Source organism: Virgibacillus sp. 7505 (assembly GCF_002272135.1).
In the GTDB taxonomy this organism is placed as follows: domain Bacteria; phylum Bacillota; class Bacilli; order Bacillales; family Amphibacillaceae; genus Terribacillus.
Genome location: NZ_NPBF01000023.1, coordinates 1 through 48,032, shown reverse-complemented (window position 1 = coordinate 48,032; position 48,032 = coordinate 1). Strand labels below are relative to the sequence as shown.

The 48,032-nt window shown below is 43.5% G+C and carries 47 protein-coding genes and 1 pseudogene; 12 read left to right on the top strand and 36 right to left on the bottom strand.

Annotation, left to right across the window (positions count from 1 at the left end):
• Window positions 1-131: 131 nt before the first annotated feature.
• Window positions 132-1,442 carry a CitMHS family transporter gene (locus tag CHH91_RS09705; RefSeq protein ID WP_095223244.1) on the top strand — a complete coding sequence of 437 codons (1,311 nt, stop codon included), beginning with the start codon at window positions 132-134 and terminating at the stop codon, window positions 1,440-1,442.
• Between the two features lie 132 nt (window positions 1,443-1,574).
• On the opposite strand, the gene CHH91_RS09700 is transcribed toward CHH91_RS09705, so the two are convergent.
• The gene (locus CHH91_RS09700; RefSeq protein WP_095223243.1) at window positions 1,575-2,750 is read right to left on the bottom strand and encodes a NupC/NupG family nucleoside CNT transporter; all 1,176 of its coding nucleotides are present in this window, start codon (window positions 2,748-2,750) and stop codon (window positions 1,575-1,577) included.
• A gap of 481 nt (window positions 2,751-3,231) precedes the next feature.
• Between CHH91_RS09700 and CHH91_RS09695 the strand changes: the two genes are divergently transcribed.
• Window positions 3,232-3,990, top strand: a complete 759-nt coding sequence (locus CHH91_RS09695; RefSeq protein ID WP_095223242.1) for a hypothetical protein — start codon at window positions 3,232-3,234, stop codon at window positions 3,988-3,990.
• Window positions 3,991-4,065: 75 nt separating this feature from the next.
• Entirely contained in the window at window positions 4,066-4,590 is a 525-nt protein-coding gene (locus tag CHH91_RS09690) for a DUF6141 family protein (protein ID WP_483372395.1), read from the top strand.
• A gap of 394 nt (window positions 4,591-4,984) precedes the next feature.
• Here CHH91_RS09690 and CHH91_RS09685 read toward each other — a convergent pair whose 3' ends face one another.
• The 5 genes from CHH91_RS09685 to CHH91_RS20535 all read right to left on the bottom strand — a co-directional run bounded on the left by CHH91_RS09685 (window position 4,985) and on the right by CHH91_RS20535 (window position 12,368).
• Window positions 4,985-5,380, bottom strand: a complete 396-nt coding sequence (locus CHH91_RS09685; protein WP_095223241.1) for a VOC family protein — start codon at window positions 5,378-5,380, stop codon at window positions 4,985-4,987.
• A 224-nt stretch (window positions 5,381-5,604) separates the two neighbouring features.
• Window positions 5,605-7,107 (bottom strand): FAD-dependent oxidoreductase, encoded by a 1,503-nt coding sequence (locus CHH91_RS09680; protein WP_095223240.1) that lies wholly within the window; start codon window positions 7,105-7,107, stop codon window positions 5,605-5,607.
• A 58-nt stretch (window positions 7,108-7,165) separates the two neighbouring features.
• Window positions 7,166-10,729, bottom strand: coding sequence for a dynamin family protein (locus CHH91_RS09675; protein WP_176465745.1), 3,564 nt, complete (start codon window positions 10,727-10,729; stop codon window positions 7,166-7,168).
• 88 nt (window positions 10,730-10,817) lie between these two features.
• Entirely contained in the window at window positions 10,818-11,864 is a 1,047-nt protein-coding gene (locus CHH91_RS09670; RefSeq protein ID WP_095223238.1) for a C45 family autoproteolytic acyltransferase/hydrolase, read from the bottom strand.
• A gap of 333 nt (window positions 11,865-12,197) precedes the next feature.
• Window positions 12,198-12,368, bottom strand: coding sequence for a hypothetical protein (locus CHH91_RS20535; RefSeq protein WP_176465744.1), 171 nt, complete (start codon window positions 12,366-12,368; stop codon window positions 12,198-12,200).
• A 105-nt stretch (window positions 12,369-12,473) separates the two neighbouring features.
• Here CHH91_RS20535 and CHH91_RS09665 point away from each other — a divergent pair, with 105 nt between their 5' ends.
• Window positions 12,474-12,755 (top strand): hypothetical protein, encoded by a 282-nt coding sequence (locus CHH91_RS09665; protein ID WP_095223237.1) that lies wholly within the window; start codon window positions 12,474-12,476, stop codon window positions 12,753-12,755.
• 39 nt (window positions 12,756-12,794) lie between these two features.
• Here CHH91_RS09665 and CHH91_RS09660 read toward each other — a convergent pair whose 3' ends face one another.
• From CHH91_RS09660 to CHH91_RS09615, 10 genes are all read right to left on the bottom strand, one after another.
• On the bottom strand, window positions 12,795-13,430 hold the full coding sequence (locus CHH91_RS09660; RefSeq protein ID WP_095223236.1) for a PepSY domain-containing protein: 636 nt from the start codon (window positions 13,428-13,430) through the stop codon (window positions 12,795-12,797).
• 88 nt (window positions 13,431-13,518) lie between these two features.
• Window positions 13,519-14,856 carry a sensor histidine kinase gene (locus tag CHH91_RS09655; RefSeq protein ID WP_095223235.1) on the bottom strand — a complete coding sequence of 446 codons (1,338 nt, stop codon included), beginning with the start codon at window positions 14,854-14,856 and terminating at the stop codon, window positions 13,519-13,521.
• Window positions 14,853-15,548 carry a response regulator transcription factor gene (locus CHH91_RS09650; protein ID WP_095223234.1) on the bottom strand — a complete coding sequence of 232 codons (696 nt, stop codon included), beginning with the start codon at window positions 15,546-15,548 and terminating at the stop codon, window positions 14,853-14,855. Before CHH91_RS09650 ends, CHH91_RS09655 begins: the two co-directional genes overlap by 4 nt.
• Before the next feature lie 18 nt (window positions 15,549-15,566).
• A complete protein-coding gene (locus CHH91_RS09645; protein ID WP_095223233.1) occupies window positions 15,567-16,031 on the bottom strand; it encodes a flavin reductase family protein in 465 nt (154 codons plus the stop codon).
• A gap of 157 nt (window positions 16,032-16,188) precedes the next feature.
• Window positions 16,189-18,630, bottom strand: coding sequence for a DNA topoisomerase IV subunit A (gene parC, locus CHH91_RS09640; protein ID WP_095223232.1), 2,442 nt, complete (start codon window positions 18,628-18,630; stop codon window positions 16,189-16,191).
• 12 nt (window positions 18,631-18,642) lie between these two features.
• The gene (gene parE / locus CHH91_RS09635) at window positions 18,643-20,601 is read right to left on the bottom strand and encodes a DNA topoisomerase IV subunit B (RefSeq protein ID WP_483372394.1); all 1,959 of its coding nucleotides are present in this window, start codon (window positions 20,599-20,601) and stop codon (window positions 18,643-18,645) included.
• 437 nt (window positions 20,602-21,038) lie between these two features.
• Entirely contained in the window at window positions 21,039-22,463 is a 1,425-nt protein-coding gene (locus CHH91_RS09630; protein ID WP_286160740.1) for a protein adenylyltransferase SelO, read from the bottom strand.
• Between the two features lie 86 nt (window positions 22,464-22,549).
• On the bottom strand, window positions 22,550-22,978 hold the full coding sequence (locus CHH91_RS09625) for a CoA-binding protein (RefSeq protein ID WP_095223231.1): 429 nt from the start codon (window positions 22,976-22,978) through the stop codon (window positions 22,550-22,552).
• Between the two features lie 17 nt (window positions 22,979-22,995).
• Entirely contained in the window at window positions 22,996-24,516 is a 1,521-nt protein-coding gene (locus CHH91_RS09620) for an ABC transporter permease/substrate-binding protein (RefSeq protein ID WP_095223230.1), read from the bottom strand.
• Window positions 24,513-25,580, bottom strand: coding sequence for an ABC transporter ATP-binding protein (locus CHH91_RS09615; protein WP_095223229.1), 1,068 nt, complete (start codon window positions 25,578-25,580; stop codon window positions 24,513-24,515). The genes CHH91_RS09620 and CHH91_RS09615 overlap by 4 nt, the downstream gene beginning before the upstream one ends.
• Window positions 25,581-25,733: 153 nt before the next feature.
• On the opposite strand from CHH91_RS09615, the gene plsY reads away from it, so the two are divergent.
• From plsY to yidD, 3 genes are all read left to right on the top strand, one after another.
• Complete coding sequence (gene plsY, locus CHH91_RS09610; RefSeq protein WP_095223228.1) at window positions 25,734-26,336, top strand: glycerol-3-phosphate 1-O-acyltransferase PlsY; 603 nt, start codon at window positions 25,734-25,736, stop codon at window positions 26,334-26,336.
• Window positions 26,337-26,450: 114 nt separating this feature from the next.
• Window positions 26,451-27,383, top strand: a complete 933-nt coding sequence (folE2, locus tag CHH91_RS09605; RefSeq protein ID WP_095223227.1) for a GTP cyclohydrolase FolE2 — start codon at window positions 26,451-26,453, stop codon at window positions 27,381-27,383.
• A 4-nt stretch (window positions 27,384-27,387) separates the two neighbouring features.
• Window positions 27,388-27,633 (top strand): membrane protein insertion efficiency factor YidD, encoded by a 246-nt coding sequence (gene yidD / locus CHH91_RS09600; RefSeq protein ID WP_038560509.1) that lies wholly within the window; start codon window positions 27,388-27,390, stop codon window positions 27,631-27,633.
• Window positions 27,634-27,653: 20 nt separating this feature from the next.
• Here the strand turns inward: yidD and CHH91_RS09595 are convergent, their stop codons facing one another.
• The 5 genes from CHH91_RS09595 to acnA all read right to left on the bottom strand — a co-directional run bounded on the left by CHH91_RS09595 (window position 27,654) and on the right by acnA (window position 33,942).
• Window positions 27,654-27,962, bottom strand: a complete 309-nt coding sequence (locus CHH91_RS09595) for a hypothetical protein (protein WP_095223226.1) — start codon at window positions 27,960-27,962, stop codon at window positions 27,654-27,656.
• A gap of 2 nt (window positions 27,963-27,964) precedes the next feature.
• Window positions 27,965-28,384 carry an acyl-CoA thioesterase gene (locus CHH91_RS09590; RefSeq protein WP_095223225.1) on the bottom strand — a complete coding sequence of 140 codons (420 nt, stop codon included), beginning with the start codon at window positions 28,382-28,384 and terminating at the stop codon, window positions 27,965-27,967.
• Window positions 28,381-30,633, bottom strand: a complete 2,253-nt coding sequence (locus tag CHH91_RS09585; RefSeq protein WP_353615318.1) for an AAA family ATPase — start codon at window positions 30,631-30,633, stop codon at window positions 28,381-28,383. Before CHH91_RS09585 ends, CHH91_RS09590 begins: the two co-directional genes overlap by 4 nt.
• Before the next feature lie 65 nt (window positions 30,634-30,698).
• Window positions 30,699-31,142 carry a TlpA family protein disulfide reductase gene (locus CHH91_RS09580; protein WP_095223224.1) on the bottom strand — a complete coding sequence of 148 codons (444 nt, stop codon included), beginning with the start codon at window positions 31,140-31,142 and terminating at the stop codon, window positions 30,699-30,701.
• Between the two features lie 91 nt (window positions 31,143-31,233).
• Complete coding sequence (gene acnA, locus CHH91_RS09575; RefSeq protein WP_095223223.1) at window positions 31,234-33,942, bottom strand: aconitate hydratase AcnA; 2,709 nt, start codon at window positions 33,940-33,942, stop codon at window positions 31,234-31,236.
• A gap of 245 nt (window positions 33,943-34,187) precedes the next feature.
• Between acnA and CHH91_RS09570 the strand changes: the two genes are divergently transcribed.
• Window positions 34,188-34,313 carry a small acid-soluble spore protein P gene (locus CHH91_RS09570; RefSeq protein WP_095217759.1) on the top strand — a complete coding sequence of 42 codons (126 nt, stop codon included), beginning with the start codon at window positions 34,188-34,190 and terminating at the stop codon, window positions 34,311-34,313.
• A gap of 40 nt (window positions 34,314-34,353) precedes the next feature.
• Here the strand turns inward: CHH91_RS09570 and CHH91_RS09565 are convergent, their stop codons facing one another.
• From CHH91_RS09565 to CHH91_RS09510, 12 genes are all read right to left on the bottom strand, one after another.
• Window positions 34,354-35,460 (bottom strand): ATP-binding protein, encoded by a 1,107-nt coding sequence (locus CHH91_RS09565; protein WP_286160739.1) that lies wholly within the window; start codon window positions 35,458-35,460, stop codon window positions 34,354-34,356.
• 187 nt (window positions 35,461-35,647) lie between these two features.
• On the bottom strand, window positions 35,648-36,121 hold the full coding sequence (locus CHH91_RS09560; protein WP_095223222.1) for a CcdC family protein: 474 nt from the start codon (window positions 36,119-36,121) through the stop codon (window positions 35,648-35,650).
• Window positions 36,122-36,150: 29 nt separating this feature from the next.
• The gene (locus CHH91_RS09555; protein WP_176465743.1) at window positions 36,151-36,510 is read right to left on the bottom strand and encodes a response regulator; all 360 of its coding nucleotides are present in this window, start codon (window positions 36,508-36,510) and stop codon (window positions 36,151-36,153) included.
• Window positions 36,485-36,958, bottom strand: coding sequence for a Na(+)/H(+) antiporter subunit B (locus tag CHH91_RS09550; protein ID WP_095223220.1), 474 nt, complete (start codon window positions 36,956-36,958; stop codon window positions 36,485-36,487). Before CHH91_RS09550 ends, CHH91_RS09555 begins: the two co-directional genes overlap by 26 nt.
• Before the next feature lie 54 nt (window positions 36,959-37,012).
• Entirely contained in the window at window positions 37,013-37,708 is a 696-nt protein-coding gene (locus CHH91_RS09545; RefSeq protein WP_095223219.1) for a cytochrome c biogenesis CcdA family protein, read from the bottom strand.
• Between the two features lie 86 nt (window positions 37,709-37,794).
• Window positions 37,795-38,208, bottom strand: coding sequence for a YndM family protein (locus tag CHH91_RS09540; RefSeq protein ID WP_095223218.1), 414 nt, complete (start codon window positions 38,206-38,208; stop codon window positions 37,795-37,797).
• A 256-nt stretch (window positions 38,209-38,464) separates the two neighbouring features.
• On the bottom strand, window positions 38,465-39,211 hold the full coding sequence (locus tag CHH91_RS09535; RefSeq protein WP_286160738.1) for a nucleotidyltransferase domain-containing protein: 747 nt from the start codon (window positions 39,209-39,211) through the stop codon (window positions 38,465-38,467).
• 268 nt (window positions 39,212-39,479) lie between these two features.
• Window positions 39,480-39,701 carry a YneF family protein gene (locus CHH91_RS09530; RefSeq protein WP_095223217.1) on the bottom strand — a complete coding sequence of 74 codons (222 nt, stop codon included), beginning with the start codon at window positions 39,699-39,701 and terminating at the stop codon, window positions 39,480-39,482.
• A 43-nt stretch (window positions 39,702-39,744) separates the two neighbouring features.
• Window positions 39,745-40,143 carry a sporulation inhibitor of replication protein SirA gene (gene sirA / locus CHH91_RS09525; protein ID WP_095223216.1) on the bottom strand — a complete coding sequence of 133 codons (399 nt, stop codon included), beginning with the start codon at window positions 40,141-40,143 and terminating at the stop codon, window positions 39,745-39,747.
• Window positions 40,144-40,300: 157 nt separating this feature from the next.
• Window positions 40,301-42,304, bottom strand: a complete 2,004-nt coding sequence (tkt, locus tag CHH91_RS09520; protein ID WP_095223215.1) for a transketolase — start codon at window positions 42,302-42,304, stop codon at window positions 40,301-40,303.
• Between the two features lie 126 nt (window positions 42,305-42,430).
• A complete protein-coding gene (locus CHH91_RS09515) occupies window positions 42,431-42,655 on the bottom strand; it encodes a DUF896 domain-containing protein (RefSeq protein WP_095223214.1) in 225 nt (74 codons plus the stop codon).
• Between the two features lie 42 nt (window positions 42,656-42,697).
• Window positions 42,698-43,357, bottom strand: coding sequence for a YneB family resolvase-like protein (locus CHH91_RS09510; protein ID WP_095223213.1), 660 nt, complete (start codon window positions 43,355-43,357; stop codon window positions 42,698-42,700).
• Window positions 43,358-43,641: 284 nt separating this feature from the next.
• On the opposite strand from CHH91_RS09510, the gene lexA reads away from it, so the two are divergent.
• Window positions 43,642-44,271 carry a transcriptional repressor LexA gene (lexA, locus tag CHH91_RS09505; protein WP_095223212.1) on the top strand — a complete coding sequence of 210 codons (630 nt, stop codon included), beginning with the start codon at window positions 43,642-43,644 and terminating at the stop codon, window positions 44,269-44,271.
• Between the two features lie 290 nt (window positions 44,272-44,561).
• On the opposite strand, the gene CHH91_RS09500 is transcribed toward lexA, so the two are convergent.
• Window positions 44,562-44,942: a hypothetical protein gene (locus tag CHH91_RS09500; protein WP_095223211.1), complete on the bottom strand. Its 381-nt coding sequence runs from the start codon at window positions 44,940-44,942 to the stop codon at window positions 44,562-44,564.
• A gap of 180 nt (window positions 44,943-45,122) precedes the next feature.
• Between CHH91_RS09500 and CHH91_RS09495 the strand changes: the two genes are divergently transcribed.
• Window positions 45,123-45,344 (top strand): DUF2188 domain-containing protein, encoded by a 222-nt coding sequence (locus CHH91_RS09495; RefSeq protein WP_095223210.1) that lies wholly within the window; start codon window positions 45,123-45,125, stop codon window positions 45,342-45,344.
• 99 nt (window positions 45,345-45,443) lie between these two features.
• Here CHH91_RS09495 and CHH91_RS09490 read toward each other — a convergent pair whose 3' ends face one another.
• On the bottom strand, window positions 45,444-46,202 hold the full coding sequence (locus CHH91_RS09490) for an SDR family oxidoreductase (protein ID WP_095223209.1): 759 nt from the start codon (window positions 46,200-46,202) through the stop codon (window positions 45,444-45,446).
• Window positions 46,203-46,345: 143 nt separating this feature from the next.
• Here CHH91_RS09490 and CHH91_RS09485 point away from each other — a divergent pair, with 143 nt between their 5' ends.
• Window positions 46,346-46,897: a TetR-like C-terminal domain-containing protein gene (locus CHH91_RS09485; protein ID WP_095223208.1), complete on the top strand. Its 552-nt coding sequence runs from the start codon at window positions 46,346-46,348 to the stop codon at window positions 46,895-46,897.
• A gap of 186 nt (window positions 46,898-47,083) precedes the next feature.
• Here CHH91_RS09485 and CHH91_RS09480 read toward each other — a convergent pair whose 3' ends face one another.
• A complete protein-coding gene (locus tag CHH91_RS09480) occupies window positions 47,084-47,356 on the bottom strand; it encodes a holin (protein WP_095223207.1) in 273 nt (90 codons plus the stop codon).
• Window positions 47,357-47,939: 583 nt separating this feature from the next.
• On the opposite strand from CHH91_RS09480, the pseudogene CHH91_RS21245 reads away from it, so the two are divergent.
• Window positions 47,940-48,032: pseudogene (locus tag CHH91_RS21245) on the top strand (NAD(+)--rifampin ADP-ribosyltransferase); the annotation flags it as partial.

The following is a 48,032-nucleotide window of genomic DNA, read 5'->3' as shown; positions in this document are numbered from 1 at the left end:
TTTCTAATCTTATATTACGCTTAGTCTATAGGAAATACAACGCTTACAGAAAGGAGATGACTACAAGGGGAAACTTGTTTAACGAAATTAAATACCAATTTTGAAAGCGCATACTAAGAGGGGGAATTTCATTGCTTTCTATTTTAGGTTTTCTTACTATAATTGTCTTTACAATTCTTGTAATGCTCAGAAAAATGCAAGCGTTTACTGCGATAATTTTTGTACCAATTGTATTTGCAGTGATTGGCGGTTTCGGATCACAAATTGGTGAATTTGCTGCTGAAGGTATCCTGCTTGTCTCTGACACAGCTGTATTATTGCTATTTGCGATACTGTACTTCGGCATTATGATGGAATCCGGTCTTTTCGATCCAGTAAGTAATGCTATTCTAAAAATCGCAAAAGGCGATCCAGTAAAAATATGTATGGGGGCTGCCATTTTAGCTATCCTTGTAGCCTTGGACGGTGATGGAACAACAACTTATATGATTGTATGTTCCGCAATGCTTCCTGTATTTCGTAAATTAGGAATCAACCCCTTAATTCTAGCTACACTAGCTATTATGGCTTTAGGTATCGTAGCAGGAAGTACTCCTTGGGGTGGTTCTGCAACGCGCGCAATCAGTGTTTTAGGACTAGATGCTTCTGAATACTTCCTTCCGATGCTTCCTATTATGGCTGGAGGTATTATATGGACATTAATTACAGCATTTATACTAGGAAGGATGGAAAGAAAAAGACTTGGACTCACGAATGAACAGCTACGCCAAGAGGTCAAGACTCAAGAGGAAACAGCCTCCACTGCCCAAAATGCTGTACAAGCTAGAAAATGGGTCATCTATTTCAACCTATTTCTGACACTCGCCCTTATGGCACTCTTAATAGCTGATATTATAGAGTTATACATACTCTTCATTATCGGTTTCGCTATAGCCCTCGTTGTCAATTATCCAAATTTACAGAAGCAGCGGGAAGTAATGAAAGAACACGCGGCCAACGCCATACCAGTCGTGTCTTTGGTATTAGCAGCAGGGATATTCACTGGAATATTACAAGGAACACATATGGTTGATAGCATGGCTGAGGATATCGTAAGTGTCCTGCCAGACAACTTTGGAAGTTTCTACACAGTATTCATAGCCTTAATAGGTCTCCCACTGAGTTGGCTTATGTCAAACGATGCTTACTTCTTTGGGGCTTTGCCAGTTCTTGCTGAAGCTGGCAATGTATATGGTGTAGCACCTATAGAAGTAGCGCGAGCATCGGTAATTGGCCAGACAATTCACTTAATCGGTCCTACATCAGCTCCGCTTTGGGTGCTGATAGAATTAGTAAGGACAGATCTTGGAAAGTTACAAAAGTTTTCAATCATATGGATCATCTTGTCCGCTCTGGTTATGATTCTTTTTGGATTACTATTCGGCGGTATATCAATTGGATAAATTGCATAACTCATGGCAACTAAAAAAGACTGATATCAAATTGCAATTGATATCAGTCTTTTATTAGTTCCTTTTTCAAACTTTTAAAAATTCCAAGTGAATGTGCACACATACTATAATCTACTATCCCTCTTACAGGAACAACCCTACAATGGTACCAGTCAATATAGATCCCATTGTAGCTACCAGCAGAACCTTTAAGCCGACTTTAGCTAGCAAGCTTGCCTGCTTTTGATCTATAGCTTGTACCGTTCCCAAGATCATTCCGATGGATGAGAAGTTAGCAAAAGAGATCAAGTAAGCCGAAACGATACCTACAGTTTTAGTGGACATGTCAGGCAGTATTTTAACGAAGTCAGTAATTGCCACAAATTCATTAGCAGCTACTTTTGTTCCCATAATAGAACCTGCGTTAAGGATTTCAGAGGTTGGGATACCCATTATAAATGCTACCGGTGCAAATACGTAACCGATTAGTTCCTGGAATGTCATTCCCACTATGCCATCCAAAATAAAGTTGATCATTGCGAGTAAAGCCATATACGTCAGTAACATCGCTCCTACGATCAGAGCAGTTTTACCACCTAGTATAGTACCGTTACCAATGGCTTCAAAGAATGATTTTTCATTGTTCATTTCTTTTACATCTATCTCAAAATCTTCTTCCCTTGTAACCGGAGCAACAATGGAAGATAAAATCAGACCTGAGAAAACGTTTAATGGCAGTGCTACTAGAACATATTCAGCTGGAATCAACTGCAAATAGGCCCCTAGTGTGGAACAAGATACCGCTACTAGTGATGAACTAGCTACAATAAACAATCGGTTTGGACTGAGTTTGTGAATTTGTGACTTTACGGACAGAATTGCCGTTGTATTACCAAAGATCATGGAATTTACGGCAACAAATGATTCGATCTTTGGAAGACCAGTTATTCTGGATACAAAACCACCAATATACTTGATTGCGAATGATAGTATTCTGGTATAAGTTAAAATGGATAATAATGCAGATACAAAAATAATCATCAAAAGGACGTCAAAGAAGAAATAACCCTTTGTAGATAAGTCACCCAATAAGAATGCGATTCCTTCATGACCAAATGAAAGTACTTTCGTGAATACATCTACAATCTTCTTGATGATCGTTCTGCCAATGGATGTATTCAGCAAAAACCAAGCTAATATAAGCTGGATAACTAGCATGATACCAACAGCTTTATAATTGATATTCTTTTTGTCATTTGACATGGCCCAAGCTACAGCGACTAATACAAGTATTCCTAAAACCCCAATAACAATAGACAATTCCATTACCTCCAACTCTACTGACCACAATGCTTCAGTGAAATTTTAGCTTTGATCAATTTTAATCTCCTCACAATGAAAGCAGTGAAAATATGCGCCCATCATAATTTGTTAAAATATTTACTATAAATACACGATTATTATTTAATCTGTTTTATAAGCTAACTTAACGCTAAATATTAGCATCTATTATTACATATATACCAATGCATGATAACTCTTTTAGAATTAGTTCTATTATTTACATTTTTCCTAAAATACGCTTAACTAATTTATTAAAATTATTTATTTAAATCTGAAAAAACAGCAAAAAGAAAAAACCTAAAACGCTGTGTTTTAGATTTGACCTTTTCCATGCATGAGATTCACCTCTACAAGGTCCAGTAAGCATATTAAACCACTATAAATACCCTCAATTGATTTCCTTTATTTGGAACAATTACTGCGTTACAATATAGATGACTAAGAAAGGAATGATAATATGAAGAAGCTTGGTAAGTGCTGGTATACATATCCTGCACTTATATTATTTGTGCTAGTGCTTGCTGGCTGTACGAGCACCAACGATGATGCAAAAGAAGCGTCTTTAGAAACGCCAACTGCATCTGCATCTACTTCTAATCAGCAAGATGAAGAGTCTGAAGAAAAGAATCTACCAGACAAATCGGAAGATAATCCGGGGTCAGCAGCAGAGTCAGAAATAGCTGCATCAAACCACTCAGAAGAAACCCCTGCCGATTCCTCTGAAACAGAAGAACCTAATCAGTCTTCAGAAGAAACAACAACTAGTGAAGATTCAACCGATACATATGAAAACAAAGTAGATGATCCTTTGACTGGATATTCTGCAGAAGAAATCGAATACGCGCGTGTATGGCTGCAGCTCGGCCCTAACCAGCAAATTGACGGGTTGTATGTACGGCATATTCCAGCTGGTACTCCACTGGAACCAGATTATTTTCCCGTTGTCAGCTATCCTGAAGATGTTGTTCAGCTCAGTGGTTCTCGCATAGTTGATGGATCTGTAACATATAGTTCCAATGGAGATGGCACGATTAACGTGTACAACGTTCCATTGCCAGGACGTTGGTTTGGTGGCTCACCCGCTCCTCCAGAAGGTTTGGATGAAGACACTATGAGAGAAGATTTAGAGGACATAATTAATAATACGGAGCATGTTTACGTTAATCCCCGGAACGATGAAGCAGTCAAAAAGTTCATTGACTTAATTAACAAATAACTATCTTTACCAATGGTGGGCTGCTATTTAAAGAGCCCGCTATTATTTATTCAAGCCTCTAGATATTCATAGGGAGTGATTAGGATAGAAGCTAAGAATGCAATCTTCAGAGAAGTCCAGCAACCTAGACAGCCTTTGCTTTGGCTTATAGTACTATCAATTGCTGCCTTTACGTGGTACGGATTCATTCGGCAAGTTATTCTAGGACTACCATTCGGTAATAAGCCTTCTTCAAATGCTGTATTAATTATAATTTGGATGATTTTTGGAATCGCTTTTCCTATTATCATGCTTAAATGGACTAAGCTGATCCTTGAAGTGCAGGAGGACGGCCTTTATATTCGCTTTATGCCTTTCCATTTTCATTATAAAAAGTTTTTATATAAGGACATGGAAAGTTATAAATCAATCAACTACAGTCCATTCAAGCGCTTTGGCGGCTGGGGGTTTCGTGTGAATTTCAAAGGAGAAATGGGCTATATAATGAGCGGGAAGCAAGGGATTGAGTTGACTTTAAAATATCAAACAGTAGTGATTAGCACTTATAAACCAGACGAAATTATTAAGGAAATGGACACATTTCAAAAGAATAACCTCTGAAAGAACTTTTTGCCTTGAATTTAGTTAATCGAACACACTCTCTTATTTTCATATGCGGTTATCACTTTTTCAACTCCTTGGTAAAGTCTCTTTCGCACATTGGTGAAATCGTTTAACTACTCCAAAACGCCTGTTTGGGTTAAATCTCGATTGCGCACTATGAAAAAGCTGCCTGGAATCCCAAGCAGCTCATCTTTTCCCCTTATTGAACTATATAGTGAACGTACCGACGGGCCAACCAAACTTCTCCGGAGTGTTACGCCGATCCGTTCATTACATCGCCCTTACGATAAGACAGCTCTTCCTAAACTCCACCCTGTCTCTAATAGTCGACCATCTCATTTCCTTTCACTTCACACAACAGCAAGTGAATCTCTCCAACCCATAACATGCGTTATGGGAGATTTAGTTGCCATGATACTCCGAACTTATCATCCGTCCAGCCGAATTTCCTGCTGAATCCATAGTTATCTAGCGGCATACGTTCAACTCCATCCTCATTCAGTTTCTGATAAAGATCATCCAGTTCCTTTTCTGTATCACAAGTAACATAGATGGAGAAAGAAGGTGTAAAGGAAAATTGATGTGTCACATTGCTGTCAATGCACATAAATTCCTGCCCTTTTAAGGAGAAAGCAGCCAGCATCACTGTCCCTTCATCTCCAGCTTCATTCGCTCCATATCTAGTAATGCTTTTAATTTCTGAATCCTCAATGAGTGATATGTAGTAATTCATTGCTTCTTCTGCTTTGCCATCTTGGAACATTAAGAACGGTGTAACCTTTTCCATTAATAATTACCTCACTTTCATAATCTCACATTTTGGTAGTAGCCCTATAAGTAATTATGATTCCGCTAATACTGGTAATTAGCATGAAATCCAGTTAAAGCACAATAATATCTTCTGCATGACATCTTATGTTTCCTCTTATAGAGACACGATTACTTTCCGTTGCTACGAAAATGTCTCAGCTATTGAAAAAGCCGCCGGGAACCCCAGCAGCTTATTTCCAGTTATTCTCTATCCAATGCCCGCAGCGCAGGCCCCTCAACGACTTCTCCAACAGCTGTAAATCGCGATCCATGACAAGAGCAATCCCATGTATGATCCGCATTATTCCAGGAAACAGGACAGCCGTTATGCGTACAGGATGCACTCATTTCGTGCAGCTCTCCTTGTTCATCCCGATAGTAAGCCATTGTCTGACCATCTTTCTCGAGGATGGCACCTTTTCCATTAGGCAAATCATCTGGTTTGACAACCGTTTCATTGCTGATGCGATTTACATCATCCTCACCGATACTGACAGCTTCCGCTTCTTCCATCTCTCGACCCACTTTATATAGATCAGCATATTCATTCTCTTTACCTTCAATCAGATCGGCCAGCAATGTAGCTGCAGCTACACCGTTGGATAAGCCCCATTTGCCGAAGCCTGTTGCGGTGTATATTCCAGGCGCATCGTCACTTACCTTACCGACGAATGGCAATTGATCTGTTGTAAGCAGATCATGGCTGGACCAATGCTGATAGAGTTCTTCTACTCCGAATTGTTCTTCAGCAAATTGATAGATTCTTTCGTATCGATCCAGCACAGAAGAACCATCACCCGTCACGTGGGACTCTCCTCCGACAAGCACATAATGATCATCGCCTTTTTTCAAGCTGCGGATTGAACGTTTTGGCGATTCTAGGCTGATGTACATGCCGTCAGGGTACGGTTTCTTGGACTTGATGGCGATTCCGTAAGAATTCTTAGGGTTCATATTAGAAGAGAAATACTGATTCTCTACTTGCACTGGAAAATGTGTTGCACTGACAACGTGATTCGCTGTAATAGTGTTACCATTCTCCGTATGGACGACAGGCCGTGTCTCTGTATCAAATGAGACAGCTAATGTCTGTTCGTAAATGCTGCCTCCCCGCAGCTCAATTTCCTTTAGTAAGCCTACTAAGTATTTTACTGGATGGAATTGGGCTTGCTGGCGCATGACAGCGGCTGCTTTTATTGGGATATCCAGAGGCATTGAATCCGTCAGATACCCATCAATATGAAGCTTACGGTAAGCCTCTACCTCTTTCTCGATTGTCTCCACGCCTTCATCCAGCTGTGTATAGATGTAAGCTTCTTGCTCCATGAATTCACAATCAATTCCGTGTTCAGCTGCTGTATCTTTTACATAATTGATTGCCTGCAGATTTGCTTGAAAATATTGTTTAGCAGTTTCCTCGCCATAGCGATCAATCAAGCCGTTGTAAATGATGTCATGCTGTGCAGTGAGCTTACTTGTCGTATATCCGGTAGTACCTGAAATCAGCTCGCGCCCTTCGATAAGGACAACACTTCTGCCACGCTTTGTCAGTTCATATGCTGTCGTTATCCCGGTGATACCTGCACCAATTACTAATACATCCGTATCCAGGTCTTTTTCCAGAGCTGGATACGTCGGCAAATCCGTTGAATTACGCCAGTATGATGATGGTTTCTGTGAAAATAGCTTTTTTGTTTGCTCCATAACTGCTAACCTCCTGGATTATTCCTTTTGGTTATACAGTATCCTGGATTGCCCTTGGTCAAACTTCTTCCGGCTGAAGTGAAGCGAAAGTCTGTATCGCTTGCTGGAGCTCCTGACGGGATGATGTGTCTGTTAAAGCCCGTAGCAAACCAGTATAATAGCTAGCCAGCTGATTGGCTGCCTTCTGCTGAAGACGTTCTTCTTCCGACTGCCAGATCTCCTTGTAATGGCTTTCCATAGCAGATGTATATACTTGCAAGGCTTCAACTAACATTGGCTCCATCAGCTTAAGAAGTTCCTCTTTCAGCTTCTCTTTCTCGTTCCCTTGGAAAAAGGCTTTTGGACCGCGATACAGTTTTTGCAGACGTGTTAATTCACCTTGTTCGAAACAGAACTGCGTTTCAGGAGGTGCTGTTTCCGGCAGTTTTTCCTCTGCAGACACTGCCAGTGCCAACGTTTCGTTCACCGTTTGTACGTCCTTTTCCAATCCGCTCCTCCACCGCTCCATCTGTTCTCTAACGGTTCTGTCGACACGGATGGTGACTGCACGGTATTCCTGTTCCAGCTGCATTTTGATTTGGCCAGCAAATTCGCGAATCTGCCGAGCCACTTCCTCTTTCCCTGATGCTCCATTGCTTCTGATCAAAGAAGGATTAAAGCACTGTTTAAATAAATCATTTGCTTCAAGCAGCTGCCTTTCCTTTACATAATGCAATTGTTTCTCGATACGCTGTGAAATGGCTTGTTGAAAAACAGGCTGTGTATAATGGTGTGCTTTGACTAAGACCTCTTCCTGTTCATGCTTATATTGACGGACTTTCGCTAATTTTGCTTCTTCATCTAAGTCCATGGCGTTGGCATATGCTTGCAGCTGTCCATATTGCCTTTTCAATTCCCGCTTGGCACCTTGAATAATGACTTCTGTCAGCTCATTGCGAATGAACTCATTCAATTCTTCTTCCAGCTTGCCAAGCCCTGAATTGAGTTTTTGTGAAGTCCGTTTCTCTTGCAAGCCAAGTAAGCTGCTCAATGCGAAAAGGCGTGGCTGTCTGATTTGGAAATTTGCCAGATTGTCTGCCACATAGGAGGTGACATAACTGACTTCCTCTTCATCTTTAGCCAAATCACTCGCATTTACGATGAAGAACATATTATCTTTCTCCAAAGCTCCTTTTACTTTACCTAGCTGCTGAAGTACTTGTTCATCAGCTTTTGAGAATGCGTGATTATAATAAGTCACGAAAAGGATTGCATCGGCATGCTTCATGAATTGGAATGTCACATCCGTATGGCGGGCATTAACAGAGTCAGCGCCGGGAGTATCAATTAAAGTAACGCCTTGCTTAAGGAACGTATTTTCCAAATAAACCGTTATCTGTTGAATGAAGCAGCTTAACGTCTCCTTCGTCACATGGTCACTGAATTCTTTGAAGGGAATTGTTCCTTCTGTACCAAGCTTATCGTGTACCTGGCTATAGCCAGTTTGGACCGCTTGGAGAAATGCTTGATGCCTCTTATCCTGTACGAGATCCGCTGGGTTTTCAGACAAGAAATCTCCCATAGCGAGCTTCTTTCCGCTCAGAACTTCAATATCAGCCTCAATGTGCTGGCGGGATTTCCATTTGACGAGCACAGTCTGGTGAGGATGTTGAATTGTCGCTTGCTTCAGCATATTGATCGATGCTGTCGTTGGATTCGGCGACACAGGCAGCAGACTTTCACCGAGCAATGCATTGGCGAATGAAGATTTACCTGCACTGAAAGCTCCAAAAAGCACTAACGTGTAATCTTGATTCACTAACTTTTCTTTTCTATTCTTGATATCCTCTATTGCTGATTGAAATCCTTCCACGCCGCCGAGAGCAGATGCCGCAGCTTCCAATTGATGCGCCATCTCTTTTGCTGTTAGCTTTGTAGATGAATCTCTCTGTACAATCGGTTCTGCCTCCAGCTTCACAGATGGCTCATTGGGTGCGGCCTCTAATAGCTCCACTCTCTCCTTAAGCTGGTATCTATTCCTCATTGCCTGTTTCGCCTGTTCGATCGCTTCTAAATCCATGTTCCGATCTGTCTGATGAATCTTACTTGCCAGTTTTTCGTAGGAATGCTGCAGCTGACTGATTTCATAGTTTATTTGTTCATTTTCAGCAGCTTTTCTATTTTCTTGTTCTTCCATTTTTTTTGCCTGCTTGTAGGCATGTTGAGTCGTCTGGATGGCAGCTTCCACCACTTGCAGAGCAGCCTTTTTATAAGAGAGCTTGATATGGTCCTCGACAGCAGCTGTATAGACCAATGTATAGGTACCATTCTTACTCGCTCCCGATTGAACATGCTGCTCAAGCAAATCTGCTGGCAGCTCTACCTCAAAATCCTGCAGCAGCACTTGTACGGACTCTGTATACAGATCATGCTTCCTAGCCCAGTCGCTCAGCTTATCGCGAATCCGCCATGTCAACTGTTTCTCGATTTGCTGCTGAATAAGCTCCTCTGTCTTAGCCCGGCGCTGCTCCCGTTCTTCAGCTGTCTTCCGCTTACTGCCAAACAGACCTACTTTAAAGTCCGGAAATGTCGATTCCAAATAGACTTCTGCCACTTCGCGTACTTCAAAAGGCATCAAATTCGCGTTCTTTAATGTCTGGTGGATAGCCTCGCGCCCGTCTTCTTCTGCTGTTTTCTGTTTCTCGCGCCAATTACTGGCCGCATCCGCAGCATCCTTATCCAAATGATGACGCCTTTCCATTAATGCTGCTTCCTTTTCTGCTAATTCCTGTTTCATCTCCTGCAGATAATTAGCAATCAAACGCTGCTTTCCCCGCTCCAGTCCTGCTTTATGCAGCAGTTCCCTATCTGCAAGCAGCTTGCCCATCTTTTCTTTCACCATATTCAGCTGATTATGCTCGTGATTTTGTTCTTTTAGTGTCGTATAATAAACAGCTTCAGGCGTAATATGCCATTGCTCAAACACATTGGTTACACCATTTTGGAAAGCAGTCCATGAAAGCTCTTTCTCCCGGTGCTTATCAATTTGATTAATAATCAGATAAAACGGCTGCCCTTGTTCGGATAATTGCTGCAGGAACAGCAAGTTGACTTCCGATTGTACATGATTATAATCCGTTACATAAAACATACTATCTACGAGATGCAGCGCTGACTCCGTCATCAAACGGTCCGCATCGTCACTCGCATCGATACCGGGTGTATCCATTAAGGCGATTTTATCCGGGAGGGATGTCTGCTCATCTTGTATTTCAATCTTACGAATATCTTTATTTCGGCAATATGTATCCAATGTTTCCTTTCGGTACGGCGCCGGAAGTTCATATTTCGTTTCATCCGCTCCATAAGCAAAGACTTTCGGCTGTCCGTGCTGAATGGTTACGATATTGGCACTCGTTGGAATCGGACTGGCTGGCAGCACTTGGTCACCAAGCAAAGCATTGATAAGTGAGCTTTTTCCAGCCGAGAAATGCCCTGTGAAGCAGATAAAAGCAGTTCCTTTCTCCGCTTTCTCTACTAAATCAAGCGCTTTTTCGCTATATTGTGATGCGTTTTCCGTTTCGAAATATTGATATAATGCTGACAGACTGAACAATTCCGTTGATTCCGCTGTTCGTCGCATAGATGGCCCCTCCTCATATGTATGCGCATTCATATTTTTTATTATAAAACAGGAAAACCGCACTTACCATCGTAAATGCGGTTTTTCTTCATTCTCCCATATAAGGAATGCGGACATCGGTGTCTAAATCACCTGTAAACTGGCTGAATGACAAGTCTTCACCCTTGAGCCAGCTGCCGAAATCAACCTCGTTTGACTGCTGATTTCCGATAGCAAATCCCATCTTCAATTCCTTTGGTTTGTAGACAGAGGTATGGATTGTTCCTCCCCAATTGCGATACTGATCTGAAAAAACGTCATGTTTTGGATCGTTCAAAAGTCGAAAACCCTCTGATGCATCAATATTTTCTTTATAATGCGTCTGGATAGCATCAAATCGTCGTTTACTGTCAACAAGATGATGACGGTTCTCTTTTGTCAGCACATCAAAATGGTTCGTACTATAGCTCGCTTCTCTAACTGCGGTACCGCGCGGGCTGCCTTCTACCACACGACGGACTCCGGAAGCATCATTTATCACATAGTTGAAGGAGTGGCGATGCGGCATTTGCGTCAGCTTTTCAACTGCTTCTTCTGTCGTCGAACACGTCTCCAGAATGATGCGCGATAGCATATTGCAAATGAAACCTTCCTCCGGAAAGCGTTGATGCACAAAGTTATAACCAATAGTCAGCCCTTTTTCATTCATACCATCAATACGTCCGAGAATCCGCTGCGATGGACCGATTGTAGCAAAATATTCTCTGTCTGATGGCTGGTATAAAAGGAAGCGACCCTCATAAGTTTTCGGGTGGTAATCATAATTACGTGCAAGAAAGTCATTACCCGTGACGATCGAACAGCCGGAGTTGATTCTCCATTCCTGCTGGAAGCCGCTGTAATCCATCAGTGTTTCCTCGATGGATAGGCCAAGTGCATCACTGAGTCCAGTAAGCTCTTCATAAATACCAGGATGATAGCTGCGAAACATGCGGAAAGCATCGGCTGGATCAACCGTGAAACGGCGGCGGTTCCGCTCTTTTTGTCTTTGCTGGTATGCGTATAACGGTGTATTTTTCAGGCGCTCTCCTTGCATGACGCCGAAATCATAATGTGATCCACGGTAAGTGAAAACATTCGAATGTATCTGTTTCATAGGCGGACCCTTCTTTTCTGCATAGTATCCTTCTATTATCCAATACGATGCAGGAACGAGGGAAATGATATGCTTATCAACCTTTTATAGCACAAATGCTAAGTTGGAGAGGATATGATTCTAGGACGCTATTGTATGTAACTGTTATTTTATCGCTGTCTTGGAGCGGATCAGGTATAGAAGGACTTTAACGTTTTTCTTCTTTTTCAGAAAAGATATTGCCTATTTAGTGGCCTGTCCATTTTTTGCTGACATTCAAGTGAAGTTGTATCCTGGTTTCCGCATCCAGCTGACAGAATGGCAAGAAGCAGTGTAACGAATGGCACCCCTTAATCAGTTTTTACCATCTCGGTTTGATAAATAACTGGATAATGGCCTTCCCCAGCTCCATACTCCCGCCAATCCCAATGACCCGATGAGCAGCCAGACAAAAGGATTCTCTTCTCGAAACAGCATGCCGGAAACCATACCAAATAATACAACAAATGACCAAAATATCCTCATTGTCACATTCTCCTGTCTTAGTGAGTCGTTATACTTATTCTAACATTCATCCATTTTATGTAAAATGAAATGATAGCTGAAGTGAATAACGTTAGGAGTGAAGCTATGGGCAAGGGCGCATTCCATGTTTATAACATCATCATTTTCGTTTTATTATTAATATTTAATTCTTTAGTATTATTTGCTTTTGGTATAGGTGAAGGAGGCATGGTATTTTCTGATTGGTTTCCGATAATCCTTTCATTTATCATCTGGGGCATTTTTTGCAGAATTCAATTTATAAAACCTTCTAGAAGCTTTAGAATATGCTGGTTTATTTTGATGGTGATCACCCTGTACTTCTGGCAAACCGGATTAGGAGCGATGATTGGCAGAAGTTTATTTTAGTTATGACAATCTAAAAAAAAGAAGCAGCTGTCCGCTGCTTCAATCTTCTTCACTATCATATGCGATGGTTACAATTTCTCCGGACTGAGCATTGATGACAACTTCCGCTTCATCGTCAGCTGTTTTGAGATCAAGCTCATATACCGGCAGTCCGTCCTCTTCATCAAACTCCGCATCAGTAACGCTGCCGCCTACTTCGTCTGTCGCGATTTTTATTGCTTCGTCCATCGTTATTTTCACTTCAGCCTGTGATGCCTGCTTTTGTGATGGAGCTGTCGGCTCTTTATCTGATTGCTGCTGATCGTCAGCAGATTGATCGTTTTCACCCTGTTGCTGATCATCACCAGCTGGCTGACTATGATTTGTATTGTCCGTACTTGGTAAAGTTTTCTGTATGCTGCTCTCTTTCAAACTGATTACTTCACCAGTATTGCCATTCAGTGTCAAATCATAGAGCTTTTCTCCATTTTCCAAATCGATATCATACCTTGGCTCGCTTCCGCTGCGATCCAATTCGATTTCGGTTACGGTAGCATTATATTGTTTCTCCGCTTGCTGACGCGCTTGATCGACTGTCATCTCCGGTTCTCCAGCTGATGCCTGCATTTGATATATACCAAAGATTGCAACTAAAAGCACGACAACTGCAGCAGGTATAATCCACTTTTTCTTCACTTCTATCGCCTCCAGCTATGATCTATAGCCAGTATATAGCTTCCCCATTAAAAGAAAGGTGAGTACTTTATTAGAATTTGATGAGAAATTACACTGGCAGACGTACTGTGAACGTAGAGCCTTCACCCAGGACGCTAGTCACTTCGATCTTTCCGTCATGCAGTTCTACGAGCTGTTTAGCAATGGCCAAACCAAGACCGCTGCCACCTTTTTCACGGGTGCGTGCTTTATCCACTCGGTAGAATCGATCGAATATACGCCGCTGATCTTTCTCATCGAGCCCTTCTCCGTAGTCGGTGACACGCAGGATGGCTTCCTTATGATCCGCTTTGATAGCTATCTCAATATGCTCGTCACTGTATTTGATGCTATTGCTTAACAATATATAGACAACCTGCTTCAGCATATTACTATCTGCCGAGACCATTACATCGGTCTCTGAGCGGACAATGATTTCTCTTTGGTAAGCTGTTTGCATAGCTACGGCACAGGTTTCTGCTATACTGCCAAGATCGACCGGTTCTTTTTGCAGCAATTCTGGATCATCTTTTGCTAAGATCAGCAGCTGGTCGACTAAAGCCTGCATCCGTTCTGTCTCACCATGAATTGCTTGCACTGCCTCCTGCTGGACAGCAGGGTCGTCGGCACCCCAGCGATCCAGCAGCTTACTATAGCTTTTAATGATGCTGATCGGAGTCTTCAATTCATGCGAAGCATCAGATACGAATTGCTGCTGCTTTGTGAAGTTTTCTTCGAGCTGGTCAACCATTTCATTAAATGTCTCACTCAAAGCGTGCAATTCATCATGACTTCTGCTTCCGGTTTCCATACGCTTCCATTTTCCGCTCTTGCGGATGGCCTGCATAGTCGATGTCAAAGCCAGGATTGGCCGTAGCAAAAAGCTTCCCAGCAGCCTTCCTCCAAGTATGGATGGAATCAAAATGATCAATCCAGCTATCGTGAGACAATATTTGAGCACCTGGAGCGTCTGCTGGAGACTGACCAGCTCCTCAGCAACTTGCATAGTATAAATACCATTATCCCGGATAACAGGAATCGACACCTCTGCATACCAGCTGCCATTACGATAATACGTTTGATCCTTTTCCTGTGATGTGTACGAAAAGGGCAGCTCACGATACTTTTCCGCTCTCGTTATCACACCCTCACTTTGTCCATCGGTACCAATGAAACGTACCATCCCTTCTGCTGGCAAATCTGCTTGAAACAAACTGGTACGTGATGTATCCTTCCAGTCGACAGTGGCAGCAGTCTCTGCCAAGGCACGCCCTTGTTCATGCAATCGATCAACACTATTATGCAAACTGACTTGCCGGAACAGGAAGTAGATGGACATATTTACGATCAGCAACAGGATCACCAGTGTAACAGTTATGTATAATTGGATCCTTGTCCGCAGCTTCACTTCTCTTCATCCTTGATCGTATATCCGACACCTCGTACTGTCTTAATCAGCTTGCGTTTCTCACCTGTATCAATTTTTTTCCGCAGATACCGGATATACACATCGACCACATTTGTGTCACCGGAATATTGGAAGCCCCAGACTCTTTCAAGTAGCTGATCGCGTGTCAGCACCTGTTTTTCATGCTTCATGAGGAACAATAATAAATCATATTCCCGCGGTGTCAGCTCAACTTCATTTTTACCGCGGATGACGGTTCTTGTCTTTTCATCAAGTGTTAAATCCCCAACCTGCAGCACCGGATCTTGTACTGGTGCAGCTGTCACAGTATGGCGAAGATGGGCACGTATCCGAGCCAATAATTCTTCGATTTCAAATGGCTTCGTCATATAGTCTGTTGCACCTAGATCAAAACCGCTTACCTTATCAGGTACGGCGTCCCTTGCTGTCAGCAGCATGACAGGAACTTGCGCATCCTGCTTACGGATGCGGCGAAGCAATTCCATCCCGCTCAATGACGGCAGCATCACATCAAGCAGGATGAATTGATAGGAATTGGCATAGAATGCTTCTAATGCATCCAAACCGTCGTATTTTACATCAACAGCAAAGCCCTCATGCTCCAGCTCAAGCTGCAGCAGCCTTGCCATATTCTTTTCATCTTCCACTACAAGGATTGTCGTCTGCTCCATAGGCCCTGCTTCCTTTCCTTATGTCACTTTGATTTCTCGGTAACTGCCACCAAAGTACAGAATAGGATCACCATCACGCAGCACCAAGTCTTCCACTTCTCCTATCAGGATAACATGATCACCAGCGATCACTTTATCCACGACTTTACACGCTAAATTGACAAGAGCACCATCAACAACTGGAACCTCCCTCAGCTTTGTGATCGGCACAGGATTCTCCTGCTCTTTCTGCTTGGCAAATACCATGCTGACATCCTTTTGTTCCTCTTTCAGGACACTAACTCCGAATGTAGGATTTGTTTGCAAAATATCATATAAGGACGCTTTTTTATCGATTGATACGGCAATAAGCTTTGGTTCCAGTGATACGGACATAAAGGCGTTCACTGTCATCCCTTTTATCTCCCCAGCAACCTCAGTCGTAACAATTGTAATACCAGTTGCGAATTTCCCCATTGCATCTCTAAACGTTCGATTATCCATTCTGCTCCCCCGTTCATTTTGCTATACGTAAAACTATACCATGTAAATTGCGTCGGCTGTCAATTATTCTATCCTTTCAAAGACTGTCATGTGCAGTTAAAAAAGAAAAAGAGAGGCTATCAGCCTCTCTAGTTTACATAATAGTATTATCGTTCATTTAAGCTTTATCTTGCGGAAACGCAATATCGTATACTGCTTCCGGATATGTGGCGATAACCTCTCCATGCTTGTCAGCATCTAAAACATAAGATCCATTACTATACCGGTCATTTGCATTCAAATTCATTGGCTCAAGAACGTGATCCTGCTTATCCTTCGTTTCCATATGAATTATGGCGTTCTGCTCCAATACATAAAAACCGACAATCCGATGCGGGTTCTTTTTCAGCTCACGGAGCATCACAACACCGCGTTTTGCTCGGCCGGATGGTTCGAATTCCTTCAGTTTCATCCGTTTTGCCGAACCTCTATGCGTGATGACAACAACACTTGGCGAATGCTTCAGTTCGAATGCCTGGGCACCGACAATATACTCGCCTTCTTTCAGCTGCATGCCTTTCACGCCTGCTGCACGTATTCCGATCGGGCTTACTTCTTCTTCGGTAAACCATAAACCATATCCAGAATTTGTGGCCATGAACAGCTGCTTGCTTCCATCAGTCAGAGACACGTGACAAACCTCATCACCAGCTTTCAAATTAATGGCAGTCAGCGATTTATTAGCTCGAGTCGCTTCATAAAGCTGGAGCTCACTTCGTTTGACTGAACCGTTTTTTGTGAAGAAAACAAGATAGCCGCCTTGCTTGAAATCACGCACTGGAATGCTGGCAATCACTTTTTCATCCTTGTCCATGCTCACGATATTAGCTAGATGCTGCCCTTGATCCTTCCAGCGGATATCCGGCAGCTCATGCACCGGCATGAAACTGAACTTCCCTTTATTTGTGAAGACGAGCAGTTTATCAGTAGTATTGATTTCCTGCATGCCGATCAGATGATCTTCTTCCTTGATCGCCAAATCCTCACCGTTGGAAGCCTGATAGGAGCGAAGGCTTGTCCGTTTGATATAGCCATCATGTGTAACAGTGACCAAAACATCCTCTGATGCAACCATTACCTCCAGATTAATCTTCAATTCTTCGATTTCATCCTCAATTTGTGAGCGTCGATCGGTATGATAGGTTTTTTTGATCGTACGAAGATCCTGTTTGATCACTTTGAGCAATGTCTTTTCGTTCTTTAAAATATCCTCGAGCTTTTGGATCTGCTCATCCAGCTCCTGTGCTTCTCGCTGCAGAGCTGTTATGTCCGTGTTCGTCAAGCGATATAACTGTAAGTTCACTATCGCTTCTGCTTGTGCCTCTGTAAAGCCGTAAGCTTCCTCGATCCGCTGCTTTGCATCAGCTTTGTCCTTGGATGCACGAATGGTAGCAATCAATTCGTCAAGAATGGAAATAGCCTTTATCAATCCTTCAACGATATGCTTCCGGTCTTTCGCTTTCTGCAGTGTATAAGCAGATTGTCGCGTGACAACTTCTTTCTGGTGGCCGATATAGGCATCAAGCAAACTCGCTAAACCTAACAGCTGCGGCGTTCTATCCTTGATTGCCACCATATTGAAGTTATAAGAAATCTGCAAATCGGTATTTTTATATAGATAATGCAAGATACCTTGGGCATCTGCTTCTTTTTTGAGTTCGACTACAATTCGCATACCGGTACGGTCTGTTTCGTCACGCACCTCTGCGACACCCTCGACTTTACGGTCCAGACGCAGTTCGTCCATTCGTTTGACGAGATTCGCTTTATTCACCTCATAAGGAATTTCATCGATGACAATCTGCTGTTTGCCGCCTTTGAGATCCTCAATGCTTGTTCTTCCGCGAACGATGATCTTGCCTTTACCTGTTTCGTACGCTTTCTTGATTCCGTCTACTCCCTGGATGATACCGCCTGTTGGGAAATCCGGACCTTTCATGACAGTCATCAATTCTTCAACCGTTGCATTCGGTTTATCCATGCGCATAATAACAGCATCGATTACCTCGCCAAGGTGATGCGGCGGTATTTCTGTCGCATACCCAGCAGAGATCCCAGTCGATCCATTGACGAGCAGGTTAGGAAATTTAGCCGGAAGAACAGTTGGTTCCGCGTTCGTATCGTCAAAGTTCGGAACAAATTCAACAGTATTTTTATCAATGTCCCGCAGCAATTCCGAAGCGATGCTTGATAGCCTAGTTTCTGTATAACGCATCGCAGCTGGCGGATCGCCATCTACACTTCCGTTATTCCCATGCATCTCAATTAGTACATTACGGACTTTCCAAGTTTGACTGAGTCGAACCATTGCTTCATAAACCGAAGTGTCTCCGTGTGGATGGAAGTTACCGATTACCGCACCGACGGTCTTGGCAGCCTTCCGAAATGGTTTATCATGCGTATTCCGCTCATCGAACATTGCGTATAAAATCCGGCGCTGCACCGGCTTCAATCCATCTCTGGCATCCGGCAGCGCGCGGTCTTGAATGATATATTTACTGTATCTGCCGAATCGGTCTCCGATGACTTCCTCCAATGGCAGATCCAAATAGTTTTCCAAAAGAAATCCCCCTTAGTTGTGCAACTTGTCGTTTTCGAGGATATTCCCGTCTTCTTCCATACCGAAAGCGACATTACTCTCGATCCATTTACGACGTGGTTCAACCTTGTCGCCCATCAGCGTCGTGATACGACGTTCAGCACGAGCAAAGTCCTCGATCGTTACGCGGATGAGTGTGCGAGTGGCAGGATCCATCGTTGTTTCCCAAAGCTGATCGGCATTCATTTCACCGAGACCTTTGTAACGCTGGATCGTGTAGCCATTTTTCAATTCCTGGACGACTTCACGCATCTCTTCATCGCTCCAGGCATAGCGAATCACTTCTTTTTTGCCTTTACCTTTAGAAATTTTATACAAAGGCGGAAGGGCAATGAATACCTTGCCGGCTTCGATCAATTCCTTCATGTAGCGGTAGAAGAAAGTGAGCAGCAGGATTTGGATATGTGCACCGTCTGTATCAGCATCGGTCATGATGACAACTTTGTCATACTGCACATCCTCCAAGTCGAATTCAGCTCCGACACCAGCACCAATTGTGTGTATGATCGTTGAAATTTCTTCATTCTTCATAACATCCTGCAGCTTGGCTTTTTCTGTGTTTATGACTTTACCTCGCAGCGGCAGGACAGCTTGGAATTTACGGTCTCGTCCCTGCTTGGCAGAACCGCCGGCAGAGTCTCCCTCTACCAGATACAATTCATTTTTCTGCGGATTGCGCGATTGAGCTGGTGTCAGCTTTCCGCTTAACAGCGTATCTTTTCGTTTCTTCTTCTTTCCGCTGCGGGCATCTTCTCGAGCCTTACGAGCTGCTTCCCGCGCTTCCTTTGCACGTATCGCTTTTTTCACCAGCATACCGGCAATGTCGGGATTTTCGGAAAGGAAATAAGAAAGCTTCTCTGATACAAGAGCATCAACAGCAGAGCGAGCCTCGGATGTACCGAGCTTACTTTTCGTCTGTCCCTCGAATTGAAGCAGTGCTTCTGGTATCCGGACACTGACAATAGCTGTCAAACCTTCCCGGATATCAGTACCTTCCAAGTTCTTATCTTTTTCTTTTAAAAGATTATTCCGGCGCGCGTATTCATTGAATACACGAGTCATACCGGATTTTGCTCCGGCCTCATGGGTACCGCCATCCTTTGTACGGACGTTATTGACAAAGCTGAGCATTGTCTCTGTATACCCATCATTGAATTGGAATGCGAAGAAGATTTCGATATCCTGCTGCTCTCCTTCGAAAGCAAGCACAGGATGAAGTGTGTCTTTCTCCTCATTCAAATAATCTACGAAGGACTGCAGTCCATCAGGATACAAATATGTTTCTTCCTTATCGCTGCGCTTATCCTCAATATGGAACGCCACTCCCTTAAGCAAGAAAGCCGCTTCGCGCAAACGCTCAGCAAGCGTGTCAAAGTTGTAGCTAGTAGTAGAAAACATGGACGGATCCGGCTTGAAATGGATGCTGGTTCCTGTTTTCTTTGTTTTACCTTGTTTCACGAGCGAAGTGGCGGGTTTTCCTCCATGCTCAAACCGTTGAGAGTAAATATTGCCATCCCGGTGGATCGTTACTTCGAGCCACTCGGAAAGAGCGTTAACGACAGATGCACCAACACCGTGCAATCCTCCGCTTGTCGAATATCCGCCCTGACCGAATTTCCCTCCGGCATGAAGTACTGTGAATATGACCTCAGGAGTAGGTCTTCCTGTAGCATGCATGCCGGTAGGCATCCCGCGGCCAAAGTCTTCAACAGAAATACTGTTGTCTTCATGAATGGTCACATTAATCTTGTCACCATGCCCTGCAAGTGCCTCATCCACACTATTATCGACAATTTCATAAACTAAATGATGTAATCCCCGACTGTCAGTACTACCGATATACATGCCGGGACGCTTTCTGACCGCTTCAAGTCCTTCAAGCACTTGAATAGAGTCATCTGAGTAATGCGATGCTTGTTTTGCCAATGCCACATCGGCTCCCTTCTTCGAACAAAAAACTGTTTCCAAGTCATTTTTCCAGTATTATCGCTGGAAAAAGACAGTACGTTATGTTTATCATAACGCAAACATATGTTTGTGTAAACTAGCTCCCATGCCTAGCAGAGTCCAGTGTATGCCTAATTAAAAGTAGCAGAATAATGCCGGTCAATCAATCCACTTTTTGGGATTTCACGTAATTCCTCGTCTGCTAGAGGCGATTTTCGCTTCATTTTCAGCCATTTTGCATGATTTCTTGCAAAACTTACGAAAAATAGCTCTTCGTTTTATTTTCGGTATGATTTTGAGAAATAATGGCGGTAAGCTAAGTGAAATATCATTATCTGTATGCTGCTAACACGTTATTCGATATGTCATCCCTTTATCTTAACTTCCTATATATGTATACCTGCCAGGAGGCAGGCAGAATATCATGTTCCGCAAAAAGTCTGAAATGGTTCTTCAGGTTCTGGAGGATCTTCCGTATATTTTGGATCGATTGGTGCATCGCTGTAAGGATCAGAGACGATATCACAAAGACGATTGAACAGCGTATAGTCGCCGCTTCCTGCAGCTTCCAATGCTTCCTCCACCAAGTGATTGCGGGGAATCACACTCGGATTAGACTGTCGCATTTTCTCACGGGCAGCTTCGATTCCTTCCGAAGCCAGGCGAGCCTCCCAGCGTTCATTCCACGATTGGAAGCCTTCTGCTTGTTCCAATGAAGCTGTGTCCCCAGTTGTTAATGCGCGAAATGTATTCGTGTAATCCATTTCTGCTTGCTCCATTACTTTTAGCAAATCCTCCACTAAAGCTTCATCGCCATCTTTCACATCCTCTATACCAATCTTCTGATACATAATGTCAAGCCAGGACTTTCTGTACATACGCGGGTACTCACGCAAAATACCTTCGGCTTTCTTCACAGCTTTCTCTGGAACTTCATCGAAAAGAGGAAGCAGTGCTTCTGCAAAACGAGCTAAGTTCCACGCAGCAATTGGCGGCTGATTAGCGTATGCATAACGCCCTTGAAGGTCAATGGAGCTGTATACAGTCATAGGTTCATACGTATCGAGGAAGGCACACGGCCCATAATCAATCGTTTCCCCGCTGATCGTCATATTGTCTGTATTCATCACACCGTGGATGAAACCGACACTTACCCATTTAGCAAGCAGTGCAGCCTGGCGCTCCACCACCGCTTGGAAAAATCGCACATACTTATCAGGCTGATCTGCAAGCTCTCGATAATGACGCTGTATGCTGTAATCAGCCAAAGCCTTCAGCTCAAGCTCTGAACAAAATCTTCTCGCATATTCGAACGTCCCCACACGAATATGACTTGCTGCGATCCTGGTAAGTACTGCACCAGGCAACTCGGTTTCCCGGTAGATAGGTTCACCTGTAGCAACGACTGCCAAGCTTCGTGTTGTAGGGATACCAAGCCCATGCATCGCTTCACTGATCACATACTCCCGAAGCATCGGGCCGAGTGCTGCACGACCGTCACCGCCTCTTGAATAAGGCGTGCGTCCTGCACCTTTCAGCTGGATATCCACTTTCTTGCCCTTCTGGTCCTGCCATTCACCTAGAAGGATAGCCCGTCCATCACCAAGCATAGTAAAATTGCCGAATTGGTGACCAGCATATGCTTGTGCGATCGGAATTGCTCCCTGCGGAAAAGCATTACCTGCCAAGGCTTCTAGAACACCTTCCTGTTCGATTCCAAGATGGGCTGCTAGCTTCTCGTTCCATTTCACCATCTGCGGTTCACTGACCGGATTCGGTTCCATCCGTGTGTAGAAAGCTTCAGGCAGTGCCGCATACGAACTATCCAATTTACCATCTAAACCCACGTTGATTCCTCCTTTTAAATCTTCATTCGTTCTAGTATACGCTAATGATACAAGAACCCCATCTGCTGGGAGCAGATGGGGTAAAGTCAATTGCGGGTAGGCCCGACAAGCACACTATGGGCGACTTTGATACATAGATCCATCAAGACCGTAAAGCCCTCTTGTTCTAAATAAGCGGCCGCTCCTTCATCATAAACACCTTGCTGTGTCCAGAAGATACGAGCATTGGTCTTGCTTGCTTCTCTTGCCAGACCCGGCAGAAATTCAGAACGGCGAAAGACATTGATAATATCAATCTCACCAGGTACATCAGCTAAGCTTGGATAGGCTTTCTCGCCAAGAACTTCGGTTACGCGCGGATTGACAGGGATAATTTTATATCCAGCCTGCTGCATCGCCCGAGACACGCCATAGGAGGTGCGAGCAGGGGAATCAGACAGCCCCACTACCGCAATCGTTTTTGCATTTACTAATATGTCACGAATCTGTTCATTCTCTGGATTCTGAAACGTCATTATTCATGCCCCTTTCTTTAGAGTAGACCTTCCTGCTCAAGGAATTCTCTTGCAACATCCTCTGGCTGCTTCCCTTCGAAATCGACCTGGTAATTCATCTCTGTCATTTGCTCATCTGTTATCTTACCCGCAAGCTGTCCCAATATGTCAGCAAGCTCCGGGTATTCATCCAGCGTCTCCTGACGCATCAGCGGAGCACCTTGGTATGGGGGAAACAAATTTTCAGGGTCGTCCAGGGTGACAAGGTCCAAATCTCTAATATAACTGTCTGTCGAATAAGCGTCGATAATATCTACATCATCCGCTTCAATCGCCTGTTGACGTATACCGGGATCCAATGTACGCAGCTCACCAAACTCAACACCATAAAGTTCCTGAATGCCTAAATAGCCATCTTCCCGATCGCTGAATTCCAATGTGAAACCGGCAGTCATCTCATCATCCATTTTTCGAAGGTCTGCAATCGTCTGCAGGTCGTTCTCCTCTGCGTAAGATCGTTTCACTGCAAGTGTATACGTATTATTGTACGCCATCGGTTCCAAGTATGCCATGTCGAACTTCTCACGCATAGCATCCTTTGCCTGCTCGTATACTTCCTGACCGTCATTGCTTTCTGCTTGTTCACCAGCCAGTGTCACTAGTGCAGTGCCGCTGAATTCCGGGTATATATCAATACTGCCGCTTTTCAATGCCTCAAACAGGAAATCGGTTTTCCCTAAATTCGGCTTTAATTCAACATTCAAATCTGATTGGTCCTCGATAAGCAGCTTATACATATTGATCAAAATCGTAGGCTCTGCATTCAGTTTCCCGCCAATTACAAGATCAGGCTGGTTATCTTTGGCCACCACAAATGGTGTTAAAACACCGATTATAGCTACGAGAAGCAAGACAACCAGTGATTTGAAGCCAAACTTCCGACTTGTCCGCTCGAAAATACGGATAATCAAATCCAGCAATATCGCTAACAAAGCTGCTGGTATTGCACCAAGAAGGATAAGGTTTACATCGCCGCCACGGTCAATCCCTAATAAAATCAGTTCGCCCAGACCGCCGGCCCCGATCAAAGCGGCAATAGTAGTAGTCCCTACAATCATGACCATCGCAGTCCTTATACCTGCCATGATGATGGGCATCGCAAGCGGAAGCTCAACTTTACGCAATCGTCGGAAACTGTTCATTCCCATACCAGTAGCTGCTTCTTTCAAAGCTGGGTCAACTTCTGTTATACCGGTATATGTATTTCGGAGTATCGGAAGAAGCGCATATATGATTAGAGCTACCACGGCAGGCTTCGTTCCAATACCTATTAATGGAATCAAGAATGCCAATATTGCAAGACTGGGAATTGTCTGCAGGACAGCTGCTACTGCTATAATCGGTTCAGCAAGCTTTTTGGAGCGGCTCAGCAAAAGACCAAGCGGTACGGCAATCGCAATACTGATAAGCAATGCAATGATTGATATTTGCAGATGCTCTCCTAAAGCTGTCCAAAAGGAATCACTTCGCTGTTCAAATACCTCAAGGAATGCGTTCATTGGGTCACCACCCCATTCTTGACTTCCGTCTTACTCGCTAGGAACGTCAATAGCTCCTGCTGCGTAAGTGTACCGATCAGTTCGCTGTTTTTAGTGACAGGCAGGATGCTTGTACCAGTATTTTCAAATACTTTTACTGCCTCCAATACATTCAAGTCATTCGGGATTTCCATGACGTTTTGCTGTGTGCCATGCTCCACCGCACACAGTACTTGCCCATCGTCACTTGATAGAATATAGGCTTGTCCATGATCATAATCGCCTTCTTCGTATGCTGTTTGAGACAGAATTCTCGAGACAGTTTGGGAGGCTACGATATCCACCGCAGTCTGCCATGGTGATTTCTTATCTCCTATAAAGCTGCGAACGAAGGAATTACGCGGCTCAAGTATCAATTTCTGCGGCGTATCCACCTGGATGATTTCTCCAGTATTCATAAGACAGATCCGATCACCTAACGCCGTAGCCTCATCGATATCATGCGTCACGAAAACAATCGTCTTCTTAATCTGCTGCTGTAATTTCCTGATATCTTTTTGCAGCCCTTCTCTGCTTATCGGATCCAATGCACTGAAAGGCTCATCCATCAGCAAAATCTGCGGATCAGCTGCGAGAGCACGAATGACACCGACGCGCTGCTGCTGGCCGCCGGATAATTCGGATGGCTTCTTTTCCATGTAAATGGAAGGCTCCATGCCAACCATCTGCATCAATTCTTTTGCGCGGTTCTGAATATCTTTCTTCTTCCACTTTTTCATCTCCGGGACCACAGCAATGTTCTCCTCTACCGTCATATGCGGAAAAAGGGCTATTTGCTGCAATACATAACCGATATTCCAACGTAGTTCGTGTATGTTGTATTCTTTTAATTGTTTTCCATTTATGTATATTTCTCCAGAGGTTGGTTCGACAAGCCGGTTAATCATTTTCATCGTCGTCGTCTTGCCGCAGCCGCTTGGACCGATGAGTGTTAGAAGTTCCCCCTCCTTTATTTCCAGATTGAAGTTTTTGATAGCCTCCGTTCCGTCTGGATACGTCTTATGTACACCTTTGAATTCAATCATGCCTTCACCTCGTATTATGTACTAAGTGTTTCATTACCCTTGCACCTAGGGAATTAATCCTATACTATGTAAAAAGTTATGCCCTTCCATGATACTTCGTGCTAAAATGGATAAGCAAGCTATAGGAACGTTTGTTGTTAAAGGAGAATGTATATGGAATACGTGTTATTCATCCTGCTCGCCTATGTAATCGGTTCGATACCTTCTGCCTTGATCGTCGGCAAAGTAGGCTACAATATAGATGTTAGAGAGCACGGAAGCGGTAATCTTGGTGCAACGAACACTTTCCGGATACTCGGTAAGAAAGCTGGAATAATCGTTTTGATTGCGGATATCTTAAAAGGAACAATTGCCACCATCCTGCCTGTTCTGTTCGGATTTGACTTATATCTGCTGATCATCGGTCTTGGAGCAGTCATCGGGCACGTTTATCCTATATTCGCCCGGTTCAAAGGCGGTAAGGCTGTCGCGACTTCAGCTGGAATCATCTTAGGTGTCAATGCCTTGCTGTTTGCCATCATTATTGCAAGTTTTGTCATCGTGCTGCTCATCAGCAAATATGTATCTCTTGCTTCCATGACAGCTGGCGTTGTAGGCGTTATCGTCTCGCTCTTTATCGCACAGGATATCGTGCTGACTATCGTTCTCGGATTACTGGCAATATTCATCCTCTATAAGCATAGACAGAATATCGTCCGGATTATCAGACGTGAAGAACCGAAAGCGTCCTTCCTCGTGAAAAACAATTCCAGGTAAGCGGGATTGTTTTTTTCATTTCTCCGGGATTTACTCGGTTCAGACAATTGAATTACGGGCTTACCATCGGGTATACTTTAAGCTAGTCCATGCGACTTTGAAAGGAGTACAATTATGCAGCACCTACACACACCAACTAAAAAACAGCTGCCATCCAAGGCAGAACGTCATAAATTGTTTGGCTCCGTAGCTCCAGGCAAAAAGACGAAACCAGAAAATAAAGCCGATATGGCTGACTTACAAAATACGAAAAAGAACTTTCTTTTCCATATAGATGCAGTTGGCATTGCGAAAGTTAAACATCCGATCCAAGTGATCAGCAATACACGTCCGGCTATGCAGACTACGATCGGAACGTTCGAATTCACCTCCAGCATCCAGCAGGATAGCAAAGGTACAAATATGAGCCGGTTCACTGAACAGCTGGATTTGTATCATAAAAACGGATTCACTGTTTCTGTGAAAAGCTTGCAGCTATTCGTTGCAGAGCTTGCAGACCGACTGAAACAAGAAGATGCACGAGTGAAAGTAACATTTCCATGGTTCTTCGAGCGAAGCGGCCCTGCATCCGGTATGACTGGATTGAATCATGCAGATGCAACGCTGGAAGTTGCTTACGACAAACAAACTGGCTTCCGCACGACAGCTAAACTTTCCGGCACAGTAACGACACTATGTCCATGCTCGAAAGAAATCAGCGAATACAGCGCACATAACCAGCGTGGTATTGTTTCAATGGAAGTACAGCTCACAGATGCGTTCGATGAAGATGTTCGCGACTGGAAGGAAGACTTGCTCGAAGCTGCCGAAAGCAATGCTAGTGCCCGTATTCACCCAGTCCTGAAGCGTCCGGATGAGAAGATGGTTACGGAGACAGCTTACGAAAACCCGCGCTTTGTCGAGGATATGGTCCGTCTGGTTGCAGCTGATTTGTATGAGCTTGATTACGTGGAGAAATTCACAGTATCCTGCAGCAACGAAGAATCCATCCATTTGCATGACGCTGTGGCTACATTGAGCTACGACAAACGCGACGAAGAGGAGTAAGTATATGGACAAGGTATTTTTAGCCTTGATCCGTTTCTACCGCCGATTCATCAGCCCTGTAACACCGCCATCCTGCCGTTTTTATCCGACCTGCTCGCAATATGGACTGGAGGCAATCAAGCGGTATGGCGCGTGGAAAGGCGGCTGGCTCACTATTAAACGAATCGCTAAATGCCAGCCTTTTCATCGGGGCGGTTTTGACCCTGTACCCGGTACCACATGTGAGCATCATCATGAAAAAAAGCAGTAATCCTATTTGGATTACTGCTTTTAATTTGGTAAGAGCTGAAATCTCTCCAGCTGCTCCCATTGCTGTTCGGCTTGAAGTATACGAAGCTGATAATCCCCAATCAGATCGAAATGAAGCAGGTCTTCATGCTCGTCAATCCAAGCTTCCTGCAAGCCATACTGTGCTCCCCAATCTATCAGCTTCTGCCGGTCGGCACAGCCTGCCTTTGTCACTGTCTTTGCTTCAGGAAATCGCGCGTCCAGCCAATAGTGGGTCAAAAAAGCAATCTCCCCTTGGCGGACACGTTCCTTCCATACCTTCAATTCATTACGTCTGATCCCAAATGCCATCGTTATGCTTCCAAAGCTTTCGAATAAGCAGCATGCCATTCCGGCAGGGAGCGACGAATGGACACCGGGCGGAAAGTTTCCTTTTTCACTACTGTATGAGTCGATGTTCCGGAAACACAAAGCTTACCGTCTTCATTTTTGATTTCATATCGATACATCGTCCGAATGCCATCATAAGACTGTAGCCATGTTTCCACAATCGGCTTTTCTCCGTACCGTACAGGATAATGGAAATTCAATTTCGCATCCACAACTGGGGAAAGAAAGCCGTCATCCTCCATTGCCGCATAGCGTAATCCCAATGTTTCAATAAAGTCGGTCCGGCCAATCTCAAACCAGACAAGATAATTCACGTGATACACTACACCCATTTGGTCGGTCTCACCGTATCTTACATTAATTTCTGATGTTGATTTCTTCATAAAGCACTTCTCCTAACCATTTCCCAAGCATTTTCTATATCTTTCTTCTCCAGCACATCCATTTCCGTCTGCTCTTGCGCTTCCACAAGTCGAAGTGACTGGAACTGTATTGCCTCGTCCAAGAGATTCGTAACGAATCTGGCATTCCCCGCTACTGTTACAGCAGCCAGACGATCCTTCAGGAAGTCTTCCGCTTCTCCTGACAGGGTATACGCATAGTTTTCCATTGCATGCTTAAAGATAGCAACAAGCTCTTCACTATTGTAATCAGGAAAAATGAAATACTTCTTAAAACGCGAAGCAAGTCCTGGATTGCTGTCGATAAACTGCTTCATTTCCTGCTGATACCCTGCAAGGACGACAACCAAGTTTTCATTATGTTTGGTCATCTCATCCACAAGCGTGTCGATTGCTTCTTTACCGAAATCTTGTGATCCACGGAACAAGCTATACGCTTCATCAATGAATAGCACACCGCCAAGCGCATCACGGATGACTGCTTTCGTCTTTGCAGCAGTCTGGCCAACATAACCTGCTACTAAATCACTTCGTGAAGCAACGACCAAATGTCCCCGCTTCAACAATCCGCGCTCTTTCAGGATATCAGCATAGATTTTCGCAATCGTCGTTTTTCCCGTTCCGGGGTTACCGGTAAAAACAGCATGCAGCTGAATCGGAACTGCAGGAGCTCCTTTATTCTTCCTCGCCTGCTGAACTTGTACAAAGGAAGATAATTTTTTCACTTCTTCCTTTATCGACTGCAGCCCGATCAGCTGTTCAAGCTGCTGCAATGGCTCTGAGTCATCCTCGTTCTGTTTTGGATCTTTCACATCCTGTGCTGAGAGCGTCATGTGATCAATCCAGGAATCCGTCGTGAGTTTGCGATCTGCTCCTTTTTGGAAAATGATCCGCAGTACAATATCCCGAACGGTCCGGGCATTTCCGAATGTATCATCCACACGTGCTTGTTCGATATTATCCTTCACAAGACGAAGTGCTTCTTCCGTAAAGAAGAAATCGTTCGCAAGTGCTGTATTCTCCGCAATCTGCAGCAGTTCCTCGGTCTCGAAGTCCGGAAGCTCGATATAATTCTGATCCGGTATCCTGCTGCGAAGACCAGGATTGGCAAACAGAAATTGACGTGTCTCTTCTGGATAACCAGCAAGAATAACTGCGAATTTGCCACCATATTCACTGCTAGTCATACTAGAGACAAGCGTGTCAATTACTGCTTGTCCATAATCATTTCCGCTCTGCCCTTCCCGTTTCAAGCTGTACGCTTCATCTATGAATAGCACGCCGCCGATAGCCTGACGCACATAATTTGTCGTGTTTTCCTCACTCTGGCCAAGATACGAACCAACCAAATGCGAGCGATTCACTTCGACAACATGATCAGACTCTAACAGACCAAGCTGATGATACAGCTTCGCCAGCAGACGAGCTATCGTCGTTTTACCTGTTCCGGGATTGCCTGTGATGACCATATTAAGACCTGGCTCATCTACCATCTGGAATCCGAATTGCTTTCTTTCCTGCTGATAACGGAGATAATGGTAATAGTCGTGAATATACGTCTTCACATCCTGCAGTCCGATCAGTTGATCAAGCACTTCAAGCGGTCGGCTCTCGCTTGCCTGGCTCAATACAGCAGGCAGCGCATCCTTTACAGCTGTAAGTGATTTTAATAGTTGCAAAACTGTTGCGTTCATCGCTGTAACAGGCGAACCCGTTTTCCTATTTTCAATCGTTTCGATTGTCTGCTCCAGCAGGACAAGCAAATCCTCCAACTCCTCATAAGAACGGTTGTATGCCGATGCAATTTTGCTGGCACCTTCTATTCTTCGAGGGTATGCCTGCATTGCATCTGTCAGCTGGCTGTGTAAGGATTGGGATTTCTTCATTTTTGCGGGATCGAAATCCGTTTCCCTAACCGACCATACTGGCAAATCCGTGTTCATCAGCGCTTGGTAGTATTGATTCACTTGTGCGAATTGGTCGATTTCCATAACGATTGGGTGAGTCCGTTCAGAAGCAGCGAGCAGCTGTCTGCTGATTGGATCCTGTTTATGCACGCGCATGATCCGGTAAAAAGCTATAATTCGATATAAGCCCTGTTTTAAGGCCTCTTCCCCAGCATCAAGTTCTGATGCCATACGTAACGCCTCTATCTCGGATAGAGGCGGTGAGATGTCCATTGAACTCCATGCAATTACTTGTTCGGTCAGGGTTTTCTCTGTCTGTGTCACAAGTATGCCCCCTTTTCTATCATCATTTTAGCATACTACAGCCAGACAGGTGAACTGGAGGGATTTTATTTAACCCATTCCTCCAGCTGTTCCTTTGATACGGGTCCAGGGATGACCCGCTGCTTACCTTTTTTGTCTACAATGATAGTGAAAGGTACTGCTATTTGCCGAAATTGATGGGCCACAGTACCGTCCTTATCCAGATAAACTGGTACTTGGAGCGCACTTTTTTCCACAAAGGCTTTCACTTGTTTGACGCTTCGCTCACTCTTCGTAGCATTGATGCTGTATACACTCACTTTTTTACCCGCTAAAGCGTGAAAATCCTCCAGTTCCGATAAATCAGACAAACATGTGTCGCACCAGGTTGCCCAATACATGATCACTACAGGCCTCCCAGCCGAACCTTCAATCAGAGCTTCTACCGAATCCAATTCCACTGTCTCCGCTTTTACTAGCGACGGAAACATGAACAGCATAAGGCATAAGAGGAGTAATCCTCGCTTCATAAATATTCCCCCTTTGCCGTTTATTTTGGGCTAAAGAGGACCAAACTAACCAAAAAAAGAAGCAGCCGGATCGGCTGCTTCTCCAAAGTTCTTATGCATGCTGCAGTTTGTTGCGTAATACCATGTTCAAGATACCACCGTGACGGTAATAATCAATTTCCACTTCACTGTCGAAACGGGCTACTGCTTCGAATTCGGTTACTTTGCCGTCTTCAGCAGTTGCTTTTACTTTGACAATATCACGCGGAGAAACATTTTCATCAATTGAAACGTCGATGCTTTCGCGGCCAGTCAAGCCAAGTGAATCTGCACTATCGCCAGGCTGGAACTGCAATGGCAGTACACCCATCATGACAAGGTTGGAACGGTGGATCCGTTCGAAGCTCTGTGCGATGACAGTTTTGATACCAAGCAAGTTTGTACCTTTTGCTGCCCAGTCACGAGAGCTTCCCATACCGTAGTCTTCCCCAGCAAAGATAGCCAGTCCAGTTTGATCAGCTTGATATTTCATTGCTGCATCATAGATTGGCATTACTTCATCTGTCGGCCAGTAAGTTGTGTAACCGCCCTCTGTACCTGGTGCCAGCTGGTTGCGGATACGAATGTTTGCAAATGTACCGCGCATCATTACCTCGTGGTTACCGCGACGGGAACCGTAGGAGTTGAACTCGCGAGGTGTGACACCTTTATCTTGCAAGTATTTACCTGCTGGCATATCTTTCGCAATCGCACCAGCTGGAGAAATGTGATCCGTTGTTACAGAGTCGCCAAACTTCCCGATTACGCGCAAACCTTGTAAAGGCTGCACTGTGCCGCTTCCTCCAGAGATGTTCTCGAAGAAAGTAGGGTTTTGGATGTAAGTTGAATCTGCATCCCATTTGTAAAGCGGTTCTTCAGTTGTAGCGATTGCATTCCATTTCGCATTGGAATTGAAAACATCCTCATACTCCTTACGGAAGATTTCCGGTGTAACAACTTCAGCAACTGCATCCCGGATTTCTTTAGGAGATGGCCATAGATCTTTGAAATAAACTGCGTTTCCGTCTTTATCCGTTCCGATTGGGTCGTTATCCAAGTCGATATCCACTGTACCTGCAAGTGCATAAGCCACAACTAGCGGCGGTGAAGCCAGATAGTTTGCTCGTACAAGCGGGTGGATACGGCCTTCGAAGTTACGGTTACCAGAAAGTACGGATGCAACCGTCAAATCGCTTGAAGAAATTGCTTCTTCAATTTCAGGCGATAACGGTCCAGAGTTACCGATACATGTCGTACAGCCATACCCTACCAGCGTAAAGCCCAATTGATCAAGATAAGGTGTCAGACCTGCATCATCCAAGTAACGTGTTACTACTTTAGAACCTGGTGCAAGAGATGTTTTCACATACGCTGGCACAGTCAGTCCTTTTTCAACCGCATTCTTTGCAAGAATACCCGCTCCAAGCATTACGTACGGGTTCGAAGTATTCGTACAGGAAGTGATCGCAGCAATTGCGACAGCACCTGTTTTCATTGTGGATGTCTTGCCATCCGGATGATGTACTTCAACTGACTTATCGAATTCACTCTTATCCAGTCCGAATCCTTGGTTGCCAGATGGTGCAGTGATTGAATCAACGAATGATTTCTGCATGCCGGAAAGCGGAATCAAATCCTGCGGACGCTTCGGACCAGATAGGTTCGGCTCCAATGCAGAAAGGTCTATTTCCACCAATTCCGTATACTCGGGATCGCGCGTATCCGGAGTGTACCAGAAGTTGTTTTCCTTCGCATACTTCTCAACCAAGTCGATTTGCTCCTGGCTTCTGCCTGTCAGATGCATGTAGTTCAGTGTTTCTTCATCAATTGGGAAGAAACCGCATGTCGCTCCGTATTCCGGCGCCATGTTCGAGATTGTTGCACGGTCAGCAAGCGGCATATCCGCAAGTCCCGGACCGAAGAATTCCACGAATTTTCCGACTACGCTCTTCTGACGAAGTACTTGTGTCACCTTAAGCGCCAGGTCGGTTGCAGTGGACCCAGCTGGCATCGTACCAACGAACTTCACTCCGATTACATCTGGAGCTGGGAAGTAAGATGGTTGTCCAAGCATGCTTGCTTCTGCTTCGATACCGCCGACACCCCAGCCAAGGACACCCAGTCCATTGATCATCGTCGTATGGGAATCGGTACCAACCAATGTATCAGGATAAGCAGTATACGAACCGTCTGCGTCCTCGTTAGCGTGGACAACATTCGCTAAGTATTCCAGGTTTACCTGATGGACGATACCAGTTGCTGGCGGAACAGCACGGTAGTTATCGAATGCTTTTTGCGCCCAATTTAAAAATTCATAACGTTCTTTGTTTCGCTCAAATTCCAATTCCATGTTCACTTTCAGCGCATCCTGCGTGCCATACTTGTCAACCTGTACAGAGTGGTCAATGACAAGATCCACCGGGATTTCCGGATTGATCCGATCTGCATCTCCTCCAAGATCGACCATCGCTTTCCTAAGAGAAGCGAGATCTACGACTGCCGGTACACCGGTAAAGTCCTGCAGGATAACACGGGAAGGCTTGAATGGTACATCGGTGATGTTCCCATTCCCCCAGTTTGCTAAGCCTTCAACATGCTCGTCCTTGATTGCAAAGCCATCGTGCTGACGGATCAGCGATTCAAGCAGTACACGGATAGAGAATGGCAAACGGGAGACTGTTCCGAGCCCTTTCTCTTCAAGCGCTTTCAATTGATAGTAATTGTACGTCTTTCCGTTTAATTCAAACTGTTTCTTTGCGTTGTATGAATTATTTCCCACCATCGTATGAACAAACCCCCTTGTGAATTAGCCTGCTCTACCACAATCTTATGATAGAACAGCACGAGCTAACATCGATTTGCACTTTTTATTCTAAATGAAAACGATTCATAAGTAAATTAATTAAGAGCAAAAAACACGCGTAAAATAGGGAAAACTAGCGCATTTTGCGCTCTACCTATAGATTTTGATAACGCTCGAATAAGGGGTTCTGTACAAGGAATAATAGCTACTATGGAGGTGAAAAAATGGGAGATCAGAAAGGGAAACAACGCAAACACCCAGAAAAGGTGAATGAGCCTCTAAGCGGGTCAAAGAAGGTAAAAAACAAAAATCATAGCAGGCAGAAACATAATAGTCATCACGACATGTAAAAGAAACATGGCCTCTTATAAAAGAGGCCATGTATAAATATTATAAGCTAATTGGCAGGGACACCCTGAAGGTACTCCCCTTCGTTTCATTACGAAGGATATCAAGTGCACCGTTATGCTTGTCCAGTATTTGCGTACAAATCATCAAACCAAGTCCCGTCCCTTCTTTCTTTGTCGTAAAGAAAGGCTCCTTGAGCTTGGCAAGCACCTCATCCGGAATACCAGGTCCTTCATCCACTACATCTACTATGCAATCCCTGCCCACTTGACGCTGGCGAATATCAATCTTGCCTCCGTGAGGCATTTCTTCAAGCGCATTCTTTATAAGATTGATAAAGAGCTGCTTGATTTGAGATCGGTCACATAGCAGTCTGCTGTTTTCCCCTTTTTCAAAACTTATCTGGACATTTTGCAGACGAGCTTGGGAATAAAGCAATGTGATGACATCCTGCAGCATTTCATGAATCGTTTCCGATTCTTTGTTTTCTGCTACCGGCTTTGAAATGAATAGAAGCTCTGATGTGATTGTTTCGATCTTCTCTATTTCATCAACCATGATTTTGTAATATTCTTCTTTGCGGCTGATTCCGGCCTGAATAAGCTGGAGGAATCCTTTTAGACTAGTCAGCGGATTACGAATCTCGTGTGCAATTCCAGCCGCAAGCTGTCCAGCTACACTCATCTTCTCAGAGCGGAACATCATCTCTTCTATTTCTTTCTTATCGGACACATCCTTAGCCACGCCAATATAGTAAGGTACACCCTGATTTTCTGTCAAAGAGATACTCGCTTCCATCCAAATATGCTTGCCGCGGTTATCCAGTACAGTCAGATGAAACCGCTGCGGCCATTCTGTTGTCGTCTCGAACCTATTCCGCAGGACAGGCACGTCACATGAATCCAAATATGCTAAAGAAGATGTACCGACCACTTCTTCCGGCAAATAGCCAAGCAGCCTTGTAATCGACGAAGAAGTATAATGAATCATTCCTTCGTAGTCACAGACGAAAACTATATCAAATCCGTTTTGATCGATCCATTGCAGCATCGGTGCGGGAAGTTCAGCCAAAGAATGTGGATCAAAGCCTGTCGGATTAAATGAAGCCGCTTCTTTCTTTTTCTCTGTCTTATAGTCGTCTTCGTTCAAGCTCCTTCGCCCCCTTTTATGTGACCTTATTCGTGCATCTATGTATGTATAAGTCCTTTTGTTAAGTATGTTACTACAATTATAGAAAAAACAAAACGTCCATACCACGATTTTCCTAAAACTTGTATAGACAAAACAAATATATGAAAAAAGACCTTCTTACTGGAAGAAAGTCTTTTGCCAACCATCAGGTGATTTGTAAGCGTCTTTCGAGCCTTTTGTACTTCCAAAGCATCGCAATCCGCCAAGAGACGATCATACCGAACGCCAGCAGGAAAAATACCCCACCCATCTCTCCGATTTCAATTGTCTGGCCTATCGCGACCTTCAACAATACCCGAACAAATACAAGTCCGACAATGATTACCGCGAATGCTTTCGAAGGCTTCAGAAATATCTTCTCATCCCGCACTTCAAAATTGGAAGTCAAAATTAAAAGACTGGAGAAAATGATTCCGGCTCCAAGCGAGAACCAGACCTCCCACCACGGCACACGAAACACCGGGAAAAGAAACATTAGTGCACCGGTGCTCATGAATAACGGCGGCAGGATGATTTTCTTCGCCGTTACCGGTCTTGCAGCTGCCCGCATCCGGACCATTGCAACCGCAAGGCCCATACATGCAACCAGGATGGTACTGATGATAACAGGTAATGTCATACCCTTACCTTCTTTCAATTTACATTTCTTTAATTGAGAATGCGTTCAACCGTCTCTATAACCCTCGTATCCTCAAAAGGCTTCGTAATGAAGTCCTTCGCGCCAAGCTCGATCGCTTGCATGACAATGCGCTGCTGCCCCATGGCAGAACACATGATCACCTTTGCATTTGGATCCTGTGTGATAATCTCTTTTAAAGCTGCAAGCCCATCCATATGCGGCATTGTAATATCCATAAAGACGATATCAGGCTCTGTTTTCAGATATTGAGACACAGCCTCGTGTCCATCTGCTGCTTCTCCGGCAATTTCATAATTGTTTTCGATAAGCAGGCCACGCAATGTTTTCCGCATGAATTTTGCATCATCTACTATTAGTATCTTTGCCACTTGCATTCTCCTCACTGCTTGAACGATCTTGTGCGATTGACAGGATGATCGTCAGAGCTATACCAACAACAGTAAGATATACCCCTAGATCAAAAAACGTCGCTGTAGCCAATTCCAGCTCCCCTAAAACAGGCAAGTGGATATATGTAAACGTATGGCTCAGGAATGGCTGTCCAAATAGGAATGACCCTGCACTAGTCAGGATGGCGATAAGCACACCTGTTACTGTCAAAACACGATAGTTGATCGGCAAGATCTTGCTGACTGTCTTGAAGCCATATGCCATATACATGAGCACTAAAGCAGCAGCAGTCCCAAGTCCTCCAATGAATCCTCCACCCGGAGAATTATGGCCTGCAAAGAACAGATAGACCGAAAATCCAAGCAACAAAAAAGATATGAGCACGGTTGTTGTTTTGAAAATAAGATTATTCGGCGAAAATTCCACATTCGACACCCTTTCCCTACATATTTTAAACTACTTCTCTCTTTTTTTCACGATTTAAAAACCGTAAAAAGAGAAAAAACTGGCTAGAAAGGAAGTAATCTTTGTCGTTAGATCGAATAAAAGCAGAATGCCTATGAGAATCAGGAAATATCCACTTATTTCATGCAGTATTTTTCCGGTTCTTCTTAATCGTTGCAGTCGAGATCCGAAGAATCCCCAAATGAAGAAAGGAATGCTGAAGCCCAGTACATAAGCTGCCATAAGAGGGACAGCCCCGAACGGCTGCAAGGCAGCGCTTGTCATGATTCCTGCAAGTATAGGGCCTGTACAAGGTGTCCACCCCATCGCGAAGGAAAGTCCGATCAGGAACGAACCAGCATATCCAGGCGGCCTGTTTTTAAAACGCAGCAAAGTTTTGGATGACTGCCACCTTCCTCCTAGCAGCTCTATCTGCACTGCACCAAGCAGAATCAGCATGATCCCTCCGATGACTCGTATGTAGGATTGGTATGTAAAAAGCCATTCAGATAACGCTAATGCGCTGTAGCCAAGCAGTAAAAAGATTGTTGAAAAGCCAATCAGGAAGAAGATTGTATGCAGGAGCCATCCGTTTTTATATGTTCTTTTATCAGGTGAACCTGGAACGACACCAGTCAGATAAGAAAGAAATGCCGGATAAAGAGGAAGTACACATGGTGAAAGAAAGGAAAGGAACCCAGCCGTTACAGCCAGCAGTATTGTTACCTCCATACGAATTCCTCCTGTTAAAAACTTATAAGCAAAAGGAATCCCCAAAAGGGATTCCTTTCTTTAGTTATTCTTCACTATAGCACAGTTCAGGACATCCCAACAGTTTGGGCATTATGATCCTCGATCACATGATTATTAACATAGCGATGGAAGAACCATTCTCCGATACCAATTACGACCGTGGAGATCAGAGATGCCATCACAACATTATCATCAGGATTCAATAATGCTTCCCCTAACAGCCAAAGAACGATGAAAGTCAATATTGCGTCACTAACTGTCGCAATTGCGTTCCGCTTTGTAAAATCACCGTCAGGCTTACTTCGGTCACCAGCTCTGCTTAAAATGAGTAAGTCACCAATCACATATGCCGCAATTGTCAAAACGACACTCATTAGCAGCGTATCGCTGAATTCCGTATCGAACATAAGGGTGAAAACAATCCATAAAACAGCTAAAATCATGATGAATTTGATCACAAGTGCTTTCACATGTTTCATTTCTTATCACTCCTTTTTTATTCAAATACCATTATCGCTGCAGATTCAAACCTATTTGTCTGCATTAAGAGTGTTGCCAGATTCATACATTTCATACCTTTGGTCTTCATTAAAAGGTCTACCCCTAAGGATGACAGCACGTTTTCATGACATGCTAAATCGCTTTTTGAAGTATGCAAAGCTATATGTAAATATTATCTTACTTTTTAGTCATTTCATTCACGACTCTAGGTTCTTTCTTAATTGAGACAAGGATTTATTTACCAATTGCCGCCGAATTGATACGAATCAAAAGCTGATTAATCGCATGATAATCCGGCTTCTCAGGAAGTGTGGAATGCTCAGCTGCTCTCTTAAGATCATTGTCTAGTAACTCTATAAGCTCTACAGCTTCACTAAAAGTGTATGCACCCTTCCTACAGTCGAGCAAGAAGCTGCGATTTGGTCTAAAGGTGCTAAAATCGCCTGTCTCTAATATCTCAATAGCACTTGTCAGTAACCTGACGCTATGCATAAAAAACTTCGTGTCATATCCATAAAGGTCTATCAAGTCCTGTCTGCCTGATCTGCTGACATTTCTTTGTTTTAACTTCTGAATTTGAGAATTAGCATACCCTCCGAACTTCTTTTGGATTGCTTTAGAAAGGAATAGATGCCGGTTATCAATTAGCTGCTGCCCTGGTTCTGTTATTTTTAAGTACTGATCTTTGTTCAAAAACAAAATTTCTATGTTATTTGGTACTCCTATCATTGCGTCCTTAACGAACTTCGTAATATGAATAATATTGATATCCACATCGTCTTTCGTATTTTTGAAATTCTTGCCGCCGCTGCTGTTATATTCGTTGAATGATTCCAATCCTAAGAAGTAATATACTGGCGGAATGCAGATACCTTTGTAGTCTTTATCCGAGTCTTCCGTATTCGTTCCATAAGCATAGCTGCCTGTTGGAGCCATTATAATGGTTCTTTCTTCAAGCCAATCACAATCGATGGATCGCATCTCTTTACCACTCCCCTTCAGTTAGTGTTATCAAGAAATGTATATTAAAATCTTATGATTTTTCAACTGCTCATCCTGGTGTAAATATATTATTTAACACAACCATATAAAACAGGATATGAATAAATCAAAAAACCACTTTTCCTGCTAAATCTCTCAGCAGAAAAAGTGGTTCCTGGATTCAATTAACTATTACCAGCAATCAAATCCCTTGTTTGCAATGCCAAATCGCCAACTTAAAACGTCAAAGCTATATAGAAATAATTGCTTATTTACCCTGTTGGTTATTCATTGCGCGCATCATTTGGTTGATTTTCTTTTGTGATGGTTTTTGACCCATTTGCATCATCATTGTACGAAGCATCTGTTCATTAATTGGCGGGTTTTTCTTAAGATAGTTCATCATGTATCTTCTGGCGATGAAAAATCCAAGCGCAACGCCGATAATCAATGCAGCCAGTGCTATAAGTACGACCCAGATCGGACTCATATTGGCTTCCTCCTTCAAAATATCTCTAATCTAGTATAGACAATCAAAAGGAAGAATACAATAGATGAACCCGTGATTGCAGGTCATTTTTTATGATAGGCGCAATCCATCCGCAGTTGTTGGCTGCTGGCTCTATAATAAAGAAGGAAGAATCAAAGTGGCGGAGCTCTGAAAAGACAGTCTCTTCGGCCGTCGTCAAGGAATCGCATACCACTCGGAGATAGTGCTGATCCGTCTCGATATAGACGCCATCATCCTGAAGAAGCGCTTGCTGAAGTGACGCTCCGGGAGGAAAATCATAAGTGATATATTCCAGCTGCTCTTGCACATATGCAGTATTCTCCACTTGACTGGAGAGGAAAAAGCGATAGAGGATATCCGATTTATAAAAATAGCGGAAATAAATCTCGTGTTTCACCCAATAGACGAAGTATTCTTTCACAAGCTTGTCCCTCCTTCTCCTTTGAAAGAATAGTATACGCCAGGAACAATGCTTAATCCCTCGGAACTTGTAGCAAAGAGACACGAAGTTAAAAAGGTTTACTCGAATTTTGTCATAAAAGAAAAAGACCGGCCAATATCTACGGCCGGTCTTTCTATTAATCCAAAATGGATTTCACTTTTTCAATCACATTCTCAACAGTAAAGCCGAATGCTTCAATCAATTTATCTCCGTTGCCAGAGGCACCGAAAGTATTAATACCGATTACTTTGCCTTCATCACCGACATATCTTTCCCAGCCTAGCGGAGAAGCCATTTCAATACCAACACGCTTTTTCACTGCTGGAGGAAGGACGCTATCCTTGTAGGACTGCTCCTGAAGCTCGAAACGATCCCAAGAAGGCATGCTGACTACTGACGCCTCGATGTTCTGTTCACGAAGTGCTTCTTGTGCACGTACAGCCAACTGAACTTCTGAACCAGTTGCAAGAAGCAATACATCAGCCGTTTCCTTCTGGGCTGGGCTTACAACATACGCACCCTTCTTCACGCCCTCATACGCAGCTTGCTGCGTGGATGGAAGTGTCGGAAGATCTTGACGAGTCAAAACAAGCGCCGTTGGAACCTTATCAGATTCAAGTGCTAGTCTCCATGCAGCCTGTGTTTCGTTACCGTCTGCTGGACGGACAACACTCAAGCCAGGCATTGCGCGCAAGGATGGCAGCTGTTCGATTGGTTCATGTGTTGGACCATCTTCTCCGACTGCAATAGAGTCATGTGTCAATACGTATGTCACAGGTGTTCCCATCAATGCAGACAGACGGATAGCTGGACGCAAGTAATCGCTGAAGACGAAGAATGTACCACCATACACTTTCAATCCACCATGAAGTGCCATACCGTTCAATGCAGCACCCATTGCGAATTCACGTACACCGAACCAGATATTGCGTCCGCTGTAGTTGGCTTTGGAGAAGTTCTCTTCTTTTGCGAGCAATGTTTTATTCGAACCCGCAAGGTCAGCACTTCCGCCGAACAAGCTAGGCACTGCATCTGCGATTGCGTTCAATACTTTACCAGAAGCAGAACGAGTGGCAGTCTTGTCTTTGCCCTCTTCATATGTCGGAAGCGTATCTGCCCAGCCTTCTGGCAATTCACCTTTGATTGCAGTAGTCAGTTCTTTTGCAAGCTCAGGGTGCGCTTCCTCATACTTAGCAAATAACTCATTCCAAGCCTTTTCTGCTTCTGCGCCTTTTTTGATGACTTTCTCTTCGAAATCACCATAAACCTCTTCCGGAACGTGGAATTCTTCATGCTCCCACTTGTAATATTCCTTCGTAAGCTTCACTTCATCAACACCTAGCGGTGAACCATGGGAAGCGCTTTTTGCTGATTTGTTCGGAGAACCATATCCAATAACTGTTTTCACTTCGATCAAAGTTGGCTGTGTTGTATTCGCTTTTGCTTGTTTGATTGCCTCACGAATCGCATCTACATTTCTGCCTTCTTCGACGCGGATAACTTGCCAGCCATAAGCTTTGAAGCGATCCTCTACGTTTTCAGAGAAGCTGTGGTGAAGATCACCATCTAGAGAAATATCATTGGAATCATATAGCACGATAAGCTTGTCCAAGCCAAGGTGGCCTGCAAGTGAAGCTGTTTCATGCGAAATACCTTCCATTAAGTCACCATCACCACAAATTGCATATGTGTAGTGATCTACAACAGGGAAGCCCTCTTTATTATACTTCGCTGCAAGATGCGCCTCTGCCATCGCCATACCAGTAGCCATCGCGATACCTTGTCCAAGCGGACCAGTAGTTGCTTCGACACCATCTGTATGATGGACTTCCGGATGTCCTGGTGTACGTGATCCGTACTGGCGGAAGGATTTCAAATCATCAATGGATACTTTGTATCCAGACAAATGCAAGAGGGAATACAATAACATGGAACCATGTCCAGCAGACAATACGAAACGGTCCCGGTTGAACCAATGGGAATTCTTCGGATTGTGAGCCATGAAATCGGTGAAAAGCGTATAAGCCATCGGCGCTGCACCCATCGGCATACCGGGGTGGCCGGAATTCGCTGCTTCGATTGCATCGATTGATAACGTACGAATTGTATTAATGGAAAGCAATTCTGTAGTCTGAACCATGTAAACATCCCTTTCATCTAGCAAATTATGTACTCTTGTTCATCCTATACAAAAATCTTCCGATAAACAAGGATTTATATATAGAAAAAGAAGGGAAAGGCTGTACATAGAGTCAGCCATCCCTTCTTATTCCTCTTCACGTAATTTTTTTACTTTTTCTGGTGTTACGTCATTGCCTTCACGATCCATAACTGTCATCGACTTGAACTGGTTTTTGAATGAAGAACGTACATTTCCCAAATATTCCTGTCTTAGTTCCTTTTGCTCTTTCTGTTCGCTAAGGCTGAGTCCTTCTGCCTTTGCTTTATTTGCTAACGCATTGAGGCGTGCTAATTTGTCTTTACTTAACATGTGTATATGCTCCTTTAAGCATTAAAGTTGATACACACTATGTTACCCGCTAGCGTCTTCCGATTCAAGCGAAAGATATTCCTGGTACCTTCTATGTACGGTTGCCTTCGATACATGAAAGCCCATACCGCGCAGAACAGAGCTGATTTCCTGGAAAGTAAGCTTGTTATTTCGCAGCCTGATCACTTCTTGAATCGGAAAATCAATCCGCTCTCTGCCCGGTGCAGCCTGCTGATTGCTCAGATTCTTGCTTGGATTATATCCGGCCTCGATTGCCCTTCTCATACCCCGCTTGATCTTCATATTATGGATCTTCCGCTGATACTCCTCGACTATACCAACGATTTGGAGCACCATACCATCCGATTCCGAAAGCTGGAATTCGCCATGCTGGCTAAGTGTATAAACCTTGACCTCCAGCTTTTGAAGATGATGGAACAAAGCAATCTTTGTATTGCCTCGCCCCAACCTTGTCTCATCCTGAATGAGGAGACAGTCTGCTTCACGCGCTGTGAACAAATCCAGCATGCGAAAAATCCCCGGCCGTTCGATGTCATAACCGCTCTGCTTTTCTTCGATGATATCGATGACCTCTATGTCGGAGGACGCAGCAAGACTGATGAGCTCCTCGCGCTGCCGCTCGATCGAGCTTGCCTGCTCGTCCTTTTCTGTACTTACTCTGCAATAGATGACTGCTTTCATTGATGTACCCTCTCAGTTCGACTAATTAGACACTCATTATAAGTGTAAAGTATAAGAAGAAAAGCGTGAAGCCGAAAAGCACATAATAGAATAGATCTGATTTCGCTAGTTTTTTGAACATGGTAGACCCCTCCGTGTTTTAAGAACGTGCGTTCTCTTTGTTAATTCCATTATATACGAACATAGGTTCTAGTCAAGGCTTTTTTTCGAACGGATGTTTGTATATTGCAATCTATCATGGTATACTCTATGTAATAAAAATATATGCACGGGGTGTTCGATACATGATAAAACTATCGAAAAGACAGGAAGCGATTCTAGCATACATAAAGGAGCAGGTACTCGATAAAGGGTACCCGCCATCCGTCAGGGAAATCGGCGAAGCAGTCGGCTTGGCATCAAGCTCTACCGTTCACGGCCACCTTTCCCGTTTAGAGAAGAAAGGTCTTATCCGCCGCGATCCGACAAAGCCGCGTGCCATCGAGGTATTATCATTGGATAGTGATGATCAGACAGATATTCCCCGCGGTGAGGCAAACTATGCTCCCGTTATCGGAAAGGTAACAGCTGGTATTCCAATTACTGCAGTGGAGAATATAGAAGAATATGTACCTGTACCTAGCCATTTAGTAGGTCCGGATGATAATATATTCGTTCTGGTCATTGTTGGGGAAAGTATGATTGAAGCTGGTATTCTTGACGGGGACATGGTAATCGTCAAACAGCAGCAAACGGCTCAAAACGGAGAAATTGTTGTGGCGATGACTGAGGACAATGAAGCGACTGTGAAACGTTTCTTCAAAGAAGAAAATCAGATACGACTGCAACCGGAAAACAGTACGATGGATCCTATCATTTTGGATAATGTCAGCATTTTAGGGAAAGTAATAGGCTTATATCGCTCCATCCAATAAAATCGGCTTCGGCCGGTTTTTTTTTTCATAGAATTTACACAGTTTCTGCCTGCTTTCGACATACTTTTTGGGTATATTAGATTAAGCTATTACCAAAAGTTAGAAAGCGGGTGGTATCGTGAAGCTGTTTTACAAGCTTGTCTGCAAGTTGCGAGGCCGTCATAAGATTGATAGTGTCACTGATTCGTGTAAATGTGGATATACCAGAAGCTACCGCAGAGAACAACATAGTATGGAAGATTATTATCTTAAAGAACGCTAAACACACATTGTATGAATAAGGAGCTTGCCTATACGGCAAGCTCCTCTTTTGTGCTTTTCATTATTGCCAGTTTCAATGCTTCGAGAAGGATACCTGGTGTCACTTTTTCGTATGTCTCCCCAAGCAGCTGCTTGGCACCATCCAGAATTCGCCGGTTAACCATCAAAGCTAACAGCTCATGTCCTTTTACTAAGATATCGTCAATAAAAACATCTCTATAGTCCTTAGAATTTGTTACAACACCTGAAATGAACCCTTCCTGCAGCAGCACTTCTGCGTGATGTACGACATCGTATGGTGTGCATGTTCCTACAGCGCATCGGTATTCTCTTGCTTTCGTTCCTTGGAGTTGGTCTGCTTCTAACTGTTCCAATATTTCATGAAATAACGTAACACGTAGTTTTGGCATTTGATCTCCTCCTTGTTATGGTTCTATTATTTCACATATCGTTTTTCAATCTCCTGAAAAGTTTGTACATTATTTCACAAATAAGTGACAACTTAGAGAACTGCTTGAACCCTGCTAACTTGCATTAATATAGCGATTATGTGGTATAGACCCTATGAGCCAATTATTGGAGGTGGAATAATGTCAAACTATCACACTACCCCAGACGGGAATGGCAGTTGGCAAGTAAAGAAAGAAGGGGCAAAGCGTGCTTCAGGCCGCTTTAACACGCAGAAAGAAGCAATGGATTATGGGAAAGAACTAGCCAAGCAGGCTAAAGGTGAACACTTCATTCACGGACGAGACGGAAGAATTCGGGAACGTGATTCTTATGGAAATGATCCATTCCCGCCAAGGGGCTGAATTTAGTCATGGATAGAACGCAAAGGGCATTTAAAATCTTAAAATAAATAACAAAACCTGAAATAGTTTCAGGTTTTGTTATACATCTTCTGCTTTCTATTAGTATGCAGTCCATCCTGCGTCAGCTGCTATGACCTGCCCATTGACGAAGCTTGACTCATCAGAACCTAAGAAAAGAGCAAGTTGAGCGATTTCAGCTGGTTTCCCTACACGCGGCATTGTTTCATTACCAGTCATTTGACGCCCAGCTCCAAATTCCGAGATATTCGTCATAGATGCACTTATGTTTGTCTCGACCCCACCCGGGGCTATACCATTACACCGGATACCAGAGTGTGCATACATAAATGCCGTATTTTTCGTCAATCCAGTTACTGCATGCTTGGAAGCTGTATATGCTGCTCCTGCACGCGCTCCGCGCAAACCGCCTGCTGATATATTATTGACGATTACACCATGGCCTTGTTCCAAGAAGATATTCGTAGCAATACGCATTGCCCGCATGACACCAGTGGTGTTCACAGCAAAGACGCGATCCCATTTCTCATCCGTAATCTCTCCTACCGGTTCCATCCCGTCCATAATACCCGCATTGTTAACCAAAATATCTAATTTACCAAATGCTTCTTTCGTTTCTGCAAATAACCGCTCCAAATCCGCTGACTCTGCGACGTTTGTACGGTTAGCAATTGCCGCGCCGCCCTTCTCCTTTATAGCCTCTGCAACTGCTTGTGCCCCTTCAAAGTTAAAGTCAGATATAACTACTTTTGCCCCTTCTTTTGCGTAAAGTTCTGCTATTGCTTTCCCCATTCCTGAAGCCGCACCTGTTACGATTGCTACTTTATCTTTTAATCTCATAATACAAGTCCCCCTTAGTTATTGTACATTTGTTCGATAAAATAATATTATATATTTGTAACCGCATTCAATCAGCAGAATTAATCAGATTGTACAATATGATACAAATTTTAAAAAAGTGTTCAATAAAAGGGGATTCTTCTTTGAATAAAAATGATTTGCGTGTTTTAAAAACAAAACAGAATATACACTTGTCATTAACGAACCTACTAAAAAAGAAGCCTTTAACTCAGATAAAAATAACTGAACTCTGTAAACAAGCCAATATTAATCGCGTGACATTTTATTTTCATTATCAAGAAATTGGAGATGTATTCAAGGAACTTTTTGAAGAGATTATGATAGATCTACGAAAATCCTATAATGAACCATATCGCTATAAAGAATATATTGATAGAGAAAAACTGGACCCAAAAACTGTCCGTATCTTCCATCACGTCAAAAAATATGAAGAGTTTTATAAAATAATCTTATCAAAAGAAGTATCTACCGAGTATTATTACATGCTGTTCGATGAAATACGCTCAATCCTTATCGAGGATAAACATACAGCTTACCTCGAGGAAAAAGATTATTTATTCTCCTATATGTCAAATTCAATCATAGGCTTAATTATCGAGTGGTACCGCCGTGATTTTCAAGAATCAGCTGATAAAATGAATATACATTTAGTTAATATTCTTAAATTATATTGATATGATATGATTGCAAAAGACGAATCTATATTACATGCAAAAACCCCTGACTAGATACCAGGGGTTTGCCTAACAAACGCAGAAACTTCTATCACTTTATTTCAATACTTACCTATCTTTTTTTACGTTTCTCCCTTTACAGCTTTCCACTAATTTTAAATCATCGATCTTAATACGCACCAACCCTTAGGCCGCCTTATCATTATTATTATTTGAAATTGTCTTTTTACCCAATGAGTACAATCCTGATGCTGCAAGCCCAGCAAAGCCACCTGACCATAGCCTCAAGACTACATCCAAATCAGTGAACGGCCAAGCCAAAAATCCTACGAGAATACCTATGAGCAAACTAATCAATGGTAAATACCTGTTGTTTACTGTGATTGTCTTTTTGATAAGTTGCACTAAAGCAATTACAATAGGGCTGATAATCGAAGCAAAGGTCATTACTTCTTCCATTTATCATCACCTCTCCTGTATTCGTACTTATTAATTCCTTTCTGCATTACTGAATTCCTTCAATTAAAGAAATGTCCCAAGAGCCACTGGATAATCAAAATATATAACCCTTTAAGCCTTAGAAATACTGAATAACCTGCTGCAACATGGCGCGTATTCTTGATCTTCTGCCAACACGTATTTGAGCAGTAGTATGGGCAGCGATTTACTCCTACCAACAAAATTCGGAACAGAACTTTTCGGTAAGGATGGAGATTACAAAAAAAGAACAGGAATAATGGTGGGATGCCTTAAGGGCTAAAGTTAGATAGTATAAAGAAAAACCCCTGACACCAATGGTATCCGGGGTTTCCTTAAAAGGTATTAGAAGTTCTCCATCACTAAACGAGTTCCTCTGGGTGAACTTGTGTGCGGAACAGAATTTAACCAGTTATATCCCATAAAATAAAAGGTAAATATCGTCGTAATCTTTCTATCTATTTACATTGTATCATTATTTGGAAATTATTTATAGACTACTCTTTTTGTAATTCCTACATTATGCTGTTATATACAAATCTAAAAATATAAGAGGTGTATCGGTATGAATGACAAAAAAGATGCTTTAGATAATGGTCCTTTTTTTCATGGTACGAAAGCAGAACTAAATGTTGGGGATTTATTAGTGCCACAGTAC

Bases quoted from the DNA above. Each gene is read 5' to 3' on its own strand.
- CHH91_RS09510 (WP_095223213.1), bottom strand. From the start codon at position 43,357: ATGAAAGCAGTCATCTATTGCAGAGTAAGTACAGAAAAGGACGAGCAG.
- CHH91_RS09695 (WP_095223242.1), top strand. From the start codon at position 3,232: ATGAAGAAGCTTGGTAAGTGCTGGTATACATATCCTGCACTTATATTA.
- CHH91_RS09530 (WP_095223217.1), bottom strand. From the start codon at position 39,701: ATGAGTCCGATCTGGGTCGTACTTATAGCACTGGCTGCATTGATTATC.
- CHH91_RS09500 (WP_095223211.1), bottom strand. From the start codon at position 44,942: ATGCCAAAACTACGTGTTACGTTATTTCATGAAATATTGGAACAGTTA.
- CHH91_RS09645 (WP_095223233.1), bottom strand. From the start codon at position 16,031: ATGGATAATCGAACGTTTAGAGATGCAATGGGGAAATTCGCAACTGGT.
- CHH91_RS09670 (WP_095223238.1), bottom strand. From the start codon at position 11,864: ATGAAACAGATACATTCGAATGTTTTCACTTACCGTGGATCACATTAT.
- CHH91_RS09625 (WP_095223231.1), bottom strand. From the start codon at position 22,978: ATGACGTTTCAGAATCCAGAGAATGAACAGATTCGTGACATATTAGTA.
- CHH91_RS09490 (WP_095223209.1), bottom strand. From the start codon at position 46,202: ATGAGATTAAAAGATAAAGTAGCAATCGTAACAGGTGCGGCTTCAGGA.
- CHH91_RS09650 (WP_095223234.1), bottom strand. From the start codon at position 15,548: ATGGAGCAGACGACAATCCTTGTAGTGGAAGATGAAAAGAATATGGCA.
- CHH91_RS20535 (WP_176465744.1), bottom strand. From the start codon at position 12,368: ATGAGGATATTTTGGTCATTTGTTGTATTATTTGGTATGGTTTCCGGC.
- CHH91_RS09570 (WP_095217759.1), top strand. From the start codon at position 34,188: ATGGGAGATCAGAAAGGGAAACAACGCAAACACCCAGAAAAGGTGAAT.
- CHH91_RS09495 (WP_095223210.1), top strand. From the start codon at position 45,123: ATGTCAAACTATCACACTACCCCAGACGGGAATGGCAGTTGGCAAGTA.
- acnA (WP_095223223.1), bottom strand. From the start codon at position 33,942: ATGGTGGGAAATAATTCATACAACGCAAAGAAACAGTTTGAATTAAAC.
- CHH91_RS09540 (WP_095223218.1), bottom strand. From the start codon at position 38,208: ATGAAACATGTGAAAGCACTTGTGATCAAATTCATCATGATTTTAGCT.
- CHH91_RS09580 (WP_095223224.1), bottom strand. From the start codon at position 31,142: ATGAAGCGAGGATTACTCCTCTTATGCCTTATGCTGTTCATGTTTCCG.
- CHH91_RS09685 (WP_095223241.1), bottom strand. From the start codon at position 5,380: ATGGAAAAGGTTACACCGTTCTTAATGTTCCAAGATGGCAAAGCAGAA.
- tkt (WP_095223215.1), bottom strand. From the start codon at position 42,304: ATGGTTCAGACTACAGAATTGCTTTCCATTAATACAATTCGTACGTTA.
- folE2 (WP_095223227.1), top strand. From the start codon at position 26,451: ATGCAGCACCTACACACACCAACTAAAAAACAGCTGCCATCCAAGGCA.
- CHH91_RS09480 (WP_095223207.1), bottom strand. From the start codon at position 47,356: ATGGAAGAAGTAATGACCTTTGCTTCGATTATCAGCCCTATTGTAATT.
- CHH91_RS09595 (WP_095223226.1), bottom strand. From the start codon at position 27,962: ATGGCATTTGGGATCAGACGTAATGAATTGAAGGTATGGAAGGAACGT.
- CHH91_RS09535 (WP_286160738.1), bottom strand. From the start codon at position 39,211: ATGCGATCCATCGATTGTGATTGGCTTGAAGAAAGAACCATTATAATG.
- CHH91_RS09680 (WP_095223240.1), bottom strand. From the start codon at position 7,107: ATGGAGCAAACAAAAAAGCTATTTTCACAGAAACCATCATCATACTGG.
- CHH91_RS09515 (WP_095223214.1), bottom strand. From the start codon at position 42,655: ATGTTAAGTAAAGACAAATTAGCACGCCTCAATGCGTTAGCAAATAAA.
- lexA (WP_095223212.1), top strand. From the start codon at position 43,642: ATGATAAAACTATCGAAAAGACAGGAAGCGATTCTAGCATACATAAAG.
- yidD (WP_038560509.1), top strand. From the start codon at position 27,388: ATGGACAAGGTATTTTTAGCCTTGATCCGTTTCTACCGCCGATTCATC.
- CHH91_RS09615 (WP_095223229.1), bottom strand. From the start codon at position 25,580: ATGATTGAATTCAAAGGTGTACATAAGACGTATCCAGACGGAACGGAG.
- CHH91_RS09675 (WP_176465745.1), bottom strand. From the start codon at position 10,729: ATGCGACGAACAGCGGAATCAACGGAATTGTTCAGTCTGTCAGCATTA.
- CHH91_RS09590 (WP_095223225.1), bottom strand. From the start codon at position 28,384: ATGAAGAAATCAACATCAGAAATTAATGTAAGATACGGTGAGACCGAC.
- CHH91_RS09620 (WP_095223230.1), bottom strand. From the start codon at position 24,516: ATGAACGCATTCCTTGAGGTATTTGAACAGCGAAGTGATTCCTTTTGG.
- CHH91_RS09665 (WP_095223237.1), top strand. From the start codon at position 12,474: ATGGGCAAGGGCGCATTCCATGTTTATAACATCATCATTTTCGTTTTA.
- CHH91_RS09560 (WP_095223222.1), bottom strand. From the start codon at position 36,121: ATGACATTACCTGTTATCATCAGTACCATCCTGGTTGCATGTATGGGC.
- plsY (WP_095223228.1), top strand. From the start codon at position 25,734: ATGGAATACGTGTTATTCATCCTGCTCGCCTATGTAATCGGTTCGATA.
- CHH91_RS09545 (WP_095223219.1), bottom strand. From the start codon at position 37,708: ATGGAGGTAACAATACTGCTGGCTGTAACGGCTGGGTTCCTTTCCTTT.